The organism is Pelistega suis (genome assembly GCF_013133795.1).
In the GTDB taxonomy this organism is placed as follows: Bacteria; Pseudomonadota; Gammaproteobacteria; order Burkholderiales; family Burkholderiaceae_B; genus Taylorella; species Taylorella suis.
Genome location: NZ_JABGBN010000009.1, coordinates 1 through 57,671 on the forward strand (window position 1 = coordinate 1; position 57,671 = coordinate 57,671).

At 42.0% G+C, this 57,671-nt stretch carries 51 protein-coding genes and 1 other RNA gene (1 of these 52 running past the window's edge); 31 read left to right on the plus strand and 21 right to left on the minus strand.

Annotated features, from left to right (window positions below):
• Positions 1 to 119 precede the first annotated feature (119 nt).
• Positions 120 to 455: a hypothetical protein gene (locus HKX39_RS09390; protein ID WP_171681070.1), complete on the plus strand. Its 336-nt coding sequence runs from the start codon at positions 120 to 122 to the stop codon at positions 453 to 455.
• Here the strand turns inward: HKX39_RS09390 and gdhA are convergent.
• Positions 390 to 1,745: an NADP-specific glutamate dehydrogenase gene (gene gdhA, locus HKX39_RS09395; protein ID WP_171681071.1), complete on the minus strand. Its 1,356-nt coding sequence runs from the start codon at positions 1,743 to 1,745 to the stop codon at positions 390 to 392. The two genes, HKX39_RS09390 and gdhA, sit on opposite strands and share 66 nt — an antisense overlap.
• A 161-nt stretch (positions 1,746 to 1,906) precedes the next feature.
• Positions 1,907 to 5,434, minus strand: a complete 3,528-nt coding sequence (locus tag HKX39_RS09400) for an indolepyruvate ferredoxin oxidoreductase family protein (RefSeq protein WP_171681072.1) — start codon at positions 5,432 to 5,434, stop codon at positions 1,907 to 1,909.
• 120 nt (positions 5,435 to 5,554) lie between these two features.
• Between HKX39_RS09400 and HKX39_RS09405 the strand changes: the two genes are divergently transcribed.
• Complete coding sequence (locus tag HKX39_RS09405) at positions 5,555 to 6,463, plus strand: LysR family transcriptional regulator (protein ID WP_171681073.1); 909 nt, start codon at positions 5,555 to 5,557, stop codon at positions 6,461 to 6,463.
• Positions 6,464 to 6,493: 30 nt separating this feature from the next.
• On the plus strand, positions 6,494 to 6,790 hold the full coding sequence (locus HKX39_RS09410) for a hypothetical protein (RefSeq protein ID WP_171681074.1): 297 nt from the start codon (positions 6,494 to 6,496) through the stop codon (positions 6,788 to 6,790).
• A gap of 73 nt (positions 6,791 to 6,863) precedes the next feature.
• Here the strand turns inward: HKX39_RS09410 and HKX39_RS09415 are convergent, their stop codons facing one another.
• Complete coding sequence (locus tag HKX39_RS09415) at positions 6,864 to 8,684, minus strand: ATP-binding cassette domain-containing protein (protein ID WP_171681075.1); 1,821 nt, start codon at positions 8,682 to 8,684, stop codon at positions 6,864 to 6,866.
• 3 nt (positions 8,685 to 8,687) lie between these two features.
• Positions 8,688 to 9,884: a lytic murein transglycosylase gene (locus HKX39_RS09420; RefSeq protein ID WP_171681076.1), complete on the minus strand. Its 1,197-nt coding sequence runs from the start codon at positions 9,882 to 9,884 to the stop codon at positions 8,688 to 8,690.
• A 200-nt stretch (positions 9,885 to 10,084) separates the two neighbouring features.
• Here HKX39_RS09420 and HKX39_RS09425 point away from each other — a divergent pair, with 200 nt between their 5' ends.
• Positions 10,085 to 12,256, plus strand: coding sequence for a carboxy terminal-processing peptidase (locus HKX39_RS09425; protein ID WP_246226158.1), 2,172 nt, complete (start codon positions 10,085 to 10,087; stop codon positions 12,254 to 12,256).
• A 79-nt stretch (positions 12,257 to 12,335) separates the two neighbouring features.
• Here the strand turns inward: HKX39_RS09425 and HKX39_RS09430 are convergent, their stop codons facing one another.
• Positions 12,336 to 13,007 carry a hypothetical protein gene (locus HKX39_RS09430; protein ID WP_171681078.1) on the minus strand — a complete coding sequence of 224 codons (672 nt, stop codon included), beginning with the start codon at positions 13,005 to 13,007 and terminating at the stop codon, positions 12,336 to 12,338.
• 90 nt (positions 13,008 to 13,097) lie between these two features.
• Here HKX39_RS09430 and HKX39_RS09435 point away from each other — a divergent pair, with 90 nt between their 5' ends.
• Entirely contained in the window at positions 13,098 to 13,661 is a 564-nt protein-coding gene (locus HKX39_RS09435) for a DUF1415 domain-containing protein (RefSeq protein ID WP_281356476.1), read from the plus strand.
• A gap of 31 nt (positions 13,662 to 13,692) precedes the next feature.
• Positions 13,693 to 14,022: a transfer-messenger RNA gene (gene ssrA, locus HKX39_RS09440) on the plus strand.
• Positions 14,023 to 14,039: 17 nt separating this feature from the next.
• Here the strand turns inward: ssrA and HKX39_RS09445 are convergent.
• From HKX39_RS09445 to ompA, 4 genes are all read right to left on the minus strand, one after another.
• Entirely contained in the window at positions 14,040 to 14,612 is a 573-nt protein-coding gene (locus tag HKX39_RS09445; protein ID WP_171681079.1) for an OmpA family protein, read from the minus strand.
• Positions 14,609 to 15,283: an HAD family hydrolase gene (locus tag HKX39_RS09450; protein ID WP_171681080.1), complete on the minus strand. Its 675-nt coding sequence runs from the start codon at positions 15,281 to 15,283 to the stop codon at positions 14,609 to 14,611. The genes HKX39_RS09445 and HKX39_RS09450 overlap by 4 nt, the downstream gene beginning before the upstream one ends.
• Positions 15,280 to 15,990 carry a bifunctional 2-polyprenyl-6-hydroxyphenol methylase/3-demethylubiquinol 3-O-methyltransferase UbiG gene (gene ubiG / locus HKX39_RS09455; protein WP_171681081.1) on the minus strand — a complete coding sequence of 237 codons (711 nt, stop codon included), beginning with the start codon at positions 15,988 to 15,990 and terminating at the stop codon, positions 15,280 to 15,282. The genes HKX39_RS09450 and ubiG overlap by 4 nt, the downstream gene beginning before the upstream one ends.
• A gap of 298 nt (positions 15,991 to 16,288) precedes the next feature.
• The gene (ompA, locus tag HKX39_RS09460) at positions 16,289 to 16,855 is read right to left on the minus strand and encodes an outer membrane protein OmpA (RefSeq protein ID WP_171681082.1); all 567 of its coding nucleotides are present in this window, start codon (positions 16,853 to 16,855) and stop codon (positions 16,289 to 16,291) included.
• Positions 16,856 to 17,347: 492 nt separating this feature from the next.
• Here ompA and gyrA point away from each other — a divergent pair, with 492 nt between their 5' ends.
• The 22 genes from gyrA (at position 17,348) to HKX39_RS09570 (ending at position 39,536) form a co-directional block, all read left to right on the plus strand.
• Positions 17,348 to 19,996: a DNA gyrase subunit A gene (gene gyrA / locus HKX39_RS09465; RefSeq protein ID WP_171681083.1), complete on the plus strand. Its 2,649-nt coding sequence runs from the start codon at positions 17,348 to 17,350 to the stop codon at positions 19,994 to 19,996.
• A 77-nt stretch (positions 19,997 to 20,073) separates the two neighbouring features.
• Positions 20,074 to 21,201 (plus strand): 3-phosphoserine/phosphohydroxythreonine transaminase, encoded by a 1,128-nt coding sequence (gene serC / locus HKX39_RS09470; protein WP_171681084.1) that lies wholly within the window; start codon positions 20,074 to 20,076, stop codon positions 21,199 to 21,201.
• Complete coding sequence (gene pheA / locus HKX39_RS09475; RefSeq protein WP_171681085.1) at positions 21,194 to 22,285, plus strand: prephenate dehydratase; 1,092 nt, start codon at positions 21,194 to 21,196, stop codon at positions 22,283 to 22,285. The genes serC and pheA overlap by 8 nt, the downstream gene beginning before the upstream one ends.
• Before the next feature lie 15 nt (positions 22,286 to 22,300).
• A complete protein-coding gene (locus HKX39_RS09480) occupies positions 22,301 to 23,185 on the plus strand; it encodes a prephenate dehydrogenase (RefSeq protein ID WP_171681086.1) in 885 nt (294 codons plus the stop codon).
• Between the two features lie 426 nt (positions 23,186 to 23,611).
• Positions 23,612 to 24,931 carry a 3-phosphoshikimate 1-carboxyvinyltransferase gene (aroA, locus tag HKX39_RS09485; RefSeq protein WP_171681087.1) on the plus strand — a complete coding sequence of 440 codons (1,320 nt, stop codon included), beginning with the start codon at positions 23,612 to 23,614 and terminating at the stop codon, positions 24,929 to 24,931.
• On the plus strand, positions 24,928 to 25,584 hold the full coding sequence (gene cmk, locus HKX39_RS09490) for a (d)CMP kinase (RefSeq protein WP_171681088.1): 657 nt from the start codon (positions 24,928 to 24,930) through the stop codon (positions 25,582 to 25,584). The genes aroA and cmk overlap by 4 nt, the downstream gene beginning before the upstream one ends.
• A gap of 232 nt (positions 25,585 to 25,816) precedes the next feature.
• Positions 25,817 to 27,529: a 30S ribosomal protein S1 gene (rpsA, locus tag HKX39_RS09495; RefSeq protein ID WP_171681089.1), complete on the plus strand. Its 1,713-nt coding sequence runs from the start codon at positions 25,817 to 25,819 to the stop codon at positions 27,527 to 27,529.
• Positions 27,530 to 27,531: 2 nt separating this feature from the next.
• Complete coding sequence (locus tag HKX39_RS09500) at positions 27,532 to 27,834, plus strand: integration host factor subunit beta (RefSeq protein ID WP_171681090.1); 303 nt, start codon at positions 27,532 to 27,534, stop codon at positions 27,832 to 27,834.
• Positions 27,835 to 27,941: 107 nt separating this feature from the next.
• The gene (locus HKX39_RS09505) at positions 27,942 to 28,280 is read left to right on the plus strand and encodes a LapA family protein (RefSeq protein ID WP_171681091.1); all 339 of its coding nucleotides are present in this window, start codon (positions 27,942 to 27,944) and stop codon (positions 28,278 to 28,280) included.
• An 11-nt stretch (positions 28,281 to 28,291) separates the two neighbouring features.
• On the plus strand, positions 28,292 to 29,506 hold the full coding sequence (gene lapB, locus HKX39_RS09510; protein ID WP_171681092.1) for a lipopolysaccharide assembly protein LapB: 1,215 nt from the start codon (positions 28,292 to 28,294) through the stop codon (positions 29,504 to 29,506).
• Complete coding sequence (gene rfaE1, locus HKX39_RS09515; protein WP_171681093.1) at positions 29,503 to 30,432, plus strand: D-glycero-beta-D-manno-heptose-7-phosphate kinase; 930 nt, start codon at positions 29,503 to 29,505, stop codon at positions 30,430 to 30,432. The genes lapB and rfaE1 overlap by 4 nt, the downstream gene beginning before the upstream one ends.
• Positions 30,429 to 31,418 (plus strand): ADP-glyceromanno-heptose 6-epimerase, encoded by a 990-nt coding sequence (gene rfaD / locus HKX39_RS09520; RefSeq protein ID WP_171681094.1) that lies wholly within the window; start codon positions 30,429 to 30,431, stop codon positions 31,416 to 31,418. Before rfaE1 ends, rfaD begins: the two co-directional genes overlap by 4 nt.
• Positions 31,419 to 31,545: 127 nt before the next feature.
• Positions 31,546 to 31,911, plus strand: coding sequence for a ComEA family DNA-binding protein (locus HKX39_RS09525; protein ID WP_171681095.1), 366 nt, complete (start codon positions 31,546 to 31,548; stop codon positions 31,909 to 31,911).
• A gap of 73 nt (positions 31,912 to 31,984) precedes the next feature.
• On the plus strand, positions 31,985 to 32,890 hold the full coding sequence (gene cysM, locus HKX39_RS09530; RefSeq protein ID WP_171681096.1) for a cysteine synthase CysM: 906 nt from the start codon (positions 31,985 to 31,987) through the stop codon (positions 32,888 to 32,890).
• Positions 32,891 to 33,073: 183 nt separating this feature from the next.
• Complete coding sequence (locus tag HKX39_RS09535; protein ID WP_171681097.1) at positions 33,074 to 34,051, plus strand: P-type ATPase actuator domain-containing protein; 978 nt, start codon at positions 33,074 to 33,076, stop codon at positions 34,049 to 34,051.
• Positions 34,052 to 34,210 carry a cbb3-type cytochrome oxidase assembly protein CcoS gene (ccoS, locus tag HKX39_RS10695; RefSeq protein WP_171681098.1) on the plus strand — a complete coding sequence of 53 codons (159 nt, stop codon included), beginning with the start codon at positions 34,052 to 34,054 and terminating at the stop codon, positions 34,208 to 34,210. It abuts the gene before it with no gap.
• 161 nt (positions 34,211 to 34,371) lie between these two features.
• Positions 34,372 to 35,841 (plus strand): cytochrome-c oxidase, cbb3-type subunit I, encoded by a 1,470-nt coding sequence (gene ccoN, locus HKX39_RS09545; protein ID WP_171681099.1) that lies wholly within the window; start codon positions 34,372 to 34,374, stop codon positions 35,839 to 35,841.
• A gap of 11 nt (positions 35,842 to 35,852) precedes the next feature.
• On the plus strand, positions 35,853 to 36,521 hold the full coding sequence (ccoO, locus tag HKX39_RS09550; RefSeq protein ID WP_171681100.1) for a cytochrome-c oxidase, cbb3-type subunit II: 669 nt from the start codon (positions 35,853 to 35,855) through the stop codon (positions 36,519 to 36,521).
• Positions 36,522 to 36,535: 14 nt separating this feature from the next.
• Entirely contained in the window at positions 36,536 to 36,694 is a 159-nt protein-coding gene (locus tag HKX39_RS09555; protein ID WP_171681101.1) for a cbb3-type cytochrome oxidase subunit 3, read from the plus strand.
• An 11-nt stretch (positions 36,695 to 36,705) separates the two neighbouring features.
• Positions 36,706 to 37,605, plus strand: a complete 900-nt coding sequence (ccoP, locus tag HKX39_RS09560) for a cytochrome-c oxidase, cbb3-type subunit III (RefSeq protein WP_171681102.1) — start codon at positions 36,706 to 36,708, stop codon at positions 37,603 to 37,605.
• Positions 37,606 to 37,769: 164 nt separating this feature from the next.
• Complete coding sequence (gene ccoG, locus HKX39_RS09565; protein WP_171681103.1) at positions 37,770 to 39,257, plus strand: cytochrome c oxidase accessory protein CcoG; 1,488 nt, start codon at positions 37,770 to 37,772, stop codon at positions 39,255 to 39,257.
• Between the two features lie 18 nt (positions 39,258 to 39,275).
• A complete protein-coding gene (locus HKX39_RS09570) occupies positions 39,276 to 39,536 on the plus strand; it encodes a FixH family protein (protein ID WP_171681104.1) in 261 nt (86 codons plus the stop codon).
• Between the two features lie 171 nt (positions 39,537 to 39,707).
• Here the strand turns inward: HKX39_RS09570 and HKX39_RS09575 are convergent, their stop codons facing one another.
• The 12 genes from HKX39_RS09575 to leuS form a co-directional block, all read right to left on the minus strand.
• Positions 39,708 to 40,436 (minus strand): helix-turn-helix domain-containing protein, encoded by a 729-nt coding sequence (locus HKX39_RS09575; RefSeq protein WP_171681105.1) that lies wholly within the window; start codon positions 40,434 to 40,436, stop codon positions 39,708 to 39,710.
• Positions 40,437 to 40,607: 171 nt separating this feature from the next.
• Complete coding sequence (locus tag HKX39_RS09580) at positions 40,608 to 41,576, minus strand: TadE/TadG family type IV pilus assembly protein (protein ID WP_171681106.1); 969 nt, start codon at positions 41,574 to 41,576, stop codon at positions 40,608 to 40,610.
• Between the two features lie 110 nt (positions 41,577 to 41,686).
• Positions 41,687 to 42,601, minus strand: a complete 915-nt coding sequence (hslO, locus tag HKX39_RS09585; RefSeq protein WP_171681107.1) for an Hsp33 family molecular chaperone HslO — start codon at positions 42,599 to 42,601, stop codon at positions 41,687 to 41,689.
• A 38-nt stretch (positions 42,602 to 42,639) separates the two neighbouring features.
• Entirely contained in the window at positions 42,640 to 43,161 is a 522-nt protein-coding gene (locus HKX39_RS09590) for a gamma carbonic anhydrase family protein (protein ID WP_171681108.1), read from the minus strand.
• A 55-nt stretch (positions 43,162 to 43,216) separates the two neighbouring features.
• Entirely contained in the window at positions 43,217 to 44,569 is a 1,353-nt protein-coding gene (locus tag HKX39_RS09595) for an AMP-binding protein (protein WP_171681109.1), read from the minus strand.
• Positions 44,570 to 45,183: 614 nt separating this feature from the next.
• A complete protein-coding gene (locus HKX39_RS09600; RefSeq protein ID WP_246226159.1) occupies positions 45,184 to 45,681 on the minus strand; it encodes an RDD family protein in 498 nt (165 codons plus the stop codon).
• A 1-nt stretch (position 45,682) separates the two neighbouring features.
• On the minus strand, positions 45,683 to 47,215 hold the full coding sequence (locus HKX39_RS09605; protein ID WP_171681110.1) for a THUMP domain-containing class I SAM-dependent RNA methyltransferase: 1,533 nt from the start codon (positions 47,213 to 47,215) through the stop codon (positions 45,683 to 45,685).
• Between the two features lie 5 nt (positions 47,216 to 47,220).
• On the minus strand, positions 47,221 to 47,646 hold the full coding sequence (locus HKX39_RS09610; protein ID WP_171681162.1) for a CopD family protein: 426 nt from the start codon (positions 47,644 to 47,646) through the stop codon (positions 47,221 to 47,223).
• 9 nt (positions 47,647 to 47,655) lie between these two features.
• On the minus strand, positions 47,656 to 48,921 hold the full coding sequence (locus HKX39_RS09615; RefSeq protein ID WP_171681111.1) for a glutamate-5-semialdehyde dehydrogenase: 1,266 nt from the start codon (positions 48,919 to 48,921) through the stop codon (positions 47,656 to 47,658).
• Positions 48,922 to 48,955: 34 nt separating this feature from the next.
• Positions 48,956 to 50,008 carry a DNA polymerase III subunit delta gene (gene holA / locus HKX39_RS09620; RefSeq protein ID WP_171681112.1) on the minus strand — a complete coding sequence of 351 codons (1,053 nt, stop codon included), beginning with the start codon at positions 50,006 to 50,008 and terminating at the stop codon, positions 48,956 to 48,958.
• Positions 50,009 to 50,011: 3 nt separating this feature from the next.
• On the minus strand, positions 50,012 to 50,554 hold the full coding sequence (locus HKX39_RS09625; protein WP_171681113.1) for an LPS-assembly lipoprotein LptE: 543 nt from the start codon (positions 50,552 to 50,554) through the stop codon (positions 50,012 to 50,014).
• A gap of 30 nt (positions 50,555 to 50,584) precedes the next feature.
• The gene (gene leuS, locus HKX39_RS09630) at positions 50,585 to 53,242 is read right to left on the minus strand and encodes a leucine--tRNA ligase (protein ID WP_171681114.1); all 2,658 of its coding nucleotides are present in this window, start codon (positions 53,240 to 53,242) and stop codon (positions 50,585 to 50,587) included.
• Positions 53,243 to 53,622: 380 nt separating this feature from the next.
• Here leuS and HKX39_RS09635 point away from each other — a divergent pair, with 380 nt between their 5' ends.
• The 3 genes from HKX39_RS09635 to HKX39_RS09645 all read left to right on the plus strand — a co-directional run.
• Positions 53,623 to 55,614: a BCCT family transporter gene (locus HKX39_RS09635; RefSeq protein WP_171681115.1), complete on the plus strand. Its 1,992-nt coding sequence runs from the start codon at positions 53,623 to 53,625 to the stop codon at positions 55,612 to 55,614.
• Between the two features lie 236 nt (positions 55,615 to 55,850).
• Positions 55,851 to 57,470, plus strand: a complete 1,620-nt coding sequence (locus HKX39_RS09640) for a fatty acyl-CoA synthetase (RefSeq protein WP_171681116.1) — start codon at positions 55,851 to 55,853, stop codon at positions 57,468 to 57,470.
• Between the two features lie 108 nt (positions 57,471 to 57,578).
• A protein-coding gene (locus tag HKX39_RS09645; RefSeq protein ID WP_171681117.1) for an aminoacyl-histidine dipeptidase crosses the window boundary here: on the plus strand, positions 57,579 to 57,671 show its start. 1,353 nt of this gene lie beyond the right edge of the window; only the first 93 of its 1,446 coding nucleotides appear in the window; it begins with the start codon at positions 57,579 to 57,581; the stop codon falls past the right edge of the window.

A 57,671-nucleotide genomic window follows, 5' to 3' on the forward strand; every position in this document is an offset into this window, starting at 1 on the left:
GTGGCGAGCGAGGGAACAAAAGAAGCTGAAAAATAGAATTCTAAGGTTTTTGGGACGTGGAGGCATAGATTTACAACCTCGCTCACCAATAGATGAAGGGTGAGACTAATTATTGTTTTATGCAGAAAGAGTATGCAGAGTTGCAGTTAGAAGAAGCACTTGGAAACGTTATAGAAGAAATTTGGGAAAAAAGTAAATCTACACATTCGGATAACGATGGTGAATGGAAAGTAGGGTTGGATGGGGAGAACCCAAAAAAGAGTGTACGTTTATATATGCCACTTTCTAAACTTATTAGGCATTTGAATAAATTAGGTAGTGAACTGATTAAATTAAAAGGACTGCCTCCTCAATACAGGTTACAGTCCTTTGATGGGTTATGTAAGGAATTAAACAGCGCCTTGATCAATCATCGCATCGGCAACTTTACGGAAGCCAGCAATGTTGGCACCTAGTACAAGATTATGTGCTTGACCAAATTCTTCTGCTGTACGAGAAGCATTGAGGTAAATATTTCGCATAATGCCTTTTAGGCGTTGATCGACTTCCTCGAACGTCCATTGAATCATACCCGCATTTTGTGCCATTTCTAATTGGGATGTTGCAACACCTCCCGCATTGGCTGCTTTGCCAGGACCATAAAGAATTTTAGCTTCTAAGAAGGCGTGAACAGCTTCTGGTGTCGATGGCATATTAGCACCCTCAGCGACAAGAATACAACCATTAGCGAGTAGAGCTTTGGCATCTTCTAGATTTAATTCATTTTGTGTTGCTGATGGAAAAGCCAGTTGGCAAGGGACTGACCATACAGGATTACGACCAGCAGGGTAACTGCTAGCAGGGGTGTATTTTGCATCTTTATGAATCTCGGCATATTTGGCTAGTGATTCATTGGTGCCTTGCTCTTTTAACTGTTGTAGTGTGGCTAAGTTAATACCTGCTTCATGATAAATGAAACCACGAGAGTCGCTACACGTAACAGGTTTAGCGCCTAATTCGTAAAGTTTTTTGATGGTATAGATAGCAACATTACCTGAACCAGAGACGGTAGCAATCTTACCTTCTAGATTATCATTACGGCTAGCAAGGAGGTTTTCTGCAAAGTAAACAGCACCATAACCTGTCGCTTCGGTACGCGCAAGAGAACCACCCCATAGGAGTTTCTTACCCGTTAATACACCGTCATAGTGACCCGTTAGGCGTTTGTATTGACCATATAAATAACCAATTTCACGACCACCTACACCGATATCACCAGCAGGTACATCCACGGTATCACCAATATGGCGATATAACTCAGTCATAAATGATTGGCAAAAACGCATGATTTCATTGTTGGATTTGCCTTTAGGGTCAAAGTCTGATCCACCTTTACCACCGCCAATCGCTAAGCCCGTGAGTGAGTTCTTGAAGATTTGTTCAAAGCCTAGGAATTTAATCGTACCGCTGGTGACGCTAGGGTGAAAGCGCAAACCGCCTTTATAGGGACCAATAGCGGAACTGAATTGAACACGATACCCTTTATTGACTTGTACGCGACCTTGGTCATCAATCCACGTCACACGGAAGGTAATCATGCGTTCAGGTTCTACGATGCGTTCAAGGATATTATGCTCAAGATATTTTTTTTCTTTCGCAAAAAGAGGTTCTAATGACTCAACTACTTCTTCTACGGCTTGGTAGAATTCTGGTTCACCGGGGCTAGATTTTTTGATTTTTTCAAGAGTAGTAGCAATTAATGACATAGTCGTCTGTATCCAATGTAATATAAAAAATAGCTTTCACAATCATACACATGATTAAGAAAATATGCACCTAAATAGTGCTAATCAACATAAAAAATCCTTGGAAAATCGGAGAGATATTCCAAGGATGTATATGATTATGCTAAATAATAATAAGAATATTAAGTTTGCATGAATTGCTGGAGTAATGCTGATTTTTTCTCGTGATATTGATGCATATTTTTTTCTTTAACATGACCATATCCGCGGATATCATCAGGTAAAGCAGCCAGAGCGAGTGCTTGCTCAACATTTTGCTCAGTGAGCTTAGCTTTGATGGTATCCAGTAGTTCAATATACTCAGTAATCAATGCACGTTCAGCCTTGCGTTCTTCGGTACGTCCAAATGGGTCAAGTGCTGTACCACGTAGTTTTTTAAATTTGCTGAGCAATTTAAATGCTTTAAAGACCCAAGGACCATACGCTTTTTTCACGAGCTCTCCATTGGCTTTCTTTTTGGCAAAAGCAGGCGGTGCCATATGAACATATAGCTCATAATCTTTGCCTGGCTCACCAGCAAAGGTCTGACGTAGTTTATCTAAATATTCTGGACGGGTATATAGGCGAGCAACCTCATACTCATCTTTGTACGCCATGAGTTTTGCTAAGTTTTTAGCGGCAGTTTGTGTGAGCTGATTTGCCCCGATACCCAATACTTTTTCTTCGACCGCTTTAACCGATAAAATGGCTTTCATAAATTTATCGGCATAAGCTGCATCTTGGTAGTCTGTTAAGAAAGCATTTAGACGTTTTAATTGACTGTCTGTGTTTTCGACAATCGTAATTAAATGGTCGCGATTTTTCTTAGCAAGATTGAGCGAATCTCCACCAAAATGAGCAAGATAGCGTCCCCAGTAAAATGCTTCGAGGTTTTTCTCAATAGCAACTCCATTAAGCTCAATGGCACGTTGAATAAAGGCAAGATGAAGCGGGATTTGACCTTTTTGCCATACATAGCCTAATAAGAGGGGGTTGGCATAAATAGCATCACCTAAAAGCGTAAAGGCATAGAATGAGGCATCTAAGAAATCACAACCTTCCTCGCCGAGTAAGCTGGTGATATCCCGTTGAGTAATTGCACTAGGGAATTGCCATTTTGGATTGCCAAATAATTCTGCTGTCGGTGTTTGGGCACTATTGACAACAGCATAGGTTTGACCCTTTTGTAGTTTAGAGGTGATTTCTTTAGAAGAGGCAACAATCGCATCACAGGCAATCACAACATGGGCTTCACCTGTACCAATACGTGTGGCAAATAAATCCTCTGGACGTTTGCCAATTTGGATATGGCTAACGACGGCACCACCTTTTTGAGCCAGACCCGTAATATCAAGGATATTGACACCTTTGCCTTCTAAGTGAGCGGCCATACCGAGTAGGGCGCCAATGGTAACCACCCCTGTTCCACCTACCCCGGGTACTAAGATATTGTAAGAGCGTTGAATCGTAGGTAGTGTTGGCTCAGGAATATCTTTTTTCTCAAAAGATGCACTTTGTGATTGCGGTTTAAGTAACTGCGCACCTTTAGCCGTCACAAAGCTTGGGCAGAAACCACGTTGGCAAGAGAAGTCTTTGTTACAGCTAGACTGGTTAATCTTGCGTTTAGTCCCCATCGGTGTATCGACGGGCTCAATAGAAAGACAGTTAGACTGAATGCCGCAATCTCCACAACCCTCACAGACATCCTCGTTGATATAGGTACGAATAGCTGGGTCAGGATAGGTACCACGTTTACGACGACGACGTTTTTCAGTAGCACAAGTTTGGACATAGATGATAGCAGTTGTCCCTTCGGTATCACGCAACATCCGTTGTACATCATCTAAGTCATTGCGGTGATAGATTTCTGTTTCACTACGGATACCGAGTTGTCGAATATTATCAGGCTCATCGCTGACGATAACAACTTTCGTAATGCCTTCGGCAACTAATTGGTCATGAATTTGAGGGACGGTAAGTGTACCATCAATAGGTTGACCACCAGTCATTGCGACGGCATCGTTATAAAGGATTTTGTAGGTGATATTGGCTTTGGCAGCAATAGAAGCACGTACGGCAAGAATACCTGAATGGAAATATGTACCGTCACCTAGGTTGGCAAAGATATGTTTTTCATCTGTGAAGTCTTTTTGACCAATCCATGGCACGCCTTCACCACCCATCTGGGTAAAGGTGTCGGTTTTGCGATCCATCCAAGTGGTCATATAGTGACAGCCAATACCTGCAACAGCACGAGAACCTTCTGGCACACGGGTAGAGGTATTGTGAGGGCAACCAGAACAGAACCAAGGTTTACGCTCAGCGACCACAGAAATATGCTGACTTTCTTTTTCTTTGCGAGTAATGATGTCAATGCGTGAACGGATACGCTCACGGACATCATCAGGTAAGACATGCTTTTCTAAACGTTTAGCAATGGCTTTGGCAATAATAGCAGGTGATAAATCAAGATTTGGGGGGAGTAACCATGGTCCTCGAGGAACAGACCATTCACCGCCACCGTCATCACGAGCATCATATTTACCATAGACTTCTGGTCGTACATCATCACGCCAGTTATAGAGCTCCTCTTTGAGGGCATATTCCATGATTTGGCGTTTTTCTTCAACGACAAGAATTTCATCTAAACCCTCTGCAAACTCCCGAGCACCTTGTGCTTCGAGAGGCCATACACAGCCAACTTTATACAGACGAATACCAATATCGGCACAGGTTTTTTCATCTAAGCCTAAGTCAGAAAGCGCTTGGCGGACATCTAAGTAAGCTTTGCCCGCTGTCATAATACCAAAGCGAGCTTTAGGGGAGTCGATAATGATTTTATCAAGTTTATTGGCACGGACATAGGCAAGCGCAGCATACCATTTGTAATTATTCATGCGCTCTTCTTGGGCGGCTGGTGTATCGGGCCAACGGATATTTAAGCCATCTTTAGGAAGTGCAAAATCTTCAGGAATAACCGTTTGAATACGGTCTGGATTAATCTCAACAGAGGATGAAGACTCGACAACATCGGTGACGCATTTTAAGCTCACCCACAAGCCTGAGTAACGACTCATTGCCCAACCATGGAGACCAAAATCAAGATACTCTTGGACATTGGCAGGATAAAGAACAGGAATGCCAGCCGCTTGTAAGTCATGTTCAGATTGGTAGGCAACCGTAGAGGATTTGGCGGCATGATCGTCGCCTGCAATTAATAGCACCCCACCAAATTTTGATGTGCCGGCATTGTTGGCATGTTTAAAGACGTCCATAGAACGATCAAGACCAGGACCTTTACCGTACCACATCCCGAATACGCCGTCACGATTGGCTCCTTTGAAGAGATTGACTTGTTGAGACCCCCATACGGCCGTGGCAGCGAGCTCTTCGTTAAGCCCTGGTTGAAATACTACATCGTGTTCTTTTAGGTGTTTTTTGGCTTTCCAGAGTGTTAAGTCGACATTGCCTAAAGGAGAACCACGGTAGCCAGAAATAAAGCCAGCCGTATTTAAACCAGCTGCTAAGTCACGCTCTTTTTGTAACAGAGGTAAACGAACAAGTGCTTGCGTACCATTCATAAATACACGTTTGTTTTTGGCGGTGTATTTATCATCTAAAGTTGTGCTATTGGCAAGGTCAAGTTGTTCTTTGCTAATGGGTGCGTTCATTGTGTCTCCTAGAAATTGATGTTATGAACAAATGATGCTGAGCACTTATCTTCTTGAGTTTATATTTTTTTTCAGTTATCGTAAAATAAATAAAATTTCTATCAGGTATTAAAAAAACAGATGTCTAAGAAAGTTACACTCAAACAAATTCGGTATTTTGTTAGTGCAGCCCAGACAGGACGCTTTTCTCAGGCGGCTTTACAAGAACATGTATCTCAGTCAGCAATTACTAGCGCCGTATTGGATTTGGAGCAGCAGTTAGGGGTTTCCCTATTTGACCGTTTACAACATGGGGTAGCATTAACAGAGGCGGGGCGACTTTTTTATCGTCATGCGGTGTTTATTTTAGACTCCGTTGCTGAGGCAATGTCTATGCCATTGAGTGAGGCAATCTTAGGTTCTGAAGGAAAAATTGTTGTCGCCGCTTCTTATACGATGTTGGGGTATTTTTTACCAGAATTAATTGCCCGCTTTAAACGAGCGAATCCTAATGTCACGATTGATTTATTAGATTTAAGCTTAGTTGAAATGGAGGAAGCACTAGCCAAAGGTACTATCGATATGGCGATTGGTTCTATTTCTAATCTGCCTAGCAGAAAGCCTTATCATACACAGGTTTTAATGCGTTCTCCTCGTCGTTTGTGGGTATCGCCAACACATCCTCTAGGTAATAGGGATAGTGTGAGTTTAGAAGAGGTTGCTAATTGTCCTTATTTAATCCTCACGATTGATGGGGCGGTAGAATTTACCAATAAATTTTGGGAAAATATTCCGACCAAGCCTGATTATGTGCTACAAACGAGCTCTTTAGAATCAGTACGGGGTTTTGTGGGGCAAGGTTTGGGCGTCACAATTTTATCAGATATGGTGTATCGTCCTTGGTCTTTGGACGGTAAAAAAATTAATGCCGTTAGGATTGAGGATGGAGTGCCAGACTTAGAGGGTGGTATATTTTGGTTAAAGACGCGTCCTTTGACTAAGGTGGCGGATACTTTTCAGCGGTTTCTAATCTATGCTAGTACGTCTTAGGGGGATTCTCTCCCTGAAATAGGCTAAGGAATGTTTATGTGGTTATTGACGGTTATTTTGACAATAATACTTTGGTGGGTTATTGATAATATTTTGATTGCAGCGATATTAGCGATCTTTGCTGTTTATAGCTATACCTTGGTGCGTGCCTTATATCTGGTTAAGCAAGCGGATAGAATAGCCGAAGCGGTTCATCCAGATAAGGCGACTGAGACAGTTCATGTAGAGCGTATTACTGAGGTCGTTAATACAACAAGAAAAGAGGTAAACACCGAAGAAGTGGATACCTCATATATCGATTTTATGGAAGATAATTATAAACGTTAGCAGCAGGAAGGCGACCCTCTATAATCGCTTTATTAGAAGTGGATAAATCTTGCGCATTGAATAGAAGAGGATATTATCCTTTGGATTCTAACAGCTCCCAGCGTTCAAACAGAGTCAGTAGAGCTTCTTCTATTTGGGCGAGTTCATCATTAATGGTCTGTGCTTTATCATTACCATGGGTATAGAGTTCTGGGTCAGATAGTTGTGCTGTAAGAACTTGCTGACGTGTTTCTAAATCCGCTATTTTTTGGGGAATTTCAGCGAGTTCTTTTGCTTCCCATGAACTGAGTTTGGATTTGTTTTGTTTTTTTGTTGGTTCTGTCGTATCGGTAGCGGCAGGCACATTGTCTTGAGTTGTCACTTTGGATGTGACAGACTTTGGGCTCTCTTGTTCAGCTGGACGGCGCTGTGCTAACCAATCATCGTAACCGCCTACATAATCATGCCATTGTGCATTACCCTCATAAGCAATCGTTTGCGTGATGACATTATCTAAAAAACTACGGTCGTGACTCACGAGTAAGACAGTGCCATCAAACTCTTGTAAGAGTTGCTCTAAAAGCTCTAGTGTTTCAATATCTAAATCATTGGTCGGCTCGTCCATCACAAGGACATTAGCAGGGCGAGCAAATAGACGTGCTAATAATAAGCGAGCACGTTCACCTCCGGATAAACTGCTGACGGGGGATTGTGCACGAGCTGGGGAAAAGAGAAAATCGCCTAGATAGCTCATTACATGCTTGCGAGTATCACCGATTTCAATCCACTCGCTCCCTGGGTTAATCACATCGGTAAGCGGAGCATTCTCATCAAGTTGCTCGCGCATTTGGTCAAAGTAAGCGATATTGAGATTAGTGCCCAGTTTTACTTCACCTTGGGTGGGTGTGAGCTCGCCCAAGATGATTTTTAAAAGCGTTGTTTTACCTGCACCATTAGGACCAATCAGACCAATACGATCGCCTCGCATAATGGTAGTGGAGTAGTTTTTGATAACAGTTTTATCGCCAAATTGGTGAGAGATATTTTTGAGTTCGGCGACAAGTTTACCTGAGCGTTCACCCGAAGCGATAGCAAAATTGACGTTACCGACGCGTTCACGACGGGCAGCACGTTCACGACGTAGGCCTTCAAGGCGTTTAACACGACCTTCGTTACGAGTACGACGAGCCTCAACTCCTTTGCGAATCCATACTTCTTCTTGGGCGAGAAATTTATCAAAACGTTCGTTCTGTAATTGTTCTGCCGCTAACCACGCCGCTTTTTGTGTTTGCCATTGTGAAAAATTACCAGGGAAACTATGCAAAATACCGCGGTCAAGTTCGACGATACGTGTGGTGACAGCATCGAGGAAGCGTCGGTCATGCGTAATAATGACATAGGCGCACTTGCTTTGTTTAATCAGGTTTTCTAGCCAAAGAATACCGTCAAAGTCAAGGTGGTTGGTTGGTTCGTCTAAGAGCAGCAAATCAGGCTCTTCTAAAATAGCACGTGCCAGAGCAATACGCTTACGAGTACCGCCTGATAGACCTTGGGCAAGTTGCTCTGCGTTTAGATTTAGCTTTTCAATCATCGCTTGTGCACGAGCAGGTCTTGCCCAGTCTTCTTGAGCCATAAAGTCGCCGACGAGGTTATCATAGACGGAGTTTGTCTCATCTAATTTTGGCTCTTGTTCAACTGTAATCGCTTTTAGGGAGCTTAGGCGGGCGACTTCACCGTCATCCGCCTGAATACGGCCATCTAAAATACGTAGTAGAGAGGATTTACCGGCACCATTACGACCAATTAAGCCGATACGCTCACCGGCTTGAATACTAAAGTTTGCCTTATCAAGGAGAGCATGATGCCCGAAGGCAAGTTGAGCATCGGTTAAGGTAATAAGCGTTTGTTCTGCCATAATTTATTGTTGTAAAGCTTTTAAGATTTTTTGACCCGCACGCCCATCGATTTTCATCCCTAGGCGAGCTTGTTCTGCTTTAATAGCGTCGCGTGACTTGCTACCAATCACACCATCGGCTTCACCGATATCGTAACCACGTGAGAGTAGTAGTTCTTGTAATTGGCGTCTTTCCGCACGTGATAAACCTAAATCATCTGTTGGCCAAGGTGTGACAAAAGGACCCGCTCCGCGTAATCGATCGGATAAATGGGCAATGGCTAAGGCATAGCTTTCAGCAGCATTGTAGCTGTAAATAACATCAAAGTTCTTAAAGACTAAGAATGCGGGACCTGTAGGACCTGCAGGTAGCAACAGACCTGCTTGTTGTGTATTGCTAGCCAGATTGCTTAAGGCTTGACCGTCGATAGTTGTCACGCCTTTGCTCATCCAATGGCTAATACTTTTCTTTTGGCGGCGACCTTCACCTGCGGTAGACATGCCAGCAGGGATTTTTACTTCAAAGCCCCAAGGTTGACCTGTTTGCCAACCATTACGTTTGAGATAATTGGCGGTAGAGCCGATAGCATCGACAGAACTATCCATTAAGTCACGGCGACCATCTTTGTCAAAGTCAATAGCAAGGCGTTCGAAAGTAGTCGGCATAAACTGTGTATGACCAAAAGCACCTGCCCATGAACCGACTAAACGGTCAGCACTAATATCACCTGATTGAATAATGCGTAATGTGGCAAAAAACTCTTTGCGAAAGAATTCTTGGCGACGTCCCATACAGCTTAATGTACCTAGCGCTTCTACTAGAGAGTATTTGCCTTGGTTTTTGCCATAGTTACTTTCTACCCCCCAAACTGCAGCAACTGTGGCAGGGTCAATACCAAATTGCTGATTCATTCGTTGAAAGTCTTGCTGGTATTCACGAAGTTTTGCTTGACCATCAATGATGCGCTCGTCGTCTACTAATGAGGATAAGTAATCCCAGATAGGTGTGCGAAACTCAGGTTGATAATTGAGTTTTTCAAGTAGAGATGTGTCGGGTACAAGATTGGCTGTGTAGTGTTGAAAGGTGTGACGTGATACACCCGCTTGTGAGGCAGCATTGCCTAAATTTGCAATACATTGCGTAAATTGCGCATCTTGTGCGAATGCTGTCTGGGTTGCCAGAGTGACCACCGCGATGTATAACGTTTTTAAAAACTTCATGACGATAACCTAAGAAATAAGGTGAAATAATAATAATCTTTATTTTAAAGCTTTTCATGCATAATAAGTGCTGAAATCAGCATAGAATACGCTTTATTATCAAGTAGTCGCAAAACAAAGGTTAAAATGAGCATTTACCTTTGAATTATTCTCTAGGCCGCAATTTACGATCGTCTTTTAATCGAATGAAAAAATCACATATGAAGTTAAAAAGTTTATTTTTAGTCACCTCTTTTACGTTGTTGGCGGGTTGTGTTTATGCTGATAAAGTACAACCCACGACAGAAGCCCCCATTGTGGCTAAAGTGGAGAAAGCACGTACGGGTGTACAGGCAGTCAAGACAGAGGATTTTCCTGAGATTAAACCTGAGTTAAGCTTTGCTCGAGCATCGGTCTTGGTATCTAATATCTTGACCCGATTCGAATACGATAAAAAACCACTTGACCTCAAAATGGGGCAAGATGTTTATGATGCGTATTTCAAAATGCTAGATAATCAGCGCATGTTCTTTACAGCAGGTGATCTTGTCTATTTTGACTCGGCACGAGATCTTGTTAGCAATATGCTAAAGAACGGTGATTTACGTTTTGCTTTTGATGTCTTTTCAACATATCGTGAACGTGTTGCTCAGCGTTATGACTATGCGGTGAGTTTGTTAGATAAACCTTTTGATTTCACCTTGAACGAAGAGTTTAATGCAGACCGTAAGAAAGCGGCTTGGCCAAAGAATGAGGCGGAAGCTAATGATTTATGGCGTAAACGCGTTAAAAACGATTATTTGCGCTTAAAACTGACTAAGACAAGTGATGAGAAAATTCGAGAGACGCTACGTAAGCGTTATATCAATAACCGTAATCAAATGGTACGGATGAAGAGTGAAGATGTGGCGGAAATGTTTTTAAATGCTTATGCAGATAGCACCGATCCACATACAACATATTACAGTCCTACATCAGCTAAAAATTTTGATGTCCAAATGAGTTTATCTGTTGAGGGCATTGGGGCTGTATTACAAAAACGGGATGAATACGGTCAGATTCGTGAGGTTGTCGCAGGTGGTCCAGCGGCAAAGGATGGTCGTTTACAACCGGGGGATCGTATTGTGGCAGTAGGACAGGGTGAAGATGGTCCTATGGAAGAGGTCATTGATTGGCGTTTAGATGATATTGTTAAGAAAATCCGTGGTAAACGAGGCAGTGTAGTTCGTATTGAGGTTATTCCTGCTGAGGGCGGTTTAGACGGTGAGCATCGCACCATCCGTATTGTACGTGAAAAAGTACTCATGGAGGACCAAGCTGCGCGTTCTAAGGTCTTAGAAACCAATGTAGACGGTGTCAAACGCAAAGTAGGTGTTATTACTGTACCTTCTTTCTACGAAGATTTTGATGGTCGCATTAAAGGCACTCCAAACTATAAGAGTGTGACTAGTGATGTTAAGAAAATTCTAGAGGGCTACGAGAAAGAAGGTGTTGAAGCGGTTGTACTTGATTTACGAGGCAATGGTGGAGGCTCCCTAAACGAAGCAGCCAATCTCACGGGTTTATTTATTGGTAATCACCAAACCATCGTACAAGTGCGTTCTGCAGAAGGTTCTGTGAATAATGTTCGTAGTCGTGGTGTCGATAAAGTATGGGAAAAGCCAGTGGTCGTGATTGTTAACCGTATTTCCGCATCGGCATCTGAAATTTTTGCTGCCGCTATTCAAGACTATAACCGTGGTGTTGTGGTTGGTGATGATACTTGGGGTAAAGGTACGGTGCAAACTTTCCGCTCTTTAGGTGAATTCGTTCGTAATCCTGAGGATAGAGAAAGTGTAGGTGCCTTGAAATGGACGATTCAAAAGTTCTTCCGTGTCAATGGGGGTTCAACGCAAGTGAAAGGTGTGACACCAGATATTATTTTCCCAACAGCATTTGATACCAAAGAGTTGGGGGAATCAAGCTATGAAAATGCTATGCCGTGGACATCTATTGAAGCTGCAGATTATACAGCGGGTATTAGCATTGTTGACGATATTAAACAGCTAAAGAAAAATCACGAAAAACGTATTGCAGACTCTGGTAGTTGGCAGTTGATGAAAGATGAAACCGCTTATGCGCTCAAGCTTTCTCAACAAAAGTCATACTCCTTGAATTTAGCTACACGTGAGGAAGAGCGTGAAAAAATGAGTGCGACCTATAAAGACTTTGAACAACGCCGTAAAGCATTAGGTGAAAGTGATGTTGCCACCTTTAAATTAGATGACGGTTTGGCAGCTGGAGAGGGCAATCTTAAGCAAGAGTTGGAAGACGAGAAAAAACGTAAAGAAAATATCGATACGATTGCTCGAGAGTCTGCCAATATTGCTGCGGATTTAATTGCTTACTGGTAATTAGTCTAAACGCAGAGTCATAAAGTAAAAATGCCAAGTGAGTTTATCACTTGGCATTTTGCATAGTGTGTTTTGAAAGCTATGAGATTCTTGCCGTTAAGTCTTTTAAGAAAAATAATTGGCTAGAGTGGATATATTTGAACAAGGTATGTGATAGGTCTGCGACGCCATCTTGGCAAAGGCGCTCATAAGAGTAATGTACGGATTTATCAAGAATCGTAACTAAGTCACTTAATAAATCACTAGAAAAAGCCCATAGATGGGTATTGAGTTGTAATACAATTCCTCCCGTTTGCTCGCTGGATAAAGAGGCTTTTGAAGGAGGAGCAAAAATAAATTTATCTTGTGGACTTTTTTGCAGTTGTTCAAAAGTGCTTGTATCAATCGTCATTCCTGACTCAATCACGATAATTTGCGTAGGTTCAGGAAAAACATTTTGTGTTGCACAGACACTAAAAAACCATGTTAAGGCGGCAATGTGGTTCAAAGCAAGAATTTGTGCCGGATTGAGATTGGCCGCTAACGCTTGCGTCTTAGTATCTTGTTGATAGGCTGCAATAAAGCTGATATGGTCCAACAAGACTTCTTGTGCTTGAGCGGGCATGGTCTGATTAGCATACTCAACAATGCCAATACCCGCCTGTTTTGAGGTGGTTTGGATACTTTTTATGGTATGTAAGCACTGTTGTAATGCTTGATCAGTGTCCTGCGCTTGACTGATAGCTGTTGGAATAATAAATGCGGTTCTCATATCATTGAACATAGTAAAATAGACGTATATTGTAACCTGAAATGCTATGTAAATTTCGGGTAAGGTACGTAAATTTAAGGAGCTTGACGATTGTTAAATAATCATTCATTCCCCAGTACTTCTGATGTTGAAAATAGCGTGAGAAAGTGGTTGGAAAATATGGTAATTGGTCTTAATCTTTGCCCGTTTGCCAAAAGTGTCTATATTAAAAATCAAGTGCGTATTGTTGTGTATGAGGGAGAGGAGGATGAGCTATTAGGCTGTATAGAGTCTGAATTACTTTATCTACAAAAAACACCAGATACAGAGATTGATACAACACTTGTTGTCGTTCCGCATTTACTGAAAGATTATTATGATTTTAATGATTTTTTGATTTATACCGATGCATTAATTGAGGAAATGGGGTTAGAAGGAGAAATTCAAATAGCCGATTTTCATCCAGATTATCAGTTTGCAGGTACACAAAAAGAGGATATTGAGAACTATACCAACCGCTCACCATACCCTATTTTTCATTTGCTGAGAGAAAGCAGTATTGATAGAGCAGTAGAGCAATTTCCTGATGCTGCAGAAATTTTTGAGCGTAATATCAGCAAAATGCAGACATTAGGGAGAGAGAAATTAAAATCACTGCTTAGTGCAGGGTCATAGCATTTTGTTTTTAGTAAACTTTATCCATACATGATGGTTAGAGGGTTTATTTATATGCAATAGTGTGTTAGACTTAAAACTAAGCTGTATATCTAGTCGACTGACGGATTTCTGGACGCGGGTTCAACTCCCGCCGTCTCCACCAATAGGGTATTAGCCCTAGTACTTTATTGAGGGGGACGTATTGGTTTCGACAGGGGTAGATAGGAAGATTGGCAGCCGGTAGGCGATGACCGTAAATCAAGCAAAACTTATAAATGCAAACGATGAAAGTTACGCATTAGCCGCTTAATAACAAGCCGCTAGGAGAGTGATTCACTTGGCAACAGAACGAATCAAGGCAGCCTCGGCTGCCTTTTTATTTAGAGCGCAGAAGATTTAACGTAGTTGATAAAGATAAAGCTCAACGCGACGATTAATATCTTTACTTCTGGGTGATTCTAAAGAGACAAGAGGGTCAATACTACCTCGCCCCTCCACTTCGATACGACTACTAAATACGCCTTGCTTAATTAAACGTTCTGCCGTGTGGTAGGCAAAATGTAGAGAATCTGTTTGATTAAGCGTATCTTGTTTATGATTGGTCATATGGCCAACAATCTTAGCACGAAGAGCGGGATTTTCGGTCATTTTTTCTGCAATGGTTTTGAGTAGCGGTGTTGCCTTATTACTAATGCTGTGATTTTTTTGAATCAGTCGACTGGGTAATACGATGCGTAGGCTACCATCATGAACATGAGATGCTTCAATACCTAGGCGTTTATGATTATCAGTTAAAATCTTATCGCTGAAATCTTGCCAATTGACATCAACGAAATTTTTTGGATTAGTGGCTGCTGCCCCATTTTGATGAATACGCAAATGACCGCTACCTTGCCAGTCTTTTTGTGTTGATGCACATGCTGTCAGCACTATTGTCATTGAGGTCAGGAGAAAAAGTTTTTTATTCATTTTATGTACTCCTTGGATAAGTTTAAAATGGCAGAAAAAAGAGTCTTAGGGCTATCAGCGATAGCATCTGCTTGCCAATTAGGGATAGAGGCAATATCAGGCCAATAGCCATAACTGATTGCAATGGTTTTCATGCCCGCTGCTTTACCCGCAATAATATCGCGTTCATCATCTCCCACATAGATACAATCTTCGGGAGCAACCTTTGCATGTTCTGCTGCAAGAAAAAGTGGGTCAGGAAAGGGTTTAGGTCTAGCTGCTGTATCACCACAAATATTTGCGATACTACGATCATGGAGCTTTAAATATTTAAAAATCGGGAAAGACAGATTTTCTGCTTTATTAGTGACGATTCCCCATTGAAATCCGAGTTGTTCCAATTGATTGAGAAGCTCAGGAATCCCATCAAAAAGTACAGTTTCGTCTGTCATTCGAGCATAGTAATCCTTAAGAAATTGCTCACGAGTACTCGCATAAGCATCGTCCTCGGGTGTTAGGTCGAGAGCTGCTTTAAGTAATCCCGGTGCTCCTTGAGAGGAAAAGGTACGTAAACTTTCAAAAGGAAGTGGTTCAAGTCCAGCCCTGATACGTTGTTGATTTGCAGCACCAACAAGATCACGAGCAGTATCCGCTAAGGTGCCATCAAAATCAAAAAAAACCGTCTTTATCATTTGCGTGTAGATAGCATGTAGTTAACAGAGGTATCGTTGGAAAGGAAGAAAACCTTGCGAATTGGATTGTATTCTAGACCTTTAAGTTCTTGTAGGTATAAGCCTGATTGTCGAGCTGCACGCATTAGTTCGCTTGGTTTGATAAAGTTTTCGTAATGGTGAGTGCCTTTGGGTACCATTTTCATCACATATTCGGCCGCAACAATGGCTAGCGCATACGCTTTTGGATTGCGATTAATGGTAGAAAAAAGGACATATCCTCCTGGCTTTACCAGTTGTTGGCAAGCTTGGATAATAGATGATGGGCTAGGAACGTGTTCTAGCATTTCCATGCAGGTAACTACATCGAATTGTTCAGGATGTGCAGCCGCAAATTCTTCGGCAGCAATACAGTGGTAATCAACTTTAATACCACTTTCTAAACCGTGTAATTTAGCGACCTGTAGTGATTTGGGTGCAAGATCAATGCCTGTTACTTGAGCTCCTTTTTTGGCCATACTTTCAGCAAGAATACCGCCGCCACAACCAACATCTAGTACACGGAGTCCCTGTAGGCTACCACCAATTTGCTCTTCAATCCATTGAAGACGAAGAGGGTTGATATCGTGAAGTGGTTTGAACTCACTATCAGGATCCCACCATTTGGAGGCTAGAGCGCTGAATTTATCAATTTCTGCTGGATTGACATTGCTACTAGATTGTTGCACAAAATCACCTTTTGCTATTTTAGGAATATACAGAATTTTAACATACTTGTGACGGAGAATTTAAGTCTAGCATCAGCGAATTTGTTTTAGACATAAATCAATTAAGTGCTTGATGAAAGATACTTATGGAGTAATAAAACTGATGAGGAGAAGGGGTAATAAGGCAAGGAGAGAGGGGAATGTAAAAGCGATGAAGAAGAGGTGAATATTGTGTGTTAAGAAAAGATAAAAGAGGATAAAGTGAAAAGACCCCTTCGAGAGGGGTCTTTGGGAAATCGAATTAATTAGCTAGCACTAATTATTGACGTGGAGTACCAACGATTTCGATTTCTACGCGACGGTTTTTAGCGCGACCATCACGAGTAGCGTTAGAAGCTACAGGTTGAGATTCGCCACGACCAGAAGCGATGATTTGGTCAGCTGGAACACCTTTAGAAACTAGGTAGTTCTTAACAGCGGCAGCACGACGCTCAGATAAGCGTTGGTTGTATGCGTCAGAACCAACAGAGTCAGTGTGACCAACAGCGATTAAAGACTCTAAGTTAAGTTGTTGAACTTGAGCAGCAACTTGATCAAGAATGTTACGACCTTCTGGTTTTAAAGTAGCACGGTCAAAGTCGAAGAATGTATCGGCATTGAATGTTACTTTGTTAGCAGTAACTTCTGGTGCAGCAGCTGGAGCACCGCAACCTTGAGCTGCAGTAGCTGGAGTCCAGAAGTTGTCTCGCCAGCAGTGTTCGTTTGTACCGTTCATCCAAGTTAAACCGTAAGGGTTAACCCAGTTGTCTACTGTTTGAGCTGAAGCAGCGCCTGCTGCAGAAAATGCAACGGCGATTGCTAACGCGAATTTAGAGGGCTTGTTCATATTTCTCCTCGATGAGCTAAATAAGCTAAAAAATTGACTCGCAGCGTTAACGCCGCAGAATGGAAATCAGGGTTAGTATAACAATCCTTTCGGTTTGTTTCAAAATTTTTTGACAGTTCTCCCTGTGTTCTCTGAAACATATTAAGTGATTTCTAGCCTTTTTGTGAAAAAAAACCACTATATTTCTTCAGCTATTCCTCTAGTTTGTCGTTTTTTTACACCTCGTGTGGTTAAATTGCAACACAATAAGAAAAGTTAGGCTTTCTTCGAAAAAAATGACGTTTTGAAAAGTGTTCAATCACGAAGTTAAAGTGTTTTCTTAAGTTTGATTTATTAGAGGGAGTCTCATTTTTTAGCAAAAAGTCGTTAAACGCGAAAATCCTCAGCTAAATTGTCAGGAAATGCGGAGTAAAGTCATTCTGTTCGGGAAGAATGGTAAAATCGAATACTTATTCAATTTACAAAAATGGGAATTAAAGACAAGTGAGTAATATGGATTCCTTTGCTAAAGAAACGTTGCCTATTTCCTTAGAAGAGGAGATGCGTCGCAGCTATTTAAGTTATTCAATGAGTGTGATTGTTGGGCGTGCTTTGCCTGATGTGCGAGATGGATTAAAGCCTGTGCATCGTCGCGTATTATTTGCGATGGATAAACTCAACAATAGCTGGAATAGTGCTTATAAGAAGTCGGCACGTATTGTGGGTGACGTTATCGGTAAATATCATCCACATGGTGACCAGGCCGTTTACGATACGATTGTACGTATGGCTCAGGATTTCTCCTTACGTTATATGCTTGTCGATGGTCAAGGTAACTTTGGTTCGATTGACGGTGATAGTGCTGCGGCGATGCGTTATACGGAAATTCGCTTATCAAAAATCGCCCATCAAATGTTGGCCGATATTGACGAGGAAACTGTCGATTTTGGTCCTAACTATGATGGTAGCGAAGAGGAGCCTAAGTTACTACCAACTAAATTGCCTAATCTATTGGTGAATGGTAGTTCGGGAATCGCTGTTGGTATGGCGACTAATATCCCTCCGCATAATTTGGCAGAAGTTATTGACGGCTGCTTATATTGCTTACGTAATCCTGCGTGTACTGTAGATGAACTTATCGAATTAATTCCTGCGCCAGACTTCCCGACAGGGGGCATCATTTACGGTATGAGTGGTGTTCGTGAGGGTTATCGTACGGGTCGTGGTCGTGTCGTCATGCGTGCACGTACACACTTTGAGGACATCGAAGGTAGTAACCGTCAGGTAATTATTGTTGATGAGATTCCATATCAAGTCAATAAGAAAAACCTCCAAGAAAAAATCGCTGAGTTGGTGAATGACAAACGTATTGAGGGTATTTCAGATATTCGTGATGAGTCAGATAAAGACGGTATGCGTCTAGTTATTGAGCTTAAGCGTGGCGAAGTACCTGAAGTGGTGTTGAATAATCTTTTCAAGCATACACAGCTACAAGATACTTTTGGTATGAACTTGGTGGCACTTGTTGATGGTCAGCCTCGTTTATTGAACTTGAAGCAGTTAGTGGATTATTTCTTACAACATCGCCGTGAAGTGGTGACGCGTCGCACGATTTATCGTTTACGCGAAGCACGTAAGAAAGGACACTTATTAGAGGGTCTGGCTGTTGCATTAGCCAATATTGATGAGTTTATTCAAATTATTCGCTCGTCTCCAAATCCAGAGATTGCTCGTGATCGTTTGATGGAGCGTTCTTGGGATTCATCGTTAGTACGAGGTCTTTTGCAAGGGGTGGCAGCGGATAATATTCTTGGCGGTATTAATGCTTACCGTCCAGAGGGGATGAGTGCAGCGTTTGGTTTGCAATCTGATGGTTTATATCGTTTGAGTAAAGAGCAGACAGAAGGCATCTTGGCGATGAGCTTACGTCGCTTAACCGGTCTTGAACAAGATAAAATCATTCAAGAATACGAAGAAGCCATGAAAGTGATTGCTGATTTATTAGATATCTTGGCTAAACCAGAACGTATTACACAGATTATTTCTGATGAACTTACAGAGATTAAAAACGAATTTGCGACCAAAGTGGGTGATGTACGCCGTTCGCAAATTGAGTTTAATGGTGGTGAGTTAGATACAGAAGATTTAATTACACCAACAGATATGGTGGTGACCATGTCTAACAGTGGCTACATTAAGAGCCAACCATTATCGGAGTATCGTTCACAAAAACGTGGTGGTCGTGGTAAACAGGCGACGGCTATGAAAGAAGATGATTGGATTGACCAATTATTTATTGCGAATACCCATGATTATTTATTATGTTTCTCTAATCATGGCCGCGTGTATTGGTTAAAAGTATGGGAAGTACCTCAAGGTACGCGCACTTCTCGTGGTAAGCCGATTGTGAATCTTTTTAGCCTACAAGAGGGCGAACGTATCACGGTGGTATTGCCAGTCAAAGAGTTTACAGATGATCGTTATGTCTTTATGGCTACATCACAAGGTACGGTGAAGAAAACGCCATTATCTGACTTCTCTAATCCTCGTAAAGCGGGTATTATTGCCGTGACTTTAGATGAGGGAGATTACTTAATTGGCGCTGAGCTTACTGACGGTCAGCATGATGTGATGCTATTTTCGGACGCAGGCAAAGCCGTACGTTTTGATGAGAATGATGTTCGCTCGATGGGACGTACAGCGCGTGGTGTCCGTGGTATGAATCTCGAAGAAGGGCAGTCAGTTATCTCTATGCTGGTTGCAGGTGATGAGCAGCAAAGCGTCTTAACTGCCACAGAAAATGGTTTTGGTAAACGTACTTCTATTACTGAATATACACGTCATAGCCGTGGTACTAAGGGTATGATTGCTATCCAAACATCTGAGCGTAATGGCAAAGTGGTGGCTGCTGTATTAGTTAATCCAACAGATGAAATTATGTTGATTACAACAGGCGGTGTTCTTGTTCGTACTAAGGTTGAGCAAATTCGCGAAATGGGGCGTGCGACACAAGGTGTTACTCTTATCAAGGTAGATGAGGGGACAGTATTGTCAGGTATTCGTCGTGTTGCAGAATCTGATGCTGATGAAGAAGATGATCCTGAAACTGAAGGCTCCGAAGGAGCTACCTCTCAAGAGAATACAGCGGATACTCAAGAGTAATAAAGTATGAGAATAAATGGGTGAACCGGTTGTGTTTGCCCATTTTTATTTATTGAATTGAAAACAGAGGAATAAAAATGGCAGTGTGGAATTTTTCTGCAGGACCGTCAAAACTACCTACTGAGGTATTGGAACAAGCAGCTGCTGAAATGCTAGATTGGCATGGTAGTGGTATGTCTGTGATGGAAATGAGTCATCGTGGTGCTGAATTTACTCAGATTTGTGATGAGGCAGAAGATGATTTACGTACCTTGATGGCCATTCCGGATGATTATGCCGTCATGTTTATGCAGGGTGGTGCTACGGCTGAAAATGCGATTATTCCAATGAATTTATTGGAAACTCGTCCCGCAAAAACAGCAGACTATGTGCTTACAGGATCATGGTCGGTAAAGTCTTATAAAGAGGCGCAACGGTTTGGTCAAATTAACGTAGCAGCCACAAGCAAATCTGTGCGTGAGTTTGAGGGTAAAACGTATGGTGAGTTTTGTTGGGTTCCTGATGTTAATGAGTGGAAAGTCAATCCAGAAGCCTCTTATTTACACATTTGTACCAATGAAACGATTGGTGGTGTAGAGATGTTTGAGATGCCTAATATGGCAAATTTGGGTGTTGCAGATGTTCCTTTAGCATTGGATATGTCATCCCATATTTTGGCGCGTCCATTTGATGTGACACAGGCTGGGCTTATCTATGCCGGTGCGCAAAAGAATGCTGGTCCTGCCGGCGTGACGATTGTGATTGTTAAACGTGACTTATTAGGTAAAGCGATGCCGTATTGTCCATCTGCTTTTGATTTTGCTAATGTGGCGGCGGAGCGTTCACGTTTTAATACACCACCTACGTATAGTATTTATATTTGCGGTCTAGTGTTTAAATGGTTGCTCAAAAATGGTGGCTTAACAGCAATGGCAGCTCGTAATCAAGCCAAGGCCGATTGTTTATATAATGCATTAGATGCGAGTGATTTTTATCACAATATGGTTCATCCAGCATATCGTTCACAAATGAATGTTCCGTTTATTCTTCGCGATGAGAGTTTAAATAGTGCCTTCTTGGAAGGAGCAAAACAACGTGGTTTATTGGCACTAAAAGGTCATAAATCCGTGGGTGGTATGCGAGCGTCTATTTATAATGCAATGCCTTTAGAAGGTGTTCAAGCTTTAGTGGATTACTTGAAAGAATTTGAGCGTTCTCATGGATAAAAAAGATTTACAAGCAGCTCTTTTACCTTTGCGTAAACGTATTGATGCTATTGATGAGCAGTTATTAGCCTTATTAAATGAGCGTGCCCAAGTAGCGATTGAGGTGGGTGAAGTAAAGCATGCTTTTGGCGAAACAGATGTGATTTTAAAGCCAGAACGTGAAGCACAAATTATTCGTCGCTTGCAGCAATTAAATCATCGTCAAACCTTCCCAGAAGAGGCTGTGCAAGCTGTTTGGTCTGAAGTTATTTCCGCTTGTCGGGGTCTAGAGAGAGGCTTGGTCGTGGCCTATTTAGGGCCAGAAGGTTCTTTTTCTGAGCAAGCGGCTTTGTCCTATTATGGACATGCTATCCAAAAAATGCCTTGCGTCTCTTTTGATGAAGTCTTTCGTGCTGTAGAAACTGGCCGTGCGAATGTGGGCATGGTTCCAGTAGAGAACTCGACAGAGGGAGCCGTAAACCGTACACAAGACTTGTTATTAACGAGTATGCTAAAGGTGCATGGTGAGCGTACATTGCCAATTCGTCATTGTCTATTACATAAAACAGGCGATTTAAAAGAGGTGACACGCTTATTGGGACACCCTCAAGCATTAGCCCAATGCCATCAATGGTTGAGTATGAATTATCCTCAATTGGAGCGTGTACCTGCCGCTAGTAATTCAGAAGCGGCTAAGCAAGCAGCCGAAGACCCCACTTGTTTGGCAATTGCGGGGATACAAGCTGCCATGATTTATGGCTTGAATGTCGTGCAAGAAGGCATTCAAGATGATGCGAATAATAAAACACGGTTCTTAGCCTTAGGTAAGATTGATGCTTTGCCAAGTGGTAAAGATCAGACGAGTTTAATTTTTGCTGTACCGAATAGAGCGGGTGCGGTATACGATATGATTTCTCCTTTTGCTAAACATAAAGTTTCTATGACACGCTTTGAGTCTCGTCCAGCACGTACCGGGCAGTGGGAATATTATTTCTATGTAGACATCCTTGGACACCAACAAGACAGTAATGTCGCACAAGCCTTAGCAGAGCTCAAAGAGCAGTCTTCTTTCTTTAAGATTTTGGGTTCTTATCCAATGCAATAATGGGCGACAGATGTAATGGCAATGGTAGAAAAAATAGATGTATTGGGTGTTATCGGTGTTGGTCTTATTGGAGGGTCATTTGCTTTAGGTTTAAAACATGCAGGTAAAGTACAGCAGGTTTTAGGCTATGGTCGAGATGAGAAAAGTATTGCACAAGCAAGAGCATTGGGACTGATTGATAAAAGCGTTAGCATTGCAGAAATTGCTCAGCAGGCGGATGTGATAGTGATTGCAACACCTGTAAAGGCCTTTCCAAATGTATTGCGAGAGTTGGCACCGCATTTGCGTGCGGAAACTATTGTGAGTGATGTGGGTAGTACTAAAGCAGAGGTTATTCGTCAAGCACGAGAAATACTTGGAGATAAAATAGGACAGTTTGTTCCTGCTCATCCTATCGCTGGCTCACATACCTCAGGACCGACAGCTGCAATTCCGGATTTATTTCAAGATCGAAACGTGATTATTACTCCACTAGCAGAAAATAGTGCGGCTTCTGTGGAGTTAATGACGGAGTTATGGCAATGTTGTGGAGCGAAAGTACAACTATTAGCGCAAAGCAAAGATCATGATGATATTTTTGCCGCAGTGAGCCATTTCCCTCATTTTTTGGCAGCGAGCTATATGTCGTTTATGGAGTCTGATCCAGTACGCCAACAAGCATTGAAGATGGGTGGGACCGGATTTAGAGATTTTACACGTATTGCAGCAGGCTCACCCGAAATGTGGCGTGATATTTTTCTCAGTAACCAAGAAGCGATGTTAGAGCAGATGACCGCTTTTGAAAAAGAATTTGCTTATATACGAGGACTCTTAGAGAATAAAGATGCAGAAGGGCTTTATGATTGGTTAGATAAAGCTGCCAAAACCAGAAAGGAATGGAAACTTCTGGACAGCGAATAAGCGATTGACGCTTATTCGCTGCCTGAAGTTTCTGAGCGCCATGTAAGGCGCGAAGTGGGCAACTTCTGTAAGGAAGTTTCTGAGCGCCATGTAAGGTGTGAGTGGATAAGTTAAGACCAGAAATAGCACGAGTGTGCTATTTCGCGCTTAACGCATCGGAGTGATATGCAAATCACGACGTGGATAAAAGTTAAGACCAGAAATAGTGCGAGTGCACTATTTCGCGCTTAACGCATCGGAGTGATATGCAAATCACGACGTGGATAAAAGTTAAGACCAGAAATAGTGCGAGTGCACTATTTCGCGCTTAACGTATCGGAGTGATATGCAAATCACGACGTGGACCAGCTTCTGAGAGGAAGTGGACCAACTTCTGAGAGGAAGTTTCTGAGCCCCTAAAAAAATTATCAAGAGTAAGGATTAGATATGACAGAAAAATTAGAATATATAGATTTGCCTGTGGCTAGACAAGCAAAAGGCGAAATGACATTACCCGGCTCAAAGAGTATTTCTAACCGTGTATTATTGATTGCAGCTTTAGCCAAAGGGCAAACAAAAATTTCTGGCTTATTGGATTCTGATGATACAAGAGTAATGTTGGCTGCTTTGCAAACACTGGGTGTACGGTTAGATAAACAAGATGAACAAAGTTATATCGTACATGGTATTGATGCCGTTCAAAGTGATGGTTTTCCTAATAAAAAAGCAGATATTTTTTTAGGCAATGCAGGGACCGCTTTCCGCCCATTGACGGCGGCTTTAGCCGTATTGGGTGGTGATTACTATCTACATGGTGTACCACGTATGCATGAGCGCCCCATTAAAGATTTAGTGGAATCTTTAGTCTCATTTGGTTGCGATGTGGAGTATAAGCAAAACTTAGGCTATCCACCTTTACAAATCAATAAAGCGACATTGACGGTAAATGCACCTATTGAAGTAGATGGATCTGTTTCAAGCCAGTTTTTAACAGCTTTATTGATGGTATCGCCTCTAATCGCTCATCGAATTCAACAAGATGTCGTATTGCAAGTGAAAGGTGAGCTGATTTCTAAACCTTATATTGCCATTACACTAAATTTAATGGAACGTTTTGGTGTTAAAGTGCAGCATGAAAATTGGTCGCGTTTTGTTGTGCCTGCTGGGGTGAGTTATCAAGGTGTAGAGAATATGCATGTAGAAGGAGATGCTTCATCAGCGTCATACTTTATGGCATTGGGCTTGCTTGGTAAAGGTCCTGTGCGTTTGAATGGTGTAGGTAAACAGAGTATCCAAGGTGATATTGAATTTGCCAAAGTTCTCGAACATATGGGTGCTCGTATTCGTATGAGCGATAACTATATCGATGTTGAGGGCGGAGATAAGCCTTTACGTGCTTTTGACATGGATTTTAACCTGATTCCTGATGCAGCGATGACAGCAGCCGTATTAGCGCTCTATGCGGATGGTCCTTGTATGTTGCGTAATATTGCGAGTTGGCGAGTCAAGGAAACCGATCGTATCGATGCGATGCACAAAGAATTAGAAAAGTTGGGTGCCATCGTATCATCTGGTTCAGATTGGTTACGTGTAGAGGCTCCGAAAGAGTGGCGTACAGCGAGTATTGATACTTATGATGACCATCGTATGGCCATGTGTTTTTCATTAGCAGCGTTTGGTCCTGTGAGTGTGCGAATTATGGATCCAAATTGTGTGGCAAAAACCTTTCCGACATATTTTGATATTTATCAGGAGTTGGTGAAATGAATTTAATTACGATTGATGGACCCAGTGCTTCGGGTAAAGGTACTGTAAGTAATCTTGTGGCAAAGGCTTTAGGATGGGATGTTTTAGATTCAGGTGCACTATATCGAATTAGTGCCTATGCTGTACAGACAAAGGACATCAATCCGGAAGATGCACAAACCATTGCCGAGGTCGTTGGAAAATTGGATATTAAATTCCAAGAAGGTGAAGTATGGGTGGATGGCGTAGAAGTGAGTGATATTTTACGTCAAGAAAGCACAGGCAAAATGGCTTCAAAAATAGCGGCTTACCCAGAGCTGCGAGCGGCTTTATTGGATAGACAACGCAACTTTATTCATGGCGTGCCTGGTTTAGTAGGGGATGGACGTGATATGGGGACAGTTATTTTCCCTAATGCACCTTTAAAAATTTTCTTAGTAGCGGATGTGAATGAGCGAGCGAATCGCCGTTATAAACAATTAGTCGATAAAGGTGTCGTAGCTAATTACGATGAAATCCTTGCTGACCTCCAACGACGTGATGACCAAGATATGAATAGAGCCGTCGCACCACTTAAACCCGCAGATGACGCGGTGGTAATTGATTCAAGTCATATGGGGATTCAAGACGTGGTGGATAGTATATTAAAAGAGTGGGCAAAGAAAAGTACATAGCTAGAGTATTATCTCAATATGAAATTTGTCAGAATATCCATAACCACTTGAACCACAACGCTTTTTTATATAAAATCATTTATTCCCTCTAAAAGGGATCGGTTCCCCTATGCTCTAAACCTAGTAGGTAAGGCGTAGGGTATTGTTTAACTCCGCTGATGATTACATTGTACTGTCCTTAGTTAATGTAGTGATTGGTGTGTTTTTACAGCGCAAGCTGTTGGATATTTTAATGTCAACTATCAATTTACAAGACGCCTTAGGTGGCGAAAGCTTTGCAGATTTATTCTCTGAAAGTGTTAAAAACCAAGATATGAAATCAGGTGAGGTGATTTCAGCCGAAGTAGTTCGTGTAGAGCACAACTTCGTTGTTGTAAACGCTGGTTTAAAATCAGAGTCTTACATTCCTCGTGAAGAATTCTTAAACGATCAAGGCGAAATCGAAGTACAAGCAGGTGACTTCGTTTCTGTAGCGATCGACTCTTTAGAAAACGGTTATGGCGATACTATTCTTTCTCGCGACCGTGCTAAGCGTTTATCTGCTTGGTTATCATTAGAAAAAGCGCTTGAATCAGGCGAAATGATTACAGGTACAATCACTGGTAAAGTTAAAGGTGGTTTAACTGTAATGACTAACGGTATCCGTGCTTTCTTACCAGGTTCTTTAGTTGACGTACGTCCAGTAAAAGACACAACACCATACGAAGGCAAGACAATGGAATTCAAAGTTATTAAGCTTGATCGCAAGCGTAATAACGTAGTTCTATCTCGTCGTTCAGTTCTTGAAGAGAACATGGGTGAAGAGCGTCAAAAACTACTTGAAAACCTACAAGAAGGTTCTGTGGTTACTGGTGTTGTTAAAAACATCACTGACTACGGTGCATTCGTTGATTTAGGTGGTATCGACGGTCTATTACACATCACTGATATGGCATGGCGCCGTGTTCGTCACCCATCTGAAGTATTGACTGTAGGTCAAGAAGTTGAAGCGAAAGTTCTTAAGTTTGATCAAGACAAGAACCGTGTATCTCTAGGTGTTAAACAATTAGGCGAAGATCCATGGGTCGGTTTAGCTCGTCGTTACCCACAAGGTACTCGTTTATTCGGTAAAGTAACGAACTTAACTGACTACGGTGCATTCGTAGAAGTTGAAACAGGTATCGAAGGTTTAGTACACGTTTCTGAAATGGACTGGACTAACAAAAACGTGGATCCACGTAAAGTTGTTAGCCTAGGTGAAGAAGTTGAAGTTTCTGTATTAGAAATCGATGAAGATCGTCGTCGTATTTCTTTAGGTATGAAACAAACTCGTGCTAACCCATGGGAAGAGTTTGCTAATAACTTCAAAAAAGGCGACAAGATTAAAGGCGCTATCAAGTCAATCACTGACTTCGGCGTGTTTATCGGTTTAGCTGGTGGTATCGACGGTTTAGTTCACTTATCTGACCTATCTTGGAATGAGTCTGGTGAAGAAGTTGTTCGTAACTACAAAAAAGGCGATGAAATTGAAGCAGTTGTTCTTGCTATCGACACAGAAAAAGAGCGTATCTCTTTAGGTGTTAAGCAATTAGAAGGTGACCCATTCAATAACTACGCTTCTGCAAACGACAAAGGTGCAATCGTATCTGGCGTTGTTAAATCTGTAGAGCCAAAAGGTGCGGTAGTTTCTTTAGACGTTGACGTTGATGGTTACTTACGTGCTTCTGAATTATCTACTGGTCGTGTAGAAGATGCGACAACAGTACTAAAAGAAGGCGACAAAGTTGAAGCGATGATTCTAAATATCGATCGCAAAGCTCGTTCTATCCAGTTATCAGTTAAAGCACGTGATAATGCTGAAACAGCTGACAAATTAGAAAGCTTAAACGATGCAGCGGCTTCTTCTGGTACAACAAATCTAGGTGCTTTATTAAAAGCTAAACTAGACCAGGCTAAAGACGAGTAATCGTGACAAAATCAGAGTTAATCGAGGCCTTAGCGGCGAGCTATCCACAGCTCGCTGTGCGCGATATGGATTTAGCGGTTAAAACGATGTTGGATGCAATGACAGATGCGTTATCGCAAGGTCAACGTATTGAAATACGTGGTTTTGGTAGCTTTTCTTTATCGCAACGAGCCCCCCGTGTTGGGCGCAATCCCAAAACTGGTGAGCAAGTTGAGGTGCCTGGAAAACGTGTGCCTCACTTTAAAGCTGGTAAAGAACTGCGCGAAAGAGTGGATTTTGTTTTTAAGAAGTCGATAGCACAATAATTTGTCATTGTTGTTCTAAGACTTTAGTAAGCCAAAGCCCGAGAGTAATCTCGGGCTTTTTCTATGTTTCTGCTATAATGAACTAATCTTGAAAATGGGGATTTTATATGCGTTATATTATCTGGGCTTTACGTTTAATAGTATTTGTATTGGTTGTCCTATTTGCGATTAAAAATACAGCCGGTGTCGATATTAACTTTTTCGGTAGCGCTACGCTGACAGGTATTCCTTTAATCATCGTTATTCTGGCATCGTTTATGCTTGGTGCTTTTTACATGTACTTATTGAATCTACCCACACGTTTTGCGCGTGGTCGAGAGATTACGCGTCTTAAAGGTGAAGTTCAGCATTTACAGACAGACTTGCAACATCTGCAAGAGGTAAAACCAGGCACACAAGTGGTCACTACTGTTACACCACCAGATGGTTTTGTGGCAAATAAATAGGAGCGTTTCTCTTGGACTTTGAAAGTTGGTGGTTGATTGTTATTCCCATTGTCTTTGGTTTGGGTTGGTTTGCGTCTCGTTATGATTTGCGTCAGATGTTGTCTGAGTCGCGTTATCTGCCGGAGTCTTATTTTAAAGGCTTAAATTTTTTATTAAATGAGGATCATGACAAAGCAATTGATGCTTTTGTGGAAGTGGCTAAGCTAGATACTGAAACGACAGAACTGCATTTTGCCTTAGGAAGTCTTTTCCGTCGTCGAGGAGAGATTGAGCGTGCTATTCGTGTTCATCAAAGTCTATTAAATCGTGCCGATTTACCAGCCAAAGATCAAGAGCAAGCAAGGTTTGAGTTAGCACAAGACTATCTTAAAGCGGGTATGTTTGATCGTGCAGAAGAGGCCTTTCAGCAAACACTTCAAGGGACTTATGCTTTAGCGTCTACACGTGCTTTAATTCGTATTTATGAAGCGGCACATGATTGGCCACGTGCGATTGAAACGGTTAAACATTTACAAGGCCTGCTCTCAGAGCCGGTGCCGCAGCTTGTCCACTATTATTGTGAATTAGTAGATTTATCGCTTGCTGCCAAACCACCTAAGATTGAGCAAGCGCATAGTGATTTAGAACAAGCGGAATTTGCTTTGTCACAATTGCCAGAAGCCACAAAACAAGGGGCAGCCAATGCACGAATTACCATGCTTCATGCCAAGATTTCTGCTTTAGAAGGTGATGCGTTGAAAGCACGTCATTACTTAGAAACTATGTTTATGGTTGCTCCTGAATACGTAGGTCTGATTGCACAGAATTTATTAGATGGCTATGTACAGACTGGAGAGGGTGAGAAAGGCCTGTCTTTATTGCGACAACATTATCGCCAATATCCATCGCTGGATTTATTTAATGTTATTTTTAAATATTTACGTACTCAAGTTGGCATGAATCCTGCATGGGAGTTTGCGAGAGAGTCTTTAGTCGTATCGCCATCTTTATTGGGACTAGATAAGTTACTTGAAGTTGAATTAAAAGCAGAAGGTGATAATAAACCGCAAATTTTACCTGAGTTAGAGCTTGATTTATTGCGTAAGATGATACATAAGCATACACAGCGTTTAGATCGCTATGCTTGCCAACATTGTGGTTTCCAAGCCCGTGCTTTTTATTGGCAATGCCCGGGATGTAATCTTTGGGAAACCTATGCGCCTAAACGTCTTGAGGAACTTTCATGAGTCGTTTTCCCCTCGAAGAAATTCAATCAAAAAAAATTCTAGTTATCGGCGATTTGATGTTGGATCGCTATTGGTTTGGTGAAGTCGATCGTATTTCGCCAGAAGCTCCCGTTCCTGTGGTTCATGTTGCTCGCCGAGAAGATCGTTTAGGGGGGGCGGCGAATGTGGCGCGTAATATTCGCGCACTAGGTGCACAAGCGTCCTTATTGGGTATTGTGGGCGATGATGAAGTGGGCAAAAAGATTCACTCACTTTGTACAGAAGCGGGTATTCAGGCGCATTTAGTGGTGGATTTCACGATTGACACAACACTAAAAATGCGCGTATTAGGGCGACAACAGCAGCTATTACGTATTGACTTTGAATATCCTCCAAGTGCTACTGCATTAGGTCAATTAGATCAGCAAGTGAAATCATTGGTGGAGTCGCATGATGCTTTAGTCTTGTCTGATTATAATAAAGGTGTGCTAACACATGTACAAGCCATGATTGCGTATGCGCGTACTAAAGGTATTCCCGTTTTAGTGGATCCTAAAGGCACAGATTATCAGCGTTATGAGGGGGCGAGTTTAGTTACGCCTAATCGCTCTGAAATGACGCAAGCGGTCGGTACATGGCATTCAGAAGATGAGTTAACCCAAAAGGCCAACGCATTACGTCAGCGATTGTCATTAGATGCTTTATTGGTGACGCGCTCAGAACAGGGAATGACGTTATTTGCCGCAGAGGGGCGCTCTCATGTCAATGCTCAAGCACATGAGGTTTATGATGTCTCAGGTGCGGGTGACACGGTATTAGCCACATTGGCAGTAACACGAGCTACTGGTATGCCGTGGAGCCAAGCAATCTTGTGGGCAAATAAGGCAGGTGGTATCGTGGTAGGTAAGTTAGGAACATCTATTGTAACGGCAGAGGAATTATTATGATCGTAGTCACAGGTGCGGCGGGTTTTATCGGCAGTAATATTGTTAAAGGGCTGAATGCACGCGGTATTACGGATATTATTTGTGTCGATGATTTAAGTGATGGTCCCAAATATGTGAATTTAGTGGATTGTCAGATTGCGGATTATCTTGATAAGGATGATTTTCGTGCTTTAGTGCGTAACAATCAATTACCTCCTGTGCGCGCTATTATTCATCAAGGGGCTTGCTCTGATACGACAGAGCAAGACGGTCGCTATATGATGGATAATAATTATCGTGTCACCTTAGAGTTGTTTGAGTATTGCCAAGCGCATAAGATTCCTTTTATTTATGCCTCAAGTGCGGCAGTTTATGGTGCGTCTGAGCATTATGCAGAGGATATTGCTAATGAAGCGCCTCTTAACGTTTATGGTTACTCTAAGTTTTTATTTGATCAGGTAGTACGTCGTCGTTTTAATACACTGACAGCACAAGTAGTGGGGCTACGTTATTTTAATGTTTATGGTCCTCGCGAACAGCATAAAGGTCGTATGGCCTCAGTAGCTTTTCATAATATGGGTCAATTCCAACGTGATGGTTATTTAAAACTCTTTGGTGGTTATGACGGTTGGGGTAATGGTGAACAAAGCCGTGATTTTATCTCTGTGGAAGATGTAGTTAAGGTGAATTTATTCTTCCTCGACAACCCAGATAAATCGGGTATCTTTAATTGCGGTACAGGTCGTGCACAGCCGTTTAATGATGTGGCACGTGCTGTCATTACACATTTAGATAATGAGAATTTAAGTCTTGAAGAGATGGTAGCAGCGGGTAAATTGCGCTATATCGAATTCCCTGAGGACTTAAAAGGTCGCTATCAAAGTTTTACCCAAGCAGACTTAACGAATCTGCGTGCTGCTGGGTATACTGAGGAGTTTCTTGATGTACATACAGGAATTGGTCGTTATATTGCCGAGTTAAAACGGATAAATAAACTACCTAAGTAAGTAGTTTTACGCATGGATAAACACTTGTTTGTCCTATTTTCAAAAAATCTTCCCATGAGTAAGCTGACTATTTTGGAGGCTAAAAATGAGGAAGATTTTTTTATTTTTATGGATATATTGTTGTGCTTTGAGTAGTAGTTTTGCTTTGGATGGCTTGGTGGTGGAAGTCAATGAAGCAACTGAAAAACAATTAGTACAGTTAAAGGGGATAGGGAGCAAAACGGCGCAGTTGATTATCCAAGAGCGTCAACGGGCAGGGGCTTATCGTTCTGTACAGGAGTTTAGTGCCAGAATAAAAGGTATGGGCAAGAAAAAAATTGAAAAGCTTCTGCAGCAGGGAATGAGGGTAAATGGTCAAGCAACATTTACTGTGCCATCAGTTGAGAAAAGTTTGCGCAGTGCTACCGTAGACTCTTATGTTTCTTCGTCGAAAAAGGAGGAGACCGCAGAGGGAAAAATGATGTATGTTAGACCAAAACAATTGAGTCCTTAGGGGTATATGACGGCTTGCGGGCTTTGATGAAAACCGTTATAGTGCGGAGAGTGAGTTACTCTATAACGCCTAGATGATGAAAAAATACCCAACGATTGAAGATACCATTGGTGCAACGCCTTTAGTGCGGTTGCAACGCATAGCAGCTGATATTTGCTCAGAAAATAATAATGTCATTCTGGCCAAACTAGAAGGCAATAATCCAGCAGGTTCGGTAAAAGATCGTGCGGCGATGTCGATGATTCGTCAGGCAGAATTGGAGGGCATTATTAAGCCCGGTGATACTTTAATTGAGGCGACGAGTGGCAATACAGGTATTGCGTTGGCGATGGCGGCTGCTATTCGAGGTTATAAAATGATTCTTATCATGCCAGATAATCTGTCGGTAGAACGTCGTCAAGCAATGAAGGTGTATGGGGCGGAGTTTATTCTAACGCCCGCAGAAGCAGGAGGGATGGAGTACGCTCGAGATTTGGCATTGCAGATGCAAGCAGAGGGCAAGGGGATTGTACTTAATCAATTTGCTAATCCAGCCAATCCCTTAGCCCACATTGAAGGTACAGGGCCGGAGTTATGGCAACAAACCTCAGGGGAAATTACGCATTTTGTTTCTGCAATGGGAACGACAGGGACAATTACGGGGGTAGCGACCTATCTTAAGTCGCAAAAACCAACGGTTCATATCATTGGGGCGCAGCCTGCACCGGGTGCATCTATTCCGGGGATTCGTAAATGGTCAGAAGCGTATCAACCGGAGATTTATCGACCAGAGCTGGTGGATGACTTTGAATTGATTGAGCAGTTGGAAGCTGAGGAAATGGCAAGACGACTAGCACGAGAAGAGGGTATTTTTGCTGGTATTTCTTCTGCAGGTGCTTTGGTGGCGGCTATTCGGACGGCAAAACGTGTTAAAAATGCGACGATTGCCTTTATTGTGTGTGATAGAGGGGATCGCTACTTATCATTAAATATCTTTTAATGCATTTAATTGATAACTAAAATCTATCTTTTTGTCTATAAAATATTTTATTCCGAGTATTTTCATCAGGTAATGTAAAATATTAGACAAAAATCAAATAATTATTTGAAACATTTATCTTGATTTTTAAATGAGTGTTTTATAATAGAGCATCCCGCGTTTGATGTGGGTATAAGTAACGTTATGAAACCAGTTTCGATATTTGCTATTCCATCCGATTTGCCCCATGAGGAGCGCCATAAGCGTCGCCAGATGTTGGCTCGCTTGGGTTTGGCATGGCTGGTGATGATGCAGGTGATGATGTTTGCATTCCCCGGTTATGTGCGCAATGATTATTTGCACAGTGATAGTTTAGCGACTTTGGATGCAGCTATTGTTGTCTTAAATTGGATTAGTTTTGCGATGACTATCCCAGTCTTGCTTTATTGTGCGAGTCCAGTCTGGTCGGGTCTTTTCCAGAAGTCTAGTTATGGTTCATGGATTAATATGAACTGGCCAGTTGCGTTGGGGATTTTAGTGGCGTTTGTTCCAAGTGCGATAGCAACATGGACTAATCAAGGCGAAGTGTATTTTGAATCTATTGCGATGTTTATCGCCTTTTTATTGACCGCACGTTATTTAGAGTTTGCAGCGAATCAGTCAGCACAATTTGCCAAAGGACATAGTGAGCCACTTTTAGAAAATGTACGTATTGAATTAACAAAGCGCGCTGACCGTATTGCATTTTTATTTATTACCATCCAAATTATTCTTGCTGTAGTGACAGCATTGGTATGGTATGTCTATATTGATCAACAACACGCTATCCCCGTGTTGGTATCATTGTTTGTTATGAGCTGTCCTTGTGCAATGGCGATGGCTGTGCCAACAGCTTCCTCGGCGGCACAAGCGGTATTTTTATATCAACCTTCTTTTACGACTGAACAAAAAGAACAAATTATCCAAAAAACTGTTCAGTGTGCAAACCAGAATTTATATGGGTCTTTAGTGTGGCATCTTTTGATGACTCCTTTAGCTATGTTGGGCATTGTTGCGCCATGGTTGGCAGCGATTACGATGTTGGTCTCGTCACTGGCTGTGGCATGGAATGCTTATCGTATGTATAAAAAATTAATTAAAAGTACAGTGGAAGGTGCATTACGTACCTCGATGGTGAGTTAAGTGGATGCATTTTTTTTACTTATCGCACTAGCGGTGCTTTTTGTGATTTTTATTGGCGTGGCTCTCTATTGGGCAGTGATTTCTGGTCAGTTTGATGATGTTCAGAAAAATGCGAGTTCAATTTTAGAGGATGACGACTCAGTAAATCCTGATAAATGATTATGGTGTAGCGCCGTTTATTTATTGATTGTGATACGCTGTAACACATTTTTCAGGTTAAATTTTGTACAATCTTGTCAGACTTGATTTATTCCGAATAAGGGATGACAAGACAATACAAATAAGGGAAATAGTTGTTTTTTTAATAAGAGGAAGGTCCTATGCGTACTTTAAACGCTAACGAAACCGAAACCTTTAACTACAAGGTGGTTCGGCAATTCGCGATCATGGCTGTGGTCTGGGGAATTGTAGGCATGTTTGTAGGGGTGTTTATTGCAGCCCAACTTGTTTGGCCTCAATTAAACTTCGTAGATTTTTTAGGCTATGGTCGTCTACGTCCATTACATACTAATGCGGTGATTTTCGCTTTTGGTGGTAGTGCTTTATTTGCGACTTCTTACTATGTGGTACAACGTACCTGTCATACGCGTTTATTCGCAAGTGGCTTGGCGTCATTCACATTCTGGGGTTGGCAATTAATTATCGTATTGGCAGCAATCACTTTACCAGCAGGTTTTACAAGTTCAAAAGAATATGCTGAATTAGAGTGGCCAATCGATATTCTTCTCACATTGGTGTGGGTGGCTTATGCGATTGTGTTCTTTGGTACGATTATCAAACGTCGTGTTAAACACATCTATGTAGCTAACTGGTTCTACGGTTCATTTATTTTAACTGTGGCAATCCTACACATTTTCAATAACATTGAAATGCCAGTTGCTGGTGAGCTATTTAAATCTTACTCTGCTTATGCAGGTGTACAAGATGCGATGGTTCAATGGTGGTATGGTCATAATGCAGTAGGTTTCTTCTTGACGACCAGTTTCTTGGGTATGATGTATTACTATGTACCTAAACAAGCAGGTCGTCCAGTATTCTCATATCGTTTATCTATCGTTCACTTCTGGGCGTTAGCATTTACATATATGTGGGCAGGACCTCACCACTTGTTATACACAGCGTTACCTGACTGGACACAAAGCTTAGGTATGGCGTTCTCGTTAATCCTTTTAGCTCCGTCTTGGGGTGGTATGGTTAACGGTATCATGACGCTATCTGGCGCGTGGCATAAACTACGTACAGATCCAATCTTAAAATTCATGGTAACTGCATTATCTTTCTACGGTATGTCAACATTTGAAGGTTCAATGATGTCTATCCGTACGGTGAATGCATTATCTCACTACACAGAATGGACTGTTGCTCACGTACACTCTGGTGCCTTAGGTTGGGTAGCGATGATTACTTTTGGTAGCTTGTACTACACAATCCCACGTCTATGGGGTCGTACAGAAATGGCGAGCAAAGGTTTAGTTGAATTACACTTCTGGATTGCGACAATTGGTGTGGTGCTATACATCGCTTCAATGTGGGTAGCTGGTGTAATGGAAGGTTTAATGTGGCGTGCGGTGGAAGCTGACGGTACATTGACTTACTCTTTTGTACAAGCACTTGAAGCTAAAAAGCCATTATTAATGATTCGTTTCTTAGGTGGTGCATTATTCCTAACAGGTATCGTATTGATGTTTGTAAACATCATTATGACTATCAAAGGTCAAAAAGTTGTAAATCCTGCTGTTCCAGCACCAGCTGAGCATGATGCAGATCATAAAGCAGCAGCAGCGGTTTAAGGAGAATAAGAATGGCTAGTAATAATAAATTTTTCTCTCATGCAACCATTGAGAAAAACATCAGTATTTTGATTATCCTATCAATTTTGGTAGTGTCATTTGCTGGTTTAGTGCAAATTGTTCCTTTATTCTTCCAACACTCAACAACAACGCCAGCTCCTGGTGTAAAACCACTAAATGCATTGCAATTAGTGGGACGTGATGTGTTCATCAAAGAGGGCTGCTTCGGCTGCCACAGCCAACAAGTTCGTGTGTTGGCGTCAGATGTTCAACGTTATGGTCCTTACTCAGTAGCAGGTGAGAGCGTGTATGAGTATCCATTCTTGTGGGGTTCTCGCCGTATGGGTCCAGATCTTGCGCGTGTGGGTGGTCGTTATTCTGACGATTGGCACCGCATTCACTTACGTGACCCGCGTGTCTTCGTAAAACAATCGAATATGCCTGCATACCCATGGTTACAACATAAAGACGTGTCTAACGAAAATGTTCAAAACCGTATGCGTGCTCTAAACAAAGTACATTCTTTCCATCATGGTCAAGGTATGTACTCTGAAGAAGAGATTGCTAAAGCACCTGAATTACTGAAAGGTAAGACAGAAGAAGATGCGGTGATTGCTTACTTACAAAACCTTGGCGTAGGTTATGTGGCTGAGCTTCGTAAGCAAGAACAAGGCAAATAATAGGAGTACCAAAAATGGCTTTCTTGAATGGTCTAATGACCATTGTCTCGATGGCGGTATTTTTTGGAATTGTCTGGTGGGCTTGGTCAAAAGGCCGAGTAAAAGATAATCAGGAGGCGGCTGCATTGCCGTTCTCCCTACCAGATGAAGAAGATTCAGATCTTAAAAATTGAGAGGTTAAATCATGAGTGATTTCATTAGTAGCGGTTGGAGTTACTGGGTCACCATTATTGCATTAGGCGGTGTTGCCTTTTGTTTATGGCTATTATTTACTCAACGTTCTTTCCTTAAGAAAGATGTAGAGGCTGATAATACAGGTCATGAATGGGACGGTATTACGGAGTATAACTACCCAGTGCCAACGTGGTGGACAGTAATGTACGTGGGTCTATGTGCTGTAGGCTTAGGTATTATGTTCTTATATCCAGCTTTAGGTTCTAATCCAGGTCAAGTTGGCTATACTTCTGCCAAACAAGCAGAGGAAGAAAAAGCAGCTTACTTAGAAAGCTTAAAGCCAGTATATGCAAAATTCGATGGTCAAACGATTGAACAATTGGCGGCTAACGAAGATGCACGTAAACTTGGTGAGCGTTTATTCTTAAATAACTGTGCACAATGTCACGGTTCTGACGCAAAAGGTTCTCCTAACTTCCCTAACTTAACTGATTCTGATTGGTTATGGGGTGGTAAACCAGAGCAAATTCATCAGACAATTACTGAAGGTCGTCATGGTATGATGGCGCCATTAGCAGCAGTAGTATCTAATGAAGAAGCTAACCAAATTGCGCACTATGTACGTTCATTATCTGGTTTGAGCAGTGACCCAACATTAGCACCATTAGGACAAGTGAAGTTCCAAGCTGTTTGTGCGGCTTGTCATGGTATGGATGGTAAGGGTAACCAATTATTAGGTGCACCTAATCTAACAGACGATGTTTGGTTAAATAGCTCATCTCGTGAAGTGATTGTTAAAACGATTCTTGAAGGCCGTTCTGGTATCATGCCAGCCCAAAAGAATACGTTAACACCCGAGCAAATCAAGATGTTAGCAGCTTATGTGTGGGGTTTATCTAACAATAAATAATTTACATTTATTGTTACAATAAATCCAACTGCGACGCGTGGCTTTTCGTTAAGAGGACCACGCGTCGTTGTACAATGAGAAACTGGAAGTAGATTACTTATGGACTTTAGTTATATAAAGTCTATAAGTAATGATGGAAAGTCACACACAAAAGGAAAGATTTAATGAGTAATGAAAATCAAAAGCCTACTCAGGAAGATGATATCCCAGATTGGCAACCAGTCACGTTGAAAATTTCTGATGAAGAAAATGAGCGTTTGGTGCGAGAGGCGACGGCTAAGATTTATGCACGCTCAGTAAAGGGGCGATTTGCGAATTGGCGTATTTTTATGGTGCTTTTTACGCAAATCATTTATTACGGCTTACCGTGGTTACAGTGGAATGACCGTCAAGCATTTTTGTTAGATTTAAGTGCACGTAAATTCTATTTCTTTGGTCTAGTGTTATGGCCACAAGACATTTTTTATCTAGCGATTATTCTCATTGTATCGGCTTATGGCCTATTCTTATTTACTGCCTTAGCGGGACGACTTTTCTGTGGATATGCCTGTCCGCAAACGGTGTATACCGAGATTTTTATGTGGGTAGAGCGTTGGGTTGAAGGCGATCGTGTTCAGCGTATGCGTTTGGATACTTCTCCTTGGAGTTTCACTAAATTTCGCCTTAAAGCCACCAAACAAATCTTATGGATTTTAATTGCTATCTGGACAGGCTTTACCTTTATTGGTTACTTTTCCCCTGTCCGAGAGTTAGTCGGACAAGTGCTAGATTTTGATTTAAGTGCGGCACAGTGGTTCTGGTTCATCTTCTATGGTTTTATGACCTATTTGATGGCAGGAGTATTACGTGAGTCAGTATGTAAGTTTATGTGTCCCTATGCACGTTTCCAAAGTGTGATGGTGGACAAAGATACTTATATCGTTACCTATGATAAAAAGCGTGGTGATCCACGCGGTAAACGTTCTAAGAAAGTTGATCCTAAAGAGCAGGGCTTAGGGGATTGTATTGATTGTACAATCTGTGTACAGGTATGCCCGACGGGTATTGATATTCGCAATGGTCTTCAATATATGTGTATTGGCTGTGGTGCCTGTATTGACGCCTGTGATGATGTGATGGACAAGATGAATTACCCACGTGGTTTGATTCGTTACACATCAGAATATGGTATGGAGAATGGTTTAGATAAGAAACAAGTACGTAATCGTTTATTCCGTCCTCGAGTATTTGTTTATGTAGGGTTATTGGCCTTGTTTATTATTGGCTTGGTGACGTCTATTAGTTTACGTACACCACTTAAGGTGGATGTGGTACGTGACCGTGGTGCTCTGGGACGCGAGATTCCGGGTGATTTAATTGAAAATGTGTATAGCATTCAAGTAATTAATATGACAGATAAAGCAGAGCCTGTAGCAATTGAGGTCACTGGTGATGCAATGGCGAATGCCAAAGTTTTACTTGAAAATACGCCAGGTAATACGATTACAGTTGAACCATTTACAAATCAATGGATTCCATTAGTTATCCAAGCACCATTGAGTGATTTAAAACGTGGTGAAATTTATAAGATTAATATTTGGGCTAAAACAACGAGCGAAGAGAGTGGTAAGCTAGAGGCTGATGAAGAAAGTAGCTTCTATGTCCCTAATTAGTCGATAAGGTAAGGAAATATGGCAGAACGTGATTTAGATAAACATCCTAATCCTTGGTATAAAGAGCCATGGCCGTGGATATTGATGGCAGGTCCTTTTCTGGCGATTATTGGTTGTGTTATCACTATTTATTTGGCATTTACAAATAATAATGATGCTAAAGTACATATCGAAGGGTACCGTCAAGGCAAATTCGTAAGCCGTGACGGTAAGGATATTCCTAATGTATTTGGTGAGAAACCAACCTTACCAACAGAAGAGCAAAAGAGCTCGAATTAATCCAGATAAGACGAAAAGGGGTGTTGTTTTCAATACCCCTTTAGTATAAGTTGAAAACCTTTGTTTTATGAACTGAGCCAGACTTGGGCAGTTGAGTTAAACAAAGGTTTTTGTGTTTAAATGCTTTTGAGCGTTTTAATGAGCGCTGTACTCTCTATGCAATAATTGTTTTTATGCGTGCTCTGTTTTAAGTAGATTGAATAAGGCAGAGCGGTCGAGGATTTTAATTGTTCGTTGTTGAGTTTGAATCAAGCCTTCTTTTTGAAAGCGTGAAAAAAGTCGACTGGTCGTTTCGAGCGTTAAGCCTAGATAGTTACCTATTTCCTCTCGACTCATGCGCAGACGGAATTCTTGGGATGAGTAGCCTAGACGTGTAAAGCGTTCTGACATATCTAGAAGAAATGAGGCGAGTCGTTGCTCAGAGCGTAAAGCTCCGAGAGAGAGGAGTTGTTGGTGTGAGCGAGAAATCTCGCCTGTTAATAAACGATTAACTTGGTGTTGCAGTGGCGGTAGTTGTTGAGAGAGTGTAGCAAGGTCATCCGTATGCATCACACAGACTTCCGTATCTTCTAAGGCAACGGCATGGGATAAATGCTGACCCGTTGCCATGCTGTCTAAACCAAATACTTCACCAGGTAAAAAGAACCCCGTAATTTGTGAGTGCCCATTATGATTTTCAATGTGCGTTTTGATAGTACCTGTGCGGATACTATAAATAGCATTCGCCTTATGACCAATGCGATAGAGAAACTCTCCCTTAGGGATACGAATTCGTTCCTTTACTAGTTCGGCGAGACGTTCAATATCTTCTGAACCCATTCCATGAGGCATACAAATATGCCCTAACATACAGTTAGCGCAATGAATAGATTCCTCATTTAATAATAGGCGTTTAATCATATAGACGAAGGGGCTATGGGAGTCAGAATAAAGTCTATATTTTAAAGCTTTTATCTATGAAAATAAAATTTTTAATAGGTTTTTTAAAAATATCTGACGGTATTTATCATGCAGGGCTACATTGTTTGCTTAGTAGAAGGGGTGCGCCTTATCGAGTGTATGATTTAGCACTTAGGCGCAACAAAGACTAATCCCACATAGTGGATGATTGTGGTCAGGCACAGTTGTGGCATTTTCTACAGTAGACGGTGTTTCTTCTGTTGGTGGAGTATATCCCTGCGCTGGTGTTGATGAGGGATAGGTGTTTGAGGGTGAACTAGGTGAAGATGGCGTGGGTAAAGATGTGCGATTGGCTGATACGGTTGATTGCGTATGAGGATCGCACCAGATGCCATGGCAAACCTCTGTGGTTGGTATATGGCTTGGGTGGTTAGTGGTGATTGCCTTTGTACTAGGGTGACTAGTGATTACTTTTGTCGTACTTTGCCATTGCACAGGATGTGACTGCATACTGATAGACAAATCGTGTTGTATGGGTAGAAAACCATGAGAAAGCAGGGTGGCGGTATGCGCTTCTGTATAAAAATGTCGGAGCTGCTTAAAGAGAAATTTCATCCCGGGTACAATAGGTTCGTAAGCATAGCTTAAAGACATAGAGAGCGTGTTTGCTTCATAAATGCTTTCTTGTGATAGAGAGCCTAAACCTTTACGATGATGTTGCTCTTTTTGGTAATTATTATCAATGGCGTAAAGTCCGGTTTGTTGGGCAATATCGAGGTCTTTACGGTGGAAATCGAGAAAATGTTCGTGTGTCGGTGATTGTAAAATGATTCGCCAAGCAGGTAATTGAGTGATGTTTTCGACTTTTTGTAGATAACGTTGTTTCTGCTTACTAGGGTCAGGCGCTGAAGCAAAAAGAGGGTCGAGTGCTTGTTCAAAGTGATGGGCTATTTGCTCTGGCATAGCATGATGTACGCTACCTGCTCTTGCGGCTTCTACTAAGGCAAGATTAAGTAAATGGCGAGTATGATGCCAACGCGTTAGCTCGTATCCTCCCATGCCTAAGAGTAGGGTAGGTATGGCCGTTAATAAAAACTCTGTGCTTGAAAAAGCTTGGCGATAAAAAAAAGAAGTTAGCACACTGATTCCCCTGATGAATAAGAGTAATTAGTGTGCTAGTGTTTAGTCCAAAAAACTATTGTGGAAACTACAGATGGATAAAAATAGCCTAGTTGTCAGACCTGTGTTTATTAATGTGTGTGCTGGCTTTCTTGAGAACTTGCACCGGCTATAAAAAGTTTGGCACTATCAATGGCATCAAAGGTATAAGGTTTGCCACAGAAGTCACAATGAACCTTGATTTCGTTTTGTTCGGCAAGAATACTTTCTACTTCGGCAATGCCGAGCATTTTGAGCATATCAGCGACTCTTTCACGCGAGCAGTTACAATACCAAGATACCGCTTGAGGTTCGTAAGGGATAAGATTTTCTTCCCAGAAGAGACGATGAATAAGCGTATCTTCATCAATCGCTAATTGCTCATCCGCTTTGATGGTATTGGTCAAATGTACTGCACGTTCCCAAGAGCTTTCTGCGATAGCACTATCGACCTCTTTACCACCGCCGTGAGGTAAGCGCTGTAATAATAATCCCGTTGCTTTATGCTCATTGGCAGCTAAATAGAGGCGAGTATCCAATTGCTCAGAACTACGCATATAGAGCGAAAGTACATCAGCGACGGTTTCTCCAGTAAGAGGAACAATTCCTTGGTAAGCTTGCTGACCTTCTTGGCGATTATTGGGGTCAAGTACAACAATAAAGCGACCATTATGATTAGCATTGAGCAGGCTTTGGAGATTATCTGTGTCTTTAATCACAAACTCTTGGCGTGTTTTAATGGTTGCACGGACTTGAAGTGCTTGATTGCATTCTACGACGATGAGAGCAATAGGGCCGTCTCCTTGCAATTGCAGGACGAGTGAGCCATCAAATTTAATATTTGAGGCAAGCAATACGGCTGCAGCGCTAAGCTCACCAAGTAAGTTACGAAGAACAGGGTGATATTGCTGATGTTCTAAGGTATCTTGCCATGTTTGGCTGAGGTTAACGGTTTGGACACGTAAGCTACGATCCTCGAATAAATATTTTTTAAGTGAGTCTTTCATGCAAAACTATATGGGGTTGTTTAAATATAAAACAAGACCTATCCTATGCGTTTCAGATTGTCGCGATAGTTAGCACCTTGATGAACATAATGTGCTGTTCCTTCATGGGCTCTTTTGAGGTCTTCGTCCGTTAGGGTACGTGCTATTTTATTAATGCCAATGACGAGTGAGTTATCAGGAATAACTTTGCCTTCGGTGACAATGGCACCAGCACCAATGATGCAATTCTTGCCAATAACAGCATTGTTGAGTACGATAGCCTGCATACCAATTAAACTGCCTTCGCCAATCGTACAGCCATGTAACATGGCTTGGTGACCAATGGTGACATTTTTACCGATATACATCGGTGTGCCGGTATCAATATGTAGAATACTGCCTTCTTGGATATTGCTATTTTCATCAATGATAATACTATCATTGTCAGCACGGATAGAGACATTGGGCCAAATGCTGACATTGGCTTTGAGGGTAACATTGCCGATAATGACAGCATTGTCAAAGATATAGGCACTAGGGTCGATGTTAGGGGTAAGGTTACCGAGTTGATAAATAGCCATAAGGGTGTCTCCGATGTTGCTCCAAAGGCTATTTATACTGTTATAGATAGCCTTTTTAAATAGTAGGGTTGCTTGTATCTCGCCAGAAGTAACCTTCTTTGTCTAGGCGAGCACGTATCCCTGTGTTATACCAATTTTGGCTTAAGGGTGCAAGTTCTTGTAAACGACCTTGTTGCCAAAAATGGAGTGAAAGACCTGGATCTGGGTCATCTTCTTTGTTGTCTTTGTGGACGCATAAGAAACCCACTTTATCGGCTTCGAGTTTGTCACCTTTTTCATTGAGGATGGCGACACGATGGCCGGGAATAGCCCGTCCCATAGAGCCTGTTTTACTTGGCCATTTCTCCGCAGATTCACCTACAATATAGGAAAAACCCAGTGGCATACAAATATGATTGAGCGTAAAACCAAAACGCTCTTTGACCCAATGATTTAACTCTGGTGAGCTATCTTGTTCTGGGCAAGAGATACAACGCAGAGCCAAGTCAAAATGATTTAAGGGATCTTTGTAGCTGGCAATACGACGAAGCTCGTCTGCAGAAGCCAACATATTGCTAATAGGGTAATGCTCTAATAGTGTAAATAAACGCGGAATAGTACGCCCACTAGGGCAACCAACGATGGTACGACCAAAATAAAGTGTCGGAAGTAAGGCACCTAGCAAACCGATAGGTGTACTCCAGTCATACGTGGTATAAAAAATATCTGATTTTTTGGGGAACCAGTTTTGTGATGAAACAAAACCGGGTAAAGCACCTATTAATGCCTCGTGTGTGACGACTGTAGCTTGTAGAGGTTCCGTATTATCAGGATAAAATAATAAAGCAGGTGTATCAGGCGTTGCTACCACAGTCGTAAATTGACTTGGCTGGCGAGCTAATAAAGTACGCCAAGGAATAACACGCTCGTCATCGGTATTAATACCGATAATTTGTTTGAGACTTTGTCGTAAAACAGGATTGTGATCAATGGCATTGGTGACTGGACCAATCGTATGCTTATCAACAATAACGATTTTAGCGACGATATCGACGAGACGCTTGTCATAATCAATATTGCTTAAACCTGCTTTAAGAGGGACAGCAATAGCACCTACGCTAATAGCGGCTAGAATAGTAATGGCGGTTTCGGCAGAGTGTTGTAAGGCAATAGCAATGCGATCCTGAGGATGCACACCCATACGGATAAATCCGTTGGCGAGCTTATTGACTCGCTCGGATAATTGTCCGTAAGAGAGGCTGGTGAGTTGTCCTACTTGATCCTCAAAATAAATCGCTGCTTGACGTGCTTCGTGTGGGCTACTGGCCCACCGATGGCAACATGCATTGGCGATATTGAAATTACTAGGGACAAACCATTCGTAGTTGTCGTAAAGTGAATCGTATTGGTTTGAGTTTTTTGCCGACATAATTGCTAAAAAGCTAAATTTTTCCTGATGTTATTATAGTTTTTATGGGTAAAGATTACTAGTCTTTTAATGTATCAAAAAACGTAAAGTGTTTTGTGTCCGTGCAGTCGCTTGCCATCATAAGTGCTAACTAACCATCAGGTTCGCTGCACGTTCCGCGCAGTCGCTCGGACAGAGCCTCACTTCGTTCGCCTAACTCGCTTTGTGCATCGAAACGTCTCCGCAAACCTTTAAGTGCTTGAGTAAACATTCTACCGCTAACAAGCAATTATATTCTCTGGCAAACTGGCTTGGATGATCGTGCTCGTTATGGGAAGACCACACGGAGAGACATTCACTCGTAGCGACATTGGAAACGGCGAAGCACTTTCCGGAGCAAGAGTGAACTGTCTGCAGTGTGGTCGGATAAGCAATACTAATAGCAACAAGGCTTGCTACTCGTTTCGTGCAGTTGTTCGTGTTACTCCATCACCATCACCTATTACAGAACTTGTGTATTCGCTCGGACAGCAAAGTGCGTAGCTTAACGCTTGCCGTTTGCAAACTCGCTCGGTACATCAAGTTCTCTCCATAGGTTTTTGTGAGAGTGCTAATGAGCAGACCATGCGGAGAGTTTAATTAGAGCTACGTGCCTTTAAATCAACCAGTTGCGTGCCAGCTAATCGATCGTGTAAGAAAAGCCCATCTTTATCAAACCATGAGTACACAAAATTTAGAAAGGGGGCAAAAACGATGAGAATAGTGACAGAGTTCCAACCCAGATATTGAGAGAGGAGATGTACACCATAAGCTCCAATCAATGGCAGTATCCACGAAGTGATATAGCGGATGATATATTGCTTCAAGGATGGTTGCTGATTATCTCGGGTACGTAAGCCAATGCTCCATGTTTTCATAGGGAGGGTTTGACCTTTGCGTTTCCATGAGAGGATGAAATACAAACCTATCACAGTAAAAAGCACAGTTTGACTGGCATAAAAAAGATAATGTGCATCTGTGCGTTGGGTTAGGCTGTCAAAGATATACGCCGTACCAAAGATAAGGGCAAGTAATAGCATTCCCTCATACATTTGGCTAGCAAAAATTTTAAAACGTGATGGGCGAGCTAACATATTATTTATTGCGATAACTATCGGATACCATTTCAAAACCAAATAAGCGGCATTCGATATCACCATTGAAAACAGGGGTGCGACGGTTAGGTTTTAAACGTAATTTTTTGGGAAAATCCATATCATTGGTAATTACATGAACATGCCAATTGGCAAAGGAGTTCTTCAGTACACTAGACCAGTCACGCCAGAATGTTTCATCTTCGGCGCCTAAACGCTCACCATAAGGAGGATTGGTAATCAGAAAACCTGGGGTGTTGGTAGGCGCTGTTGCTTTTAAAGCATTACCTACACTAAAACGCACGCTATGCTCAGATAATTTTGCGCGTCCTAAGTTAGCTTGGGCAGCTTGGATAACGGAACTATCTAAGTCTGAACCAAACAGTGGGATTTCGACATCACGAAGAATATTATCGAAAGCTTGCTCTTTAAGTTCTGCCCATGTTTTACGATTCATGCCACGTAAGCGCTCAAAGGCAAATGGACGATTAATGCCCGGTGGAATGCCACGAGCAATCCATGCCGCCTCAATCAAGATAGTACCGCTACCGCAAAATGGATCAAATAAGGGTTGGCTAGGATCCCAGCCAGCGAGTGCCAAAATACCTGCAGCAAGATTTTCACGCAAAGGAGCTTGTCCTTTGTCATAACGCCAACCACGTTTAAAAAGCGATTCGCCAGAAGTATCGAGATAGAGGGTAGCCGATTCACTATCAAGGAATAGGTGAACTTTGGCATCAGGACGAACAGTATCGATATTAGGGCGTTGTCCTTCTAAGTCGCGGAGATGGTCGACAATACCGTCTTTAGCGCGTAGGTTACAAAACTGTAAGCTCTGCATAGGGCTACGAATGGCGGATGTATCGACCCGCAATGTCTGCTCTGCACCAAACCAACGCTCCCATGGGACTTGTCGTGCTAATTCGTAAATCTCATCTTCATCGCTAACTTTAGCGTAAGCAACTTGTACGAGGATGCGTGTGGCTAAACGTGAGTAGAGATTGGCTTTCATGACACCCGTCCAATCGGTGCTAAATGAACACCCTGAACGTCCTGTTTTGATCTTGTCAAAACCCAGAGCCTCTAGCTCAGCAGCTAATGCTTGCTCTAAACCAATAGGGCATGGGGCAAAAACAGGAAACGTATCCCCTTGGTAGCTAGGGTAAGTGGTAGGTGCCACAAAATCTGATTTAGGTTTAAAACGACTACCCGGACGTCCGCCACCGGCAAGACGATCCTCTAAACTTTGGCGATGGCGTGAGTAGCCTGCTGTACGTGGACGTTTATAGCCTTCTTCTTCATAGCGGTCATAGCGCTCATTACGTTCTAGACGGTCGAAACTGCGTGCTTTACGCTCTGTACGAGGTGGTTTTGCAACGGCAGCGGCAGCACTTTCAGCTACTTGCTTTGTGATTTCATTGATAGCCACATTACGCGCTCGAGCACCTGTGCGTAGACGAGGTTTTTCTGTACCTGTAGCGTTATTGCGTTTAAGGCTAATGCTAAGCTTTTTACGAGGGGTTTCTTCTGACATAGTTTTTAAAAGGGTTTAATCATCACTAGCGCAACAACAGCAAGCAATAAAGGTAAGGGAATTTCGTTATACCAACGAAAGAAAATATGTGATCGTGTATTTTGCTTTTGTTCAAATTGGCGATGGATTCTAAAACAAGAATAGTGGAATAGCATGAGAAATGCCACAAAGAGCAATTTAGCGTGTAGCCACCCCATCCCACTACCTATTTTAAACTGAATCATTAACCAAAGACCAAAAATAATCGCAGGAACAGCAATAATGGTCATAAAACGCAGTAGACGTTTAGACATGCCGAGAAGGTAATCGTAAATCACAGGATTATGTTGGTTTTGTGCAAGATTGACGAAAATACGAGGTAAATAAAATAACCCTGCAAACCACGAAATAACAAAAATGAGATGTAATACTTTTAACCATAAATAAAGCATCATGTTTCCTTAAGAACGCATTTGTCCATCACCTGTGAGTACCCATTTGTACGTTGTTAAACCTTCTACGGCAACAGGTCCTCGAGCATGTAAACGATTGGTTGAGATACCAATTTCTGCTCCTAGTCCATACTCAAAACCATCTGCAAAAACTGTAGGAAGGTTCACATAGACTCCAGCAGAGTCAACGAGTAATTGAAATTGTCGAGCTGCATGCATATCTTCTGTGATGATGGACTCGGTATGTCCTGAACTATATTGTTCGATATGGTTAATAGCTTGTTCTATCGTATCAACAATTTTGATAGCGATAATAGGGGCAAGATATTCCGTTTGCCAATCAAACTCTGAAGCAGGTGTAGCACTAGGGATAATTTCTAGTGTACGAGGACAGCCACGCATTTCGACAGATTTTTCTGTGAATTTTTGAGCTAACGTAGGTAAGACTTGAGAGGCAATATCTTGGTGGACTAATAGGGTTTCTAATGAGCCACAAATACCATAACGATAGGTTTTTGCATGGAAAGCTAACTCAATCGCCATATCAAGGTTGGCACTACGATCCAAATACATATGGCAATTGCCATCTAAGTGCATAATTAACGGTACTTTGGCCTCATTGGCTAAACGCTGTAACAGACCTTTGCCACCACGAGGAATAATAACATCAATATAGTCAGTCATGGTGACTAAATGCCCAACAGCAGCACGGTCTGTTGTAGGAATAATTTGAACAGCAGCATCAGGTAAGCCGGCATAGGCTAGGGCTTCTTTAATCAAAGAGGCGAGGGCTGTATTGGAATAAAAAGCTTCACTACCACCACGGAGAATAGCGACATTACCGGCTTTTAAACAGAGTGCTGCTGCGTCAATCGTCACATTAGGACGAGACTCATAAATAATACCGATGACACCAAGAGGAATGGTCATTTTGGCAATTTGCATACCATTGGGGAGAATACGAGTCGAGCTCAAACTACCGATAGGGTCATCTAAATGTGCAATTTGTCGTACACCCGCGACCATTGTTTGAATAGACTTATCAGAGAGGGTGAGTCGGTCTAATAAAGCCGGCGTAAGTCCATTTTCTTTTGCTGCAGCAAGGTCTTTGGCATTTTCTGCTTTTAGATAATCTGCATTTTCTTGAATTTTATCGGCTAGATAGAGTAGCGCTTTGATTTTTTGTTGTTGTGAAACAGCGCGCATTGCTTTTGCGGCAGCTTTGGCTTGTTGGCCAATAGTTTGCATAGTATCGTGTAGTGAAGAAGTTGTCATACGAGTTACCTTTTGTGGTATGCATCGAAAAAATTTAAAGAGTACCGTTTTCTGCTGTTTTAACGATTAAGCGTTGAAGCTCTTGCCATGCATCTTTTTGACGACCCTCAACGGGATAGCCCTTAAATAAGCGATCAATATCGCTGGCATGTTGGACTAAGCCCATAATTTTAGGCAAACTAAGTCGATTTAATGCTCCGTTAAATAAACCTTGGCGTGAGCTAAAAATACGCAGTGAACTCATTGCTTGAGTGATATTACCGCCACTACGTTTAGTTTGTGCTAATGTATAGAGAGTACGAATCTCTCGAGCAATCATGGCTAAAATCATCGGTAATGCTTCACCTTCATCTTTAAGACTTTGGAGAATGCGTGTACTACGTTTGGCATCACCAGCCAGCATAGCATCGGTGAGTTGAAACACATCAAACTTCGCTGAGTCCGCTACTGCTTGTTGAATACTTTGTATATCAATATGTCCTTGGGGATGAATAAGACCGAGTTTTAGGATTTCCTGATGTGCAGCAAATAAATTGCCTTCAACTTTTTCAACAATAAAATTCAGAGCGTCAGCGTCAATTTGTTGAGATTGTAGTGCTAATTTTTGTTTAATCCAATTAGGTAATTGTGCACGACTAATCTGTGGAATATCGATGAGGATGGCAGCACTTTCAATCGCTTTAAACCATTTACTGTCCAACGTTTTTTTATCCAGTTTAGGAAGGCTCAAAATGATAGTAATATCTTGCATAGCACCTTGCTGAACTTGTTCAGACAATAGGGTGAGTGCTGGTCCACCTAGACGCCCCGGTTTGCCGCTAGGCATGGTAATTTCTAGGATTTTTTGTTCAGCAAAAAGAGACGTACTTTGTACGTTTTCTTGGATTTTATGCCAAGGACCGTTAGCCTCTAGGACAAGACTGATACGCTCACTAAAGCCTAGCTGTCGACAGTGTTGGCGGATAAGGTCGATTACCTCGTTGCGTAATAGAAGTTCCTCTCCCATGACACAGTAGAAATTATCGACCTTATTACCTAACTTTTGCAGATATTGTGCAAAAGCATCGTAGCGTATTTTAGTTGCCATCTCTTATTTTGAAGGATTTAATTGACGATAACGATGTATTAAATCCTCAGATGTAATACGACGATAAAGTCGTTCGGCAATACTCTTTTCCATATTGTTATAAATAAGCACCATTTCCGCCGATTTTGCTGACGATTCTTGCTCATCATAAGGAAGTAATTGTGAGGCAGTTAGTATGGTAGGTTCTATAAGCACATTTCCAGCTATATCAGAAACGCTAAATTGGAAAGTTAGACCAAGTTCGTATTCTTCGACAGCACCGTCAGCATCAAGAGAAACCTCTGTACGAGTGCGATTAAGTGCTAACTGAGTAATAATCAGCTCAGCCTGTTGTGGACTGTCCACCATTACGGTTTTAGGAGAGCTTGCTTTAAGCAGACGGTAGATATAAATACCGAAACTCGAGTTACGCGAAATATTGCTATAAATCGAGGTAAAAGGTAAGTCTGTCTGACCGCGCATCTTAAACCCACAGCCTGTTAATAGCAGACTTAGCATAAGAAAGCCGACTAAATAACGGCGGGTAGTTAGAAAATGTTTAAGCATAAAGCAACTCCTTATTTAGTTATTCAGGGGTTAGCCTACGACGTTAACGAGTTTGCCGGGAACAACGATAACGCGTTTTGGTGCACGCCCCTCAAGATGCTTGGTAATTTGGTGGTGTGCTAATGCTAAATGCTCGATATCTTCTTTAGAAGCACCATTCGGGACCATAATAGAGCCACGTAATTTACCGTTAATTTGTAGCATCATTTCAATTTCATCAGCGACAAGAGCTGATTCATCGACTTCTGGCCAAGGCGCATCTAATAAATCACCATAGATTTTATCGTAGCCTAAATCCTGCCATAATTGATAAGTAATGTGAGGCACGGCAGGGTATAGCATACGTAATAAGATACCGATGATTTCTTTGAGAGCGGCATCACTATATTCAGACTGCTCTAGTTTGGCGTCCTCAATAGCGTTTAGGAGTTTCATATTGGCAGAAACCACCGTATTGTACTGCATGCGCTCATAGTCATAATTGGCTTGACGTAATAACTGATGTGCTGTTAAGCGAAGTTGTTTAACTTCTTTCGGTGCATGGCTAAAGTCGGGTAAAGTAACTGGCGCACGAGCAACGATATCTTTGTGGTTATACGCCATTACCCATAGGCGGCGCAAGAAACGGTTTGAGCCATCAACGCCTGTAGTAGACCATTCGAGCGTTTGCTCTGGAGGGCTTGCAAACATGACAAATAGGCGCGCCGTATCTGCACCCATCGTATCGATAATAGATTGAGGGTCTACACCGTTATTTTTTGATTTAGACATGGTGCCGATACCTGCATAGGTCACCTCTAGACCATCTTCAAGAGACTTAGCGCCGATAATTTGACCACGATCACCATAGATGTTTTCGACTTTATCTGGCCAGAAATACTCAATCCCACCTTTTTCGTTACGGCGAGTATAGATATGGTTTAATACCATGCCTTGAGTAAGTAGGTTAGTAAAAGGTTCGTCATATTTGACTAAGCCTAGGTCACGAGAGACTTTTGACCAGAAACGTGCATAAAGCAAGTGCATCACAGCGTGTTCGATACCACCAATATATTGATCCATTGGCATCCAGTAATCATTGCGAGCATCAAACATAGCTTCAGAATTACCGGGAGAGGTATAGCGCATAAAATACCATGAAGAGTCTACAAAAGTATCCATGGTATCTGTCTCACGACGAGCATCTTGACCGCATTTAGGACATTGGCATTTTAAGAAAGATTCAGATTTGTTGAGTGGATTACCTGTGCCGTCAGGAATGAGGTCTTCGGGTAATACGACGGGTAAATCTTTTTCTGGAACAGGTACTGGTCCGCAGTCTGGACAATGGATAATAGGGATTGGTGTACCCCAATAACGTTGGCGAGAGATACCCCAGTCACGTAAACGCCATGTGGTTTGTTTTTCGCCAAGACCTTTGTCGCTTAATGTGTTTGCAACAACATCGACGGCTTGCTTGTAATTAAGACCATCTAGTGAGCCTGAATTAACACAAACGCCTTGTTGTTTATCACCATACCATTCTTGCCATTGGTCGGCTGAATAGTCTTTGCCTTCAATGGCAACGACCTGTTTGATAGCGAGATGATACTTTTTAGCAAAGGCAAAGTCGCGTTCATCATGTGCAGGAACACCCATCACAGCGCCATCACCATAGCTCATCAGAACATAGTTACCGACCCAGACTTCGATTTGTTCACCAGTAAGGGGATGTGTAACGAATAGTCCTGTTGGTACGCCTTCTTTTTCTTTGGTGGCCATTTCTGCTTCTGTGGTGCCACCTAATTTGGCCTGCTCGATAAAGGCTGTGAGGGTAGGGTTGCGACGTGCCGCTTCGGTAGCGAGTGGGTGCTCAGGAGCAACAGCGCAGAATGTCACACCCATAATCGTATCGGGACGTGTGGTAAAGACATATAAGCGACCGTCTTGGATAAGATTACCAGCCTCATCTTTAATGTCGTGAGGGAAGGCAAAACGCACGCCTTCACTCTTGCCTAGCCAGTTTTCTTGCATCACGCGAACACGCTCTGGCCAACCATCCATTTTGTGTTTGACGCAGTCAAGAAGCTCTTCAGCGTAATCTGTAATACGGAGGTAATAGCCCGGGATTTCACGTTTTTCAACCAAAGCACCAGAACGCCAACCACGACCATCAACGACTTGTTCATTGGCTAATACCGTTTGATCAACAGGGTCCCAGTTTACGACTTGTGTTTTACGGTAAGCAATGCCTTTTTCTAGCATTTTGAGGAACATCCATTGGTTCCAACGATAGTATTCTGGGTCACAAGCGGTCATCTCGCGTGACCAGTCAATTGCCAAGCCCATTGATTTTAATTGTTTTTTCATATAATCAATGTTGGCATATGTCCATTGTGCCGGCGGTACTTTAGATTTAATGGCAGCATTTTCCGCAGGCATACCGAAAGCATCCCACCCCATAGGCATAAGGACATTGTAGCCTTTCATGCGTAGTTGGCGAGCGAGCATATCATTGATAGTGTAGTTACGTACGTGCCCCATATGCAGTTTGCCACTTGGATACGGTAACATCGAACAAGCGTAGTACTTAGGCTTGTCATTACCGTTTTTGTCTTTGGCATATTCAGTTACACGGTATACATCACCGTCTGCCCATTGTTTTTGTGCATTTTTTTCAACAACTTGGGGTTGGTATTGTTCTAACATAGTTATAAAACTCAATGAAAGCGAATAATCAATAAAATAGCGGCATTTTTGCCTATAACGTTCTATTATAGACTGAAAGCTTATCATTTCGGCGATTTTAATGTGGTTTTTTGCTTTCTATAAAATCTGTTACAATGGGTTTGGCTTATATGGTGTTCTACAGAGTAAAGAATACCTTGGTGCGATTTGAGCCTGTCGTATATTAGGAGTTATTTCTTTTTGCCTTTGGGCTATTTCAATCATTGCTTTCGTATAAGCATTTCTTGCGTGGCGTGAACGGATGCACGCGCATTTTTTAACCATAGTGCTACTTTATGGTGTCTCGCTATTATTCTTATTTCTATGAGACCCAGTAAAGTAGAACTCATTAGGGAGTAAAAATGAAGACGACTTTTAATCTTAAGGTCTTTATCCCGAGTTTTATCTTTATGATAATCATCGGTGCATTGGGGATGTGGGTTCCCGAAAAAATGAAAGCCACTTTAGATGTGGCACAACAATTTACTTTTAGCCATTTTAGTTGGTTTTATATTCTGGCTGTTTCGCTGTTTCTTGCGTTTCTTATTGTGCTTATCTTTAGTAGTTTAGGCGATATTCGTTTAGGTGCGGATGATGAGGATCCAGAATATCCTTTCTTTTCATGGGTAGCCATGCTTTTTGCTGCCGGTATGGGCGTTGGTCTTATGTATTTTGGTGTTGCTGAGCCGATGATGCATTATGCCTCTCCTATTACAGAGGACAATATTGCTAAGAATGCCATGCTCTATACTTTTTTCCATTGGGGTGTACATCCTTGGGCAATTTATGGCACGATGGCATTAGCGTTGGCGTTCTTTGGTTACCGCTATCGCTTACCTTTGTCATTGCGTTCGACTTTTTACCCTTTGTTGAAAGACAAAATTCATGGTGCAGCAGGGCACGTGATTGATGGATTTGGTCTCTTAGCAACGGTTTTTGGTATTGTGACTACCTTAGGCTTTAGTGCAATTCAATTAAACTCAGGCTTACAAAATATTGGCTTAGTGAGTGAGATTGGTTTTTCACAACAAGCGATTATTATCGTGATTGTGACATCCGTAGCGATTTTATCGGCCGTGTCGGGTGTAGGCAAAGGAGTTCGTCGTTTAAGTGAGATGAATTTGCTATTGGCTTTAGCCTTGATGTTATTTGTCTTATTTGCAGGGCCAACGGTTAAATTGCTTGCCACATTCGCAGAAAATGCGGGCTACTATATTAGTCATTTAACAGAAATCAGTTTTAGAACATTTGCGTATGACGATGCTCATCAAGGTTGGTTTACAGGTTGGACGATTCTTTATTGGGCATGGTGGGCATCATGGGCACCTTTTGTAGGCTTATTTATTGCACGTATTTCTCGTGGACGTACCGTGCGTGAGTTTGTGATGGGTGTACTCATTGTGCCGACAGCTTTTAGTTTGTTATGGTTTACGATTTTCGGTAATTCAGGTATTTATTTAAATGAGTTAAGTGGCGGTGTTTTAGCAGAACTGACATCAAAGCCCGAGATTTTATTATTTAAATTCTTAGAGTTTTTCCCATTGTCTAGCGTGAGTAGTTTTGTCGCTATGGTGATTTTGGCCTTGTTTTTTATTACCTCAGCAGACTCGGGTATTATTGTTTTAAATAATATTGCCTCAGGGGGAAGTAGTAAGCCAACACCGAAATGGCAAAGTGTTTTATGGGGTGTTATTCTCATTACGATGGCTATTGCTTTATTGCGTACAGATGGTTTAGGTGCAGTACAGGCAGTAACGCTATTGGTGGCGCTGCCCTTCGTGGTCATTATGGTGGGAATGTGTGTAAGCTTAATGCGAGGCTTGCGTTCAGATGCACGTTATTTTAGTCAAAAACTTAATGCGGGTAGTGTTTTCTGGAGCGGAGACCGTTGGAAACAACGACTTAATCAGATTCTGCACCAGACACAAGAGGATGATATGGAGAATTTCTTTAAAGATGTTGTCCGTCCCGCTTTTGAAACCTTACGTGCAGAATTGGTGAGTAAACATCAGTTGCAAGTGACGGTAAATCGTATTGATGAGCCCGAAATGGCGATGGAATTAATCATTGAAAAAGGTCAGTGGCGTAATTTCCTCTACGGTGTCAAAGTACAAACCTCTAAGGCACATGAGGCATTAAAAGAGGAGAGCGCATTGCCTGGTTTAACTAAGACTGTCGTTCATGAGCCATTTACGTATTTTGGTGATGGTCGCGTCGGTTATGATGTACAGTACATGTCAAAAGATGAGTTGATTGCCGATATACTAAAACAATATCAGCGCTATTTAAATTTAATGCATAGTGAAGATTTAGCCTTAATCATGAAAGCGCCTATTGATGGAGAAAATATCTAATTTAGGCGTGGATTTTTTAAGGGATAAATGATAAAAATTCTATATCGATAGTTTTTTAGTCTCTCTCTACTTCTCTACTAAAGCATGGATAAAGCCCTTCGTTTTGTGACGAAGGGCTTTGTATTTGTGGTGATTAAAAATGCTCGTAGTACTCTAGTGATTACTACTAATTTTCAAGGGCATTAATCCTTTATATAGTAGAAGTATTACATCAAAATATAGTCAGAGGAGCTGATATGACAACATCTATCCAATATTCTCGTCGTTTTACCTTGGCGGAAGCTTTTCAAAGAGCCGTAGCACAATTCCCCAATAAGGAAGCTTTGGTATTTGAACGCCGACGCTGGACGTATAGACAGGTAGATAAAGCCGTTCAGCAAATCGCTTTATATTTAAAATCAAAAGGTTTAAAGGCAGGCGATCATGTTGCAGCGTACGGGGCTAACTCAGATGCTTATGTATTGTATTGGTTAGCGTGTAATCGTTTAGGGTTGGTGCATGTACCAGTCAATTATGCGCTCCTAGGTGATGAATTGCATTATATTTTGACGCAGTCAAAAGCGAAAGCGGTATTTTGTGACCCTCATTTAAAAGAAAGTCTGGCGAATATTCAACCTCGTTTGAATCTTGATTTATATGGGACTTTCTTTGGTGGAGAGCAAGACGATATTCTTAGTGTGGCTGCTGTGCCACCACATGAGCCTGCAACACCGGGTAGTGTGGTGCTGGAAGATATTCGTCAGTTTATTGAGAATACGCTTCCTATGGGTGATACGGATGATGTTTTACTGACGGCATTTGATGAAAAATCTCCTGCACAAATTCTTTATACGTCTGGGACAACCTCTCTACCTAAAGGAGCGATGTTAAGTCATGAGGCACTTTATGCAGAATATATGAGTGCGATTGAAGCGCTTGATATTAAGCCATCAGATAAGGCATTGACCTCTTTGCCGCTTTATCACTCAGCACAAATGCAAGTGTTTTTAATGCCAGGACTATTGCAAGGTGTCACGCAGGTTATTATCCCAGCTCCTAAACCTGATGTATGCTTCTTATGGTTTGAGAAAGAGAATATTACAACGTTCTTTGCTCCGCCAACAGTATGGATTTCACTTTTACGTCATCCTGAATTCAGCGTGGATAAGATGAAAATGCTGAAAAAGGCTTACTATGGTGCATCGATTATGCCTCTGCCTGTATTAGAGGAAATTCGTCAGTTATTCCCAGAAATGGGCGTATATAACTGCTATGGACAGAGTGAAATCGGCCCCTTGGCAACCGTACTCAATCCTGCAGAGCATCTGATTTCGCCAGCTTCAGCAGGTCGTCCTGTGATGAATGTAATGACCCGTGTGGTCGATGATAAGATGAATACAGTACCCGTAGGTCAAGTGGGTGAGATTGTTCATCAGTCTAAGCAGCTGATGAGTGGTTACTGGGACAAACCAGAGCAAACTGAAGAGAGTTTTGAGGGTGGTTGGTTCCATTCAGGGGATATGGGTTACTTTGATGAGCATGGTTTCCTTTATATCGTTGATCGCATTAAAGACGTGATTAATACTGGTGGTGTATTAGTATCAAGTCGAGATGTCGAGGAGTGTTTATATAAGCATCCGAGCGTAGCGGAAGTAGCGGTGATTGCCATCCCTGATGAGAAATGGGTAGAGGCGGTATGTGCCGTGGTAACGCTAAAAGCAGGCACCACAGCAACAGAACAAGAGTTAATTAACTTTGCAAAAGAACGTATTGCGCCATTTAAAGTACCTAAGAAAGTTCATTTTAAAGATGAGCTTCCTCGTAATACGGCAGGTAAGCTATTAAAACGTACTTTACGTGAAGAGTTTGCTAGCTAAGGTTGATAATAGTAGACACTATGTATAAGCTATTTGTTTAGGTTTAGCTTATACGCACTTATACGGTACAATGAGGGTATTGTACCGTTTTTCTTTAGGGTAATCGTTATGACAGTAGAAGTTTCTTCGCTCGCACCCCAAGCGGTGTGGCAATGGTTTAGTGATTTTTGTCGTATTCCTCATCCAACGTTTCATGAGCAA

Coding starts and splice junctions, on each gene's coding strand:
- HKX39_RS09555 (WP_171681101.1), top strand. CDS start 36,536: ATGGCTTTCTTGAATGGTCTAATGACCATTGTCTCGATGGCGGTATTT.
- cysM (WP_171681096.1), top strand. CDS start 31,985: ATGATGAAAAAATACCCAACGATTGAAGATACCATTGGTGCAACGCCT.
- HKX39_RS09420 (WP_171681076.1), bottom strand. CDS start 9,884: ATGAAGTTTTTAAAAACGTTATACATCGCGGTGGTCACTCTGGCAACC.
- HKX39_RS09615 (WP_171681111.1), bottom strand. CDS start 48,921: ATGACAACTTCTTCACTACACGATACTATGCAAACTATTGGCCAACAA.
- HKX39_RS09430 (WP_171681078.1), bottom strand. CDS start 13,007: ATGAGAACCGCATTTATTATTCCAACAGCTATCAGTCAAGCGCAGGAC.
- ccoP (WP_171681102.1), top strand. CDS start 36,706: ATGAGTGATTTCATTAGTAGCGGTTGGAGTTACTGGGTCACCATTATT.
- rfaE1 (WP_171681093.1), top strand. CDS start 29,503: ATGAGTCGTTTTCCCCTCGAAGAAATTCAATCAAAAAAAATTCTAGTT.
- serC (WP_171681084.1), top strand. CDS start 20,074: ATGGCAGTGTGGAATTTTTCTGCAGGACCGTCAAAACTACCTACTGAG.
- leuS (WP_171681114.1), bottom strand. CDS start 53,242: ATGTTAGAACAATACCAACCCCAAGTTGTTGAAAAAAATGCACAAAAA.
- gyrA (WP_171681083.1), top strand. CDS start 17,348: ATGGATTCCTTTGCTAAAGAAACGTTGCCTATTTCCTTAGAAGAGGAG.
- HKX39_RS09400 (WP_171681072.1), bottom strand. CDS start 5,434: ATGAACGCACCCATTAGCAAAGAACAACTTGACCTTGCCAATAGCACA.
- HKX39_RS09535 (WP_171681097.1), top strand. CDS start 33,074: ATGAAACCAGTTTCGATATTTGCTATTCCATCCGATTTGCCCCATGAG.
- pheA (WP_171681085.1), top strand. CDS start 21,194: ATGGATAAAAAAGATTTACAAGCAGCTCTTTTACCTTTGCGTAAACGT.
- HKX39_RS09450 (WP_171681080.1), bottom strand. CDS start 15,283: ATGATAAAGACGGTTTTTTTTGATTTTGATGGCACCTTAGCGGATACT.
- holA (WP_171681112.1), bottom strand. CDS start 50,008: ATGGCAACTAAAATACGCTACGATGCTTTTGCACAATATCTGCAAAAG.
- HKX39_RS09505 (WP_171681091.1), top strand. CDS start 27,942: ATGCGTTATATTATCTGGGCTTTACGTTTAATAGTATTTGTATTGGTT.
- HKX39_RS09390 (WP_171681070.1), top strand. CDS start 120: ATGCAGAAAGAGTATGCAGAGTTGCAGTTAGAAGAAGCACTTGGAAAC.
- HKX39_RS09590 (WP_171681108.1), bottom strand. CDS start 43,161: ATGGCTATTTATCAACTCGGTAACCTTACCCCTAACATCGACCCTAGT.
- HKX39_RS09635 (WP_171681115.1), top strand. CDS start 53,623: ATGAAGACGACTTTTAATCTTAAGGTCTTTATCCCGAGTTTTATCTTT.
- HKX39_RS09600 (WP_246226159.1), bottom strand. CDS start 45,681: ATGTTAGCTCGCCCATCACGTTTTAAAATTTTTGCTAGCCAAATGTAT.
- aroA (WP_171681087.1), top strand. CDS start 23,612: ATGACAGAAAAATTAGAATATATAGATTTGCCTGTGGCTAGACAAGCA.
- ompA (WP_171681082.1), bottom strand. CDS start 16,855: ATGAACAAGCCCTCTAAATTCGCGTTAGCAATCGCCGTTGCATTTTCT.
- ccoG (WP_171681103.1), top strand. CDS start 37,770: ATGAGTAATGAAAATCAAAAGCCTACTCAGGAAGATGATATCCCAGAT.
- HKX39_RS09570 (WP_171681104.1), top strand. CDS start 39,276: ATGGCAGAACGTGATTTAGATAAACATCCTAATCCTTGGTATAAAGAG.
- HKX39_RS09595 (WP_171681109.1), bottom strand. CDS start 44,569: ATGTCGGCAAAAAACTCAAACCAATACGATTCACTTTACGACAACTAC.
- rpsA (WP_171681089.1), top strand. CDS start 25,817: ATGTCAACTATCAATTTACAAGACGCCTTAGGTGGCGAAAGCTTTGCA.
- HKX39_RS09405 (WP_171681073.1), top strand. CDS start 5,555: ATGTCTAAGAAAGTTACACTCAAACAAATTCGGTATTTTGTTAGTGCA.
- hslO (WP_171681107.1), bottom strand. CDS start 42,601: ATGAAAGACTCACTTAAAAAATATTTATTCGAGGATCGTAGCTTACGT.
- HKX39_RS09410 (WP_171681074.1), top strand. CDS start 6,494: ATGTTTATGTGGTTATTGACGGTTATTTTGACAATAATACTTTGGTGG.
- HKX39_RS09605 (WP_171681110.1), bottom strand. CDS start 47,215: ATGTCAGAAGAAACCCCTCGTAAAAAGCTTAGCATTAGCCTTAAACGC.
- HKX39_RS09480 (WP_171681086.1), top strand. CDS start 22,301: ATGGCAATGGTAGAAAAAATAGATGTATTGGGTGTTATCGGTGTTGGT.
- rfaD (WP_171681094.1), top strand. CDS start 30,429: ATGATCGTAGTCACAGGTGCGGCGGGTTTTATCGGCAGTAATATTGTT.
- gdhA (WP_171681071.1), bottom strand. CDS start 1,745: ATGTCATTAATTGCTACTACTCTTGAAAAAATCAAAAAATCTAGCCCC.
- HKX39_RS09425 (WP_246226158.1), top strand. CDS start 10,085: ATGAAGTTAAAAAGTTTATTTTTAGTCACCTCTTTTACGTTGTTGGCG.
- ccoN (WP_171681099.1), top strand. CDS start 34,372: ATGCGTACTTTAAACGCTAACGAAACCGAAACCTTTAACTACAAGGTG.
- cmk (WP_171681088.1), top strand. CDS start 24,928: ATGAATTTAATTACGATTGATGGACCCAGTGCTTCGGGTAAAGGTACT.
- ccoO (WP_171681100.1), top strand. CDS start 35,853: ATGGCTAGTAATAATAAATTTTTCTCTCATGCAACCATTGAGAAAAAC.
- HKX39_RS09610 (WP_171681162.1), bottom strand. CDS start 47,646: ATGCTTTATTTATGGTTAAAAGTATTACATCTCATTTTTGTTATTTCG.
- HKX39_RS09640 (WP_171681116.1), top strand. CDS start 55,851: ATGACAACATCTATCCAATATTCTCGTCGTTTTACCTTGGCGGAAGCT.
- HKX39_RS09625 (WP_171681113.1), bottom strand. CDS start 50,554: ATGCTTAAACATTTTCTAACTACCCGCCGTTATTTAGTCGGCTTTCTT.
- HKX39_RS09445 (WP_171681079.1), bottom strand. CDS start 14,612: ATGAATAAAAAACTTTTTCTCCTGACCTCAATGACAATAGTGCTGACA.
- HKX39_RS09415 (WP_171681075.1), bottom strand. CDS start 8,684: ATGGCAGAACAAACGCTTATTACCTTAACCGATGCTCAACTTGCCTTC.
- HKX39_RS09575 (WP_171681105.1), bottom strand. CDS start 40,436: ATGATTAAACGCCTATTATTAAATGAGGAATCTATTCATTGCGCTAAC.